44 protein-coding genes and 1 riboswitch (1 of these 45 running past the window's edge) are annotated in these 57,671 nt (G+C 65.8%); of the genes, 22 read left to right on the plus strand and 22 right to left on the minus strand.

All coding sequences use genetic code 11. From position 1 onward, the window contains the following. The first annotated feature begins 265 nt into the window (after positions 1-265). The 6 genes from CKY51_RS00730 (at position 266) to CKY51_RS00755 (ending at position 5,952) form a co-directional block, all read left to right on the plus strand. Complete coding sequence (locus CKY51_RS00730; RefSeq protein WP_031340268.1) at positions 266-613, plus strand: hypothetical protein; 348 nt, start codon at positions 266-268, stop codon at positions 611-613. A gap of 19 nt (positions 614-632) precedes the next feature. Continuing rightward, positions 633-1,703, plus strand: coding sequence for a hypothetical protein (locus CKY51_RS00735; RefSeq protein ID WP_022973263.1), 1,071 nt, complete (start codon positions 633-635; stop codon positions 1,701-1,703). Positions 1,704-1,975: 272 nt separating this feature from the next. Beyond that, positions 1,976-2,341 (plus strand): hypothetical protein, encoded by a 366-nt coding sequence (locus tag CKY51_RS22605; protein WP_238319560.1) that lies wholly within the window; start codon positions 1,976-1,978, stop codon positions 2,339-2,341. Between the two features lie 4 nt (positions 2,342-2,345). Next, the gene (locus CKY51_RS22560) at positions 2,346-3,398 is read left to right on the plus strand and encodes an NUDIX hydrolase (protein ID WP_211904843.1); all 1,053 of its coding nucleotides are present in this window, start codon (positions 2,346-2,348) and stop codon (positions 3,396-3,398) included. A gap of 42 nt (positions 3,399-3,440) precedes the next feature. Beyond that, positions 3,441-4,127, plus strand: coding sequence for a glycoside hydrolase domain-containing protein (locus CKY51_RS00750; protein ID WP_022973259.1), 687 nt, complete (start codon positions 3,441-3,443; stop codon positions 4,125-4,127). A 91-nt stretch (positions 4,128-4,218) separates the two neighbouring features. Beyond that, positions 4,219-5,952, plus strand: a complete 1,734-nt coding sequence (locus tag CKY51_RS00755; protein ID WP_152248742.1) for a hypothetical protein — start codon at positions 4,219-4,221, stop codon at positions 5,950-5,952. A gap of 330 nt (positions 5,953-6,282) precedes the next feature. Here CKY51_RS00755 and CKY51_RS00760 read toward each other — a convergent pair whose 3' ends face one another. Further along, positions 6,283-7,815, minus strand: coding sequence for an AraC family transcriptional regulator (locus CKY51_RS00760; protein ID WP_152248743.1), 1,533 nt, complete (start codon positions 7,813-7,815; stop codon positions 6,283-6,285). A gap of 754 nt (positions 7,816-8,569) precedes the next feature. On the opposite strand from CKY51_RS00760, the gene mdtD reads away from it, so the two are divergent. Next, complete coding sequence (gene mdtD / locus CKY51_RS00765; protein WP_022973255.1) at positions 8,570-9,991, plus strand: multidrug transporter subunit MdtD; 1,422 nt, start codon at positions 8,570-8,572, stop codon at positions 9,989-9,991. 358 nt (positions 9,992-10,349) lie between these two features. Here mdtD and CKY51_RS00770 read toward each other — a convergent pair whose 3' ends face one another. The 3 genes from CKY51_RS00770 to CKY51_RS00780 are packed head-to-tail and all read right to left on the minus strand — an operon-like array spanning position 10,350 to position 21,186. Then, positions 10,350-13,961 (minus strand): hybrid sensor histidine kinase/response regulator, encoded by a 3,612-nt coding sequence (locus CKY51_RS00770; protein ID WP_081641421.1) that lies wholly within the window; start codon positions 13,959-13,961, stop codon positions 10,350-10,352. 48 nt (positions 13,962-14,009) lie between these two features. Beyond that, positions 14,010-17,579, minus strand: a complete 3,570-nt coding sequence (locus CKY51_RS00775) for a hybrid sensor histidine kinase/response regulator (protein ID WP_052172282.1) — start codon at positions 17,577-17,579, stop codon at positions 14,010-14,012. 55 nt (positions 17,580-17,634) lie between these two features. Then, entirely contained in the window at positions 17,635-21,186 is a 3,552-nt protein-coding gene (locus CKY51_RS00780; RefSeq protein WP_022973252.1) for a hybrid sensor histidine kinase/response regulator, read from the minus strand. A 108-nt stretch (positions 21,187-21,294) separates the two neighbouring features. On the opposite strand from CKY51_RS00780, the gene CKY51_RS00785 reads away from it, so the two are divergent. The 4 genes from CKY51_RS00785 (at position 21,295) to CKY51_RS00800 (ending at position 23,805) form a co-directional block, all read left to right on the plus strand. Continuing rightward, entirely contained in the window at positions 21,295-21,969 is a 675-nt protein-coding gene (locus tag CKY51_RS00785) for a YceI family protein (RefSeq protein WP_022973251.1), read from the plus strand. Next, positions 21,966-22,529 (plus strand): cytochrome b, encoded by a 564-nt coding sequence (locus tag CKY51_RS00790; RefSeq protein ID WP_022973250.1) that lies wholly within the window; start codon positions 21,966-21,968, stop codon positions 22,527-22,529. The genes CKY51_RS00785 and CKY51_RS00790 overlap by 4 nt, the downstream gene beginning before the upstream one ends. Before the next feature lie 10 nt (positions 22,530-22,539). After that, positions 22,540-23,109, plus strand: a complete 570-nt coding sequence (locus CKY51_RS00795; RefSeq protein WP_022973249.1) for a YceI family protein — start codon at positions 22,540-22,542, stop codon at positions 23,107-23,109. A gap of 120 nt (positions 23,110-23,229) precedes the next feature. After that, positions 23,230-23,805, plus strand: a complete 576-nt coding sequence (locus CKY51_RS00800; RefSeq protein ID WP_022973248.1) for an excalibur calcium-binding domain-containing protein — start codon at positions 23,230-23,232, stop codon at positions 23,803-23,805. Between the two features lie 106 nt (positions 23,806-23,911). On the opposite strand, the gene CKY51_RS00805 is transcribed toward CKY51_RS00800, so the two are convergent. After that, complete coding sequence (locus CKY51_RS00805) at positions 23,912-24,145, minus strand: glutaredoxin family protein (protein ID WP_031340259.1); 234 nt, start codon at positions 24,143-24,145, stop codon at positions 23,912-23,914. A gap of 87 nt (positions 24,146-24,232) precedes the next feature. On the opposite strand from CKY51_RS00805, the gene CKY51_RS00810 reads away from it, so the two are divergent. Both CKY51_RS00810 and CKY51_RS00815 read left to right on the plus strand, forming a co-directional pair. Further along, positions 24,233-25,615: an L-serine ammonia-lyase gene (locus CKY51_RS00810; RefSeq protein ID WP_022973247.1), complete on the plus strand. Its 1,383-nt coding sequence runs from the start codon at positions 24,233-24,235 to the stop codon at positions 25,613-25,615. A 298-nt stretch (positions 25,616-25,913) separates the two neighbouring features. Continuing rightward, positions 25,914-26,921: an alpha/beta fold hydrolase gene (locus tag CKY51_RS00815; protein ID WP_022973246.1), complete on the plus strand. Its 1,008-nt coding sequence runs from the start codon at positions 25,914-25,916 to the stop codon at positions 26,919-26,921. Positions 26,922-27,104: 183 nt separating this feature from the next. On the opposite strand, the gene CKY51_RS00820 is transcribed toward CKY51_RS00815, so the two are convergent. Genes CKY51_RS00820 through metX form a run of 3 tightly spaced genes read right to left on the minus strand, consistent with a single transcriptional unit; the run spans position 27,105 to position 30,432 of the window. Beyond that, positions 27,105-28,193, minus strand: coding sequence for a homoserine dehydrogenase family protein (locus tag CKY51_RS00820; protein WP_022973245.1), 1,089 nt, complete (start codon positions 28,191-28,193; stop codon positions 27,105-27,107). Next, on the minus strand, positions 28,190-29,404 hold the full coding sequence (locus CKY51_RS00825; RefSeq protein WP_022973244.1) for an O-succinylhomoserine (thiol)-lyase: 1,215 nt from the start codon (positions 29,402-29,404) through the stop codon (positions 28,190-28,192). Before CKY51_RS00825 ends, CKY51_RS00820 begins: the two co-directional genes overlap by 4 nt. Next, positions 29,401-30,432: a homoserine O-succinyltransferase MetX gene (gene metX, locus CKY51_RS00830; protein WP_022973243.1), complete on the minus strand. Its 1,032-nt coding sequence runs from the start codon at positions 30,430-30,432 to the stop codon at positions 29,401-29,403. The genes CKY51_RS00825 and metX overlap by 4 nt, the downstream gene beginning before the upstream one ends. Before the next feature lie 70 nt (positions 30,433-30,502). Beyond that, positions 30,503-30,623: riboswitch (SAM riboswitch) on the minus strand. A gap of 126 nt (positions 30,624-30,749) precedes the next feature. Here metX and CKY51_RS00835 point away from each other — a divergent pair. From CKY51_RS00835 to CKY51_RS00850, 4 genes are all read left to right on the plus strand, one after another. Then, the gene (locus CKY51_RS00835; protein WP_022973242.1) at positions 30,750-31,637 is read left to right on the plus strand and encodes a M23 family metallopeptidase; all 888 of its coding nucleotides are present in this window, start codon (positions 30,750-30,752) and stop codon (positions 31,635-31,637) included. Positions 31,638-31,847: 210 nt separating this feature from the next. Further along, entirely contained in the window at positions 31,848-33,452 is a 1,605-nt protein-coding gene (locus tag CKY51_RS00840; protein ID WP_022973241.1) for a peptide chain release factor 3, read from the plus strand. Positions 33,453-33,517: 65 nt separating this feature from the next. After that, positions 33,518-34,162: a PAQR family membrane homeostasis protein TrhA gene (gene trhA / locus CKY51_RS00845; RefSeq protein ID WP_022973240.1), complete on the plus strand. Its 645-nt coding sequence runs from the start codon at positions 33,518-33,520 to the stop codon at positions 34,160-34,162. Between the two features lie 51 nt (positions 34,163-34,213). Next, entirely contained in the window at positions 34,214-36,166 is a 1,953-nt protein-coding gene (locus tag CKY51_RS00850) for an AsmA family protein (RefSeq protein ID WP_031340258.1), read from the plus strand. Positions 36,167-36,311: 145 nt separating this feature from the next. Here CKY51_RS00850 and CKY51_RS00855 read toward each other — a convergent pair whose 3' ends face one another. The 3 genes from CKY51_RS00855 to mtgA are packed head-to-tail and all read right to left on the minus strand — an operon-like array spanning position 36,312 to position 38,483. Further along, a complete protein-coding gene (locus CKY51_RS00855) occupies positions 36,312-36,740 on the minus strand; it encodes a CBS domain-containing protein (protein WP_022973238.1) in 429 nt (142 codons plus the stop codon). Continuing rightward, positions 36,700-37,740, minus strand: a complete 1,041-nt coding sequence (locus CKY51_RS00860) for a glycosyltransferase family 2 protein (RefSeq protein ID WP_022973237.1) — start codon at positions 37,738-37,740, stop codon at positions 36,700-36,702. The genes CKY51_RS00855 and CKY51_RS00860 overlap by 41 nt, the downstream gene beginning before the upstream one ends. Before the next feature lie 2 nt (positions 37,741-37,742). Continuing rightward, on the minus strand, positions 37,743-38,483 hold the full coding sequence (gene mtgA / locus CKY51_RS00865) for a monofunctional biosynthetic peptidoglycan transglycosylase (RefSeq protein ID WP_031340255.1): 741 nt from the start codon (positions 38,481-38,483) through the stop codon (positions 37,743-37,745). 75 nt (positions 38,484-38,558) lie between these two features. Here mtgA and hslO point away from each other — a divergent pair, with 75 nt between their 5' ends. Both hslO and CKY51_RS00875 read left to right on the plus strand, forming a co-directional pair. Continuing rightward, the gene (hslO, locus tag CKY51_RS00870; RefSeq protein ID WP_022973235.1) at positions 38,559-39,449 is read left to right on the plus strand and encodes an Hsp33 family molecular chaperone HslO; all 891 of its coding nucleotides are present in this window, start codon (positions 38,559-38,561) and stop codon (positions 39,447-39,449) included. A 156-nt stretch (positions 39,450-39,605) separates the two neighbouring features. Next, complete coding sequence (locus CKY51_RS00875) at positions 39,606-40,427, plus strand: XOO1806 family protein (protein WP_031340253.1); 822 nt, start codon at positions 39,606-39,608, stop codon at positions 40,425-40,427. A gap of 678 nt (positions 40,428-41,105) precedes the next feature. Here CKY51_RS00875 and CKY51_RS00880 read toward each other — a convergent pair. Both CKY51_RS00880 and CKY51_RS00885 read right to left on the minus strand, forming a co-directional pair. Further along, a complete protein-coding gene (locus tag CKY51_RS00880; RefSeq protein WP_152248745.1) occupies positions 41,106-44,066 on the minus strand; it encodes a TonB-dependent receptor domain-containing protein in 2,961 nt (986 codons plus the stop codon). Between the two features lie 260 nt (positions 44,067-44,326). Then, positions 44,327-44,935, minus strand: a complete 609-nt coding sequence (locus tag CKY51_RS00885; RefSeq protein ID WP_152248746.1) for a TetR/AcrR family transcriptional regulator — start codon at positions 44,933-44,935, stop codon at positions 44,327-44,329. Between the two features lie 132 nt (positions 44,936-45,067). Here CKY51_RS00885 and CKY51_RS00890 point away from each other — a divergent pair, with 132 nt between their 5' ends. Both CKY51_RS00890 and CKY51_RS00895 read left to right on the plus strand, forming a co-directional pair. Continuing rightward, positions 45,068-45,991 carry an alpha/beta fold hydrolase gene (locus CKY51_RS00890; RefSeq protein ID WP_022973231.1) on the plus strand — a complete coding sequence of 308 codons (924 nt, stop codon included), beginning with the start codon at positions 45,068-45,070 and terminating at the stop codon, positions 45,989-45,991. Then, complete coding sequence (locus tag CKY51_RS00895) at positions 45,988-48,465, plus strand: acyl-CoA dehydrogenase (protein ID WP_152248747.1); 2,478 nt, start codon at positions 45,988-45,990, stop codon at positions 48,463-48,465. Before CKY51_RS00890 ends, CKY51_RS00895 begins: the two co-directional genes overlap by 4 nt. 255 nt (positions 48,466-48,720) lie before the next feature. Here the strand turns inward: CKY51_RS00895 and CKY51_RS00900 are convergent, their stop codons facing one another. After that, a complete protein-coding gene (locus tag CKY51_RS00900; RefSeq protein ID WP_022973229.1) occupies positions 48,721-49,074 on the minus strand; it encodes a DUF1304 domain-containing protein in 354 nt (117 codons plus the stop codon). 108 nt (positions 49,075-49,182) lie between these two features. After that, on the minus strand, positions 49,183-50,529 hold the full coding sequence (locus tag CKY51_RS00905) for an NTP/NDP exchange transporter (RefSeq protein WP_152248748.1): 1,347 nt from the start codon (positions 50,527-50,529) through the stop codon (positions 49,183-49,185). A gap of 533 nt (positions 50,530-51,062) precedes the next feature. On the opposite strand from CKY51_RS00905, the gene CKY51_RS00910 reads away from it, so the two are divergent. Continuing rightward, positions 51,063-52,445: a serine hydrolase domain-containing protein gene (locus CKY51_RS00910; RefSeq protein ID WP_038221858.1), complete on the plus strand. Its 1,383-nt coding sequence runs from the start codon at positions 51,063-51,065 to the stop codon at positions 52,443-52,445. A gap of 1,247 nt (positions 52,446-53,692) precedes the next feature. Here CKY51_RS00910 and CKY51_RS00915 read toward each other — a convergent pair. From CKY51_RS00915 to CKY51_RS00945, 7 genes are all read right to left on the minus strand, one after another. Beyond that, entirely contained in the window at positions 53,693-53,905 is a 213-nt protein-coding gene (locus CKY51_RS00915; protein ID WP_022973225.1) for a hypothetical protein, read from the minus strand. A 69-nt stretch (positions 53,906-53,974) separates the two neighbouring features. Next, positions 53,975-54,415, minus strand: a complete 441-nt coding sequence (locus tag CKY51_RS00920; protein WP_152248749.1) for a histidine biosynthesis protein HisIE — start codon at positions 54,413-54,415, stop codon at positions 53,975-53,977. Positions 54,416-54,711: 296 nt separating this feature from the next. Beyond that, entirely contained in the window at positions 54,712-55,005 is a 294-nt protein-coding gene (locus CKY51_RS22315) for a hypothetical protein (RefSeq protein ID WP_155975912.1), read from the minus strand. Between the two features lie 377 nt (positions 55,006-55,382). Then, on the minus strand, positions 55,383-55,778 hold the full coding sequence (gene gcvH, locus CKY51_RS00930; RefSeq protein ID WP_022973906.1) for a glycine cleavage system protein GcvH: 396 nt from the start codon (positions 55,776-55,778) through the stop codon (positions 55,383-55,385). Positions 55,779-55,899: 121 nt separating this feature from the next. Further along, on the minus strand, positions 55,900-57,009 hold the full coding sequence (gene gcvT, locus CKY51_RS00935; RefSeq protein WP_152248751.1) for a glycine cleavage system aminomethyltransferase GcvT: 1,110 nt from the start codon (positions 57,007-57,009) through the stop codon (positions 55,900-55,902). A 129-nt stretch (positions 57,010-57,138) separates the two neighbouring features. Then, positions 57,139-57,573, minus strand: coding sequence for an NfeD family protein (locus CKY51_RS00940; protein ID WP_022973904.1), 435 nt, complete (start codon positions 57,571-57,573; stop codon positions 57,139-57,141). Positions 57,574-57,576: 3 nt separating this feature from the next. After that, positions 57,577-57,671, minus strand: the 3' portion of a protein-coding gene (locus CKY51_RS00945) for an SPFH domain-containing protein (protein WP_152248752.1). 871 nt of this gene lie beyond the right edge of the window; only the last 95 of its 966 coding nucleotides appear in the window; its start codon lies off the right edge, out of view; it ends in the stop codon at positions 57,577-57,579.

The following is a 57,671-nucleotide window of genomic DNA, read 5'->3' on the forward strand; positions in this document are numbered from 1 at the left end:
CCCTATCGCCCCCATCCCCAGCACGAACCCCGATCATGCTTCCTCTGCTGATGGTCCTGTTGCTCCACCCCCAGCTCCACCCGCAACCACAGCTGCAGGCACCGCCCCTACTGCATCTACTCATCCTGCTGCAGCTGCATCTGCATCTGTGCCTGCATCTGCACCTACACCTGCGACGCCACCTCCGCCGTAAGCCGTCTGTGTAGATTCGCGTTTCACCACCAGGCCTCATTGCCAGGCCGCAGATCATTCCATGGGAGCCGAGATGGAACCGACCAAGGTCAATGCCCAGGTCATCGACGTGATCAACCAGACGCAGATGGCCACCATGAGTCCGCAGGTCGTGCTGACCAGTGGCGCCGGAAAGGCCTATCAATCGGTGGCGCAGTCGACTGCCATCGCGGTGCAGGACGCCACCGACGCGCTGCGCAATGTCTCGACCATCGCGACGACCGCGGTCGGCGTGGCGATGGCGCAGTACCTGGCCACCGGCGACGAAAAGTACGTTACCGCGCTGACCCAGGCGCAGGCGCTGATGCAGGGCGCGACCAACGACTTCGAGCGCGTCGGTACGGCGGCAGCTTCGGTGCTGAAGAGTTTCCCCGCAGGTTGAGCCCACTAGGAGTCACGCCATGTCCGTTTCGATCGCAGGCCGTCTGATCTCGATGCCAACGATGCTGTCGACCTTGGGCAGACAATGCCTGGCCTTCATCGATGGAGGCACGCAGTGGCTGGCCTGGGCGATCCAGTCGCCTGCTGGGCGCTACGACTTCCCCGACGAAAGCAGCATGCTCGACGAGGTGCAGCAAGGCCTGCATGGCTCGCGTCTGGCCTTGTTGCCGCAGCTCGAGCTGAAGGTCAGTCCGCTCAAACTGATGACCTTGAGTCCAACCGACCTGAGCACGCTGGCGCAGGGCGAAGCCGGCGATACCGGCTCGGTGGTCAAGGCGCAGCTGCAGCGGATCTTTCGCGACAACGCCTTGTTCACGGCAAGCGACCTGGCCGCGGGGCACAGCCTGCTGACGCAGTTGAAGGTCGACAGCGCCCCGGTGTTCCAGTCGCTGGACCTGGAGGAAAGCCTGGCACTCCGCCAGCTGGCTGCCGAAGCACCGCCGCCCGAGGTGACGCCGGCACTGCAACAGGAAGCGGCGGCCTTCGCCATCGAGCAGGCGCGCACGCCGCTGGAATTCTGCGATTACTACCGCTTCTATCTGGCCTGCACCGCCACGATCGCGGCTGCGGACCAACGCGCGCATGCCGCGGCTTCGGCCCTGCAGACGCTGCTGCCGCTGCTGTTCAATACCCTGGATTGCCCACAGGTCGCTGGCTTGCCTTCGCCCAACGAGGTCGAACGCAGCGTCGCAGAATGGCTTGCGCGCGGTCGCCAGATCGGCTTCGCACGGCTATCGCTGGCAGCGCAGCAAATCGTCCAGCACACACGCTACCAAGGCGACGCCGGCAGCGAGGCGGCGAACGACGCGATCCAGCTCTATCTGCAGTCGGCACAGGCATTCCTGGCAGCCAACCGGCCTACCCGCGGGGTGCTGGGCCAGGACGGCAACACCTGCGTGTTTTCCATGCAGAACGACACCCTGGCTGGACTATTGCAGGTCAATGGCGGCGTCATCTCGCTCCGCGACTTTGGTGCCACCCCCGCGCCCGCCAATCCGCCGCACGATGCGGAGACGGAGGCCACGCAATGAGCGCGCCGACGCCGCTTCCTGCGGCTAGCGACCAGGCCTCATCGGCGATCGGTGCCGCCGACGCGGTCCGCGCGGCGGTACATGCAGGTCGGGCAGCCGCGCTGGCATCCGCACGCCAGGGCATGACGCAAGCCGAACACGCCCTGGGCGAGATGTTAGGCGCGCTCGCCGCGCAGCGCCCAACTGGCATCGCGCCACTTCCGGCGCCAATGCAGCAGCCCGGCCGCGATGCCGCTTCGCTCGATGCCACGTCCACTTCAGGAGACACCCGCATGCCCGACGAGACCCAACCCACACCTTCGGCCCAGACCGCCGCCACCTCCACCCCTGCGCAATCCCCCGTTTTTTCGCAGATCGACGCCGCGCTGCAGGCGGCGCAAGCCCAGGTCGACCAGGCCATGGCGGCCAGCGACATGGCGGTGCAGGCAGCCATGCAGGCCGCAACCGCTGCGACCGCCGCTGCCGGCAACGACCAGGCAGTCGATACCGCGCGGCAGGCCTTGCAGCAGGCCGACCAAGCCGCTGCCGCCGCGGTCGCCGCCGCCCAGCAGCAAGCAGAGCAGGCAATGGCTGCGACCGTGCCGACAAGCGCACCGGCAACGCAGCCGGCCCCAGGTTCGCCATTGAACGGAGGATGAGAACATGCAGGTCTATGCCGCACTATGGGATGGTGCAGGCACCTATCTCATTGCACGCAAACGCTGCTTCAACAACTGGTGGGCTGATTTCTCGGCGCTGGTGTTGGCGGCAGAGGCGCTGCCGCTGCTCTGCAAGATCAAGGCAAACGCACTCAGCGGAAGTCACTCCTCAGACGTCGATTGGGCCAGCGTGCAGGAGTGCTTGCGCGGTGCCTTGCTGGCTACCAACGGACTCTGCGAGAAGAATTCGGGTTTCGTGGATGCAGCACACGCACTGGGTGATGCATACAAAAATACCCGCACCGACAGTCCCAGTGTGGACCTGATCACCACCAATGCCAGCGAAGGCGCCAGCCAGCTGCTTAAACAGAAATTTGGGCCAGGCTCACCTCGCGACGCGGCAGGCAACACCTTGAGAACAAAGATCACAGGCGCCGGCAGCGACCCGGTGCAATGGAACCAGGCACGCATGGAGGCAGAACGACTCGCACGCGATATATGGCAATGGGCCATGACAGAGCCATTGAGGGTCGTGAACCAAGCCGGTCAGTGGGCGCTGCCGGGTGGCGGCCGAAACCCCGGCGAGTCCAACGAGGATGCGGCACGGCGAGAATTTCTCGGGGAAACCGGCTTCGCTCTGGAGAGTTCCGCCGCCTTTCCGCTGGATCTCCAGCTCGAACTGATCGATCCCGCTGGAACACCTTTCCAGCTGATCCGCTTCAGGAGTACGGACCCGCTCGACGGCGTAGTGGATAGGATCAATCAGGCGACCAGGTCACGACCTAGCGCCAATCGACCGAACGGAAGTGCGGTATGCGACTGGGAAATCGCGTACGTGCAGTGCATCAGTCGATCGCGATTGACAAGCCACCTCGGTGTCCACCAACCGTTGGCACCGCAGACGATCGACGAAGGCGCTTACATCAGTGCCAAGATCGCGTATCCCGGTTCGGGCGCTAGCTATCCATCCGCCAATCAAGCTGCATGGCAGCGGAGGCAAAACCAGGCGATCGGTTGGTACGGACAAATAGCAACCCAGCTGCAGGCGATCGCCTGATTCCGACCACGACGATTCCTCACCTCGACGCGGAGCACCACCATGACCTTCCACATCGGCTTCGATACCGCTCGTTTCCCAGGCTTGCCCGCCTTGGCATGGCTCAAAGCGAACACCGACCTCGCCTGGTGCGGCTACTACCTCGCACCGGCGCCGAGCCACGCCGATACCGGATGGATGGGATGGCGGCCGACGCTGATCGCCAATGGCTGGGGTTTGGCACCGGTCTATCTCGGCCAACAAACCACTGGCCCTGGCTCACACGACGTGACCGTCCACCAAGGTGCTATCGATGGTGCACAGGCCGCTGCATTGGCCGATAGCGAAGGATTTCCCTCTGGCGCCACCATCTACCTCGATTGGGAAGACGGCAGCAGTCCCGGCGCCGACGCGATCGCCTACATCCGCGCGTGGATCGCAGGACTGACAGCGGCGGGTTATGCGCCGGGGCTGTACTGCTCGCATGTGTTGGCGGCAGACCTGGTAGCCGCACTCGCGCTGGGGCCGGCGCCGCAGATCTGGGCCTGGCGTGTGGCCACCGCTGGCAAGCACGCTTATGCCGGCGACATCCGGACACTGGCTGCGTCGGATCCGGCAGGATGCGGCTACCCGGCCGCCACGCTGTGGCAATTTGAACAGGATGCGGTGCTGTCGCTGCCGGAGACGCCCTGCGACGGCCTGGAGGTCGACTTGAGCTATTCGACCCTCTCCGATCCAAGCGCTCCATGAGCACGCATGCTCTCCACCGGTTTCGCGTCGAGGCACGATCATGAAGGAATCTCCCGAACAAGAAGACCTGCGCCGCGCGATCAGTGGCGAGTTGACCAAGCGGATCAACGATGCGGCACGCTATCCCAACGTGCGCTCGGCGGTGATCCAGGCCTTGGGCACCATCCAGGATCGGATCGCGGCGATGTGCATTGACGTGCAAGAACGCTTCATGCTGCGCATCGATCAACCGCTCGCACGCTTCTACATCAAGGGCGGCAATGCGTTCACCGCCTGCATGGACTTGCTGCAGGGAAACGACCAACACCTATTCGACTCGGGAAGCTCGGATTGGGACACCCAGGTCGCGATCGACCCTTGGCTACCTGGCTCCGTACAGGATGCGCTGCACGCGGAGATCGAGGACATCGTCGTCGATGAAATGAAGAAAGCCGGCGCGATCATCGCCTTCGAGCTGAGTCTGCTTCCCGTCGCCGATTCTCCGCTGGCGCCCCAGGTGCACCCCATCCCACGCCAACAATGGAACCCACATGCCACCGACGTGGGCTGCCTGGTCAAATGCGACGATCCGCAGACCTTCCGCCGCGTATTCGAACGCGACCGCTCCGGGTTGTCCGCCTATACCAGCGCCGAGATCGTCAAGGTCGGTGATGACACCACGCCCTCCCCGCCCGGGATCGTGCTGAACGATGCGATCAAACCCTTTCTCCTCTACCGGCTCGGCTACACCTGGCACGCCACGCTGATCGAGGGATTTGCCGACCATATCGTGTCGCAGCCGGCCAGCCCTCGCGGCATCCTGATGGAGTTGATCGACGTGAGCCTGCCGCGCCGCGATACCGTCGAAGCGATCGCGATCTGGTCGGAAATCGAACGCGCGCACCTGACCATCGCCAACGCCGGCGGCCAACAGGAACGCTGGCAATTGCCGCTGCCGGACCTGGACTACCACCTGCGCGAGAATCTGCTGATGCTATGCGAGATCGCCAGCGACCCGCTCGCGCTCGGCGCCCATAAGGAAGGCAAACGACGTGAACGCGTTGCCGCCATTCACGCCTGGTATGCCGCCAACAACCAGCTGGCCCATTTCCAGTCCGTGCTCGACGGCATGGCCGGCACGCGCGTGGGCGCCCCGGGTAACGACGCTGCGACGCTGGTGAATGCGCTGATGGCGTCAGTGCGCGTGCGCACCATAGGTGCCATGCCGGACTATGTAAATGGACGGCCGACCGATGCAACGCGTGACCGCGTGATGGCAGCACGCCTTGGCACCCGCACGATGATTAACCTGCTTTCGACTGCGTTCACCGCACCGGTCGCGCTGTCGGCTGCTTTCAGTGACGATCTGCTGCTGATGTCCACGCTCGCGCAGAATCCCTATCTGGCGATCGACCAGCTGCGCTTTTCCGGAGTGGACATGGCCGCAGTCGCACGGGTCAGTCATGAAAACCTGCTTGGGCTAGACACCGCTGCATTCGCGCAAGCGGTCGGACACTGGCTCGGCCAGAACGTGCGGGTCCTCGCCCAATCGCACAACACCCCACGCGTAGGCGGACTCAGCTACGAATGCACGCTGGTGGTGTTCCTCGACCAGCAAACGCCACCATTCGATAGAAAAGTGCTTGCGTTCTTGACCCTGACCACCGCCACCGAAGCGCAGGACGCCTTCCATTCGACCCCGATCGACCCTGGCAACGCCTATGCATCCCTGTTGGACATCGACAGCCAGCGCAAGGCCGCCGCCGCACTCATAGACGAGTTCGTGCTGCGCTACCTGCTTTCGAAGCAGCATGAAGCAATCAGAACGGTTTTGCCCCAGACCTAGCGGGTATCCGCGCTGTGCGCTGTGTTGCGAAACCTCTCAGCACCGATCCACAAGCGCCGCAAAAATTGGCTCGAAGAGCTCCACCCGCCCTGGTTCCCAGCCGCCAAAAGCCAATGCGCACCGTCGCCTCGCCCGCCCGCAGGCGCCGACCAGATGCCAACCCGTTGGCCTCTGGTCGGAACGATTACCTGCTAGCCATCGCCAGTCGCACACAAGGAGCGAAACCGGACCATGGCGATACTGACCCGCACCGTACCGCATGCAGGGCTTGGTGCTGGGCGATCGCATGAAGCCGGCACCAAGCCCCTAGCAGAGCAGTAGATCTTGCGCCTAGCCAACTCCACCGCCGCTGTCGGCATTGCGGAACTCGCGCGGGCTTACGCCGACCAGCCGACGGAAGCTCTTTTCGAAATGGCTCAGGTCGCCGAAACCGACCTTCAGGGCCACCTCGGTGATACGCAGCTTCGGCTGCATCTGCAGCAGGTCCTTGGCCTTCTCGATGCGGAGCTGCTGCAGTAGCGGTTTGAACGTGGTACCGAGCTCCTCGCGGAACAGGAAGCCAAGGTGCGATTGACTCACGTGCGCCTGCTGAGCCAGGTCCGCCAGCGTCAATGGATCTGCGTAATGTTCGCCCAGATAGACCAGCGCGCGCCGCAGGGCATCATGCAGCGTGGCAAAACGCTGGCCAGGCCGATGCAACAAGCCCGGGATCCAGTCGAAAGGGATTGAGGTTCTCGGCCACCCGACTGGACCATCCTCCGCCGACTGCCCCGTGGGCGGCGCATCGTCTTGCGTTTCTTGCGGAAGGCACTCCGCCAGCCGCGGCGCGTGACGATGGAGGTCCGAGACCATGATCGGACTGTTGCCTGCCATGACAGCCAAGCGCAGTAGCACTCGCTCCAGCTCGGAGAGGTTGTCGGGCCATCGATAGCGCCTCAAAGCCTCCATCACTCCATCGGTCACCAGCTCACGCGACTGCAGACCATGCCGCTCCAGGACAAGGTCGACGTGGAAGGCGATGTCCGCCGCGCGCTCGCGCAGAGGCGCGAGCGTCAGCGCTAGAAAGTCGAGCTGCGCCAGCAATGCGTGGGAAAAATGGCCATTACGCACGCGCTGCGCCAGATCGGCGGTAGTCGAGGCGATCACGCGGACGCCTCCGTTGCCATCGGCCATCTTTCCCCACCCCTGCCATCCACGCATGCACTGGGGCAAGCGGCGCTGCAACGCTTCTTCGAGCTCGTCGATTCCGCGCAAGACCAGCGTTCCACCCGCCGCGCGCTCGAACCATCCCTCGGGATCGCCAACCGGATCAGCGCAATCGATCATGACGAGCGGCCCCTGCTGCCAGGGTCCGCTCGCATGCAGCAGCACGGCGGCCTCGTCCTTCTCGCTGCCAAACTCACCACGGATGATCACCGGAAGCCAGCTGTCTGCGGCGCGCTCGACGAACGCATCGATCGCCCAGACCGCAGCGGACACACCGGCGATGGACAGCGATCGCTGCAGATGGCTTTCCGACCAGGCTTGCGCTTGCTGGCGCTTGATCAGATAGGCGCAGCACTTCGCCACACCCTGCCCCAGCGAAACCATCGCCGGGGTCAACCCGCCATGCACCGATGCCATGATGAGTTCGCCCAACATCTGCTGCGCATGCCTGACCGGAAACGACCACCACCCATCTTGCTCTGCAGCCGCCCCCCCATCGTGGGTAATGCCGGCGCGCTGCGCCCACAGAAATTCACAATGTGTGCCGCCCAATGTGGCCTTTCGCGATAAAGCCGCGGCAATCTTCTGCAATAACATCGGCAAAGGATCACCGGTACGATAAACACTTCTTACCAATTCAATAGCCTGCTGTTCCATTGCATAGTCCTGGACTGATAGCTGGCGCGCGTAAGGGCGGCCATAACCAAGTCGCGCCCCCTGACCAGACCGTTGGCGCGCCGCAAGACATGCATCCGCTTTTTTTAATGCGGACGGCATCGGTGACGCATGGCAGCACGTGAGCGAAGCGTGAATTTTCATTTACTTCGATCGTGCAGATCCATGCGAGCATCGAGACCATCGCCAGCGAATCGGGTGTTTGCCGCAAGCCACCGGCGGGAGTAGCACAGCGCTACAGCAGCACCCGACCGTTTGTATCCGCCGAAATCGCAGACTACCGATGGCGTCAAGCATTTCGCCTTGCGTGTCGATGCACGTAGACAGCGTCATACGCAACAGCTTCGATGTGCACGGCCAAGCGCAGTCCACGCCAGGATTCACTCTGCCGTATCGTCTGCGCCAGCTTGCCTGCGCAGTTCCGTCGCGCCACGGGCGAGATCACGCTACGCTGCACGTCCCGCCAGGGCGACGGACAGTGCATCGAGGATCGCCGCATCGGTGTCACCAGATCGACGCAGATCCACACCTGACCACCGGCAGAAAGCGGCAGCCCCGCATTTCTGCCCTCTCAACATGCAGGGAGCGAAGACTGGGCAATCCCATCGCGGCGATGGCACTGGAGCAGCGCGTGGTTGGCCGACAACAACAGTGCGTTGCAGAAAGTGCGGCGAGCAGTGTGGGTTTCCACACAGGCAAGCAGCGATAATGCGCCGTCCCATCCTGTCCGATCGCCATGTCCGAGTCCGCCCCTGTCATGCGCGCCTACGCCAGCATCAAGCCGCTGCTGTGGCTGGTATCGCTGGCGATCTTCATGCAGATGCTGGATGCGACCATCGTCAATACGGCGTTGCCGGCGATGGCCCACAGCCTGCGGCAAAGCCCGTTGCAAATGCAGTCGGTGGTGTTCAGCTACGCGCTGGCGGTGGCGATGTTCATTCCTGCGTCCGGCTGGATCGCCGATCGCGTGGGAACGCGGCGCACCTTCCTGGCGGCGATCATCGTGTTCACCCTGGGCTCGTTACTGTGCGCGGCCGCGCAGCAGCTACCGCAGCTGGTCGCCGCACGGGTGGTGCAAGGGATCGGCGGTGCGATGCTGCTGCCGGTCGGCCGCCTGGCCGTGCTCAAGACGGTCGCGCGCGAGGACTTCCTGCGCGCGATGAGCTTTATCGCATTGCCGGCGCTGATCGGACCACTGGTCGGCCCCACGCTGGGCGGCTGGCTGGTGGAGGTCGCGTCCTGGCACTGGGTGTTCCTGATCAATCTGCCGATCGGCGTGCTTGGTTTCATCGTGGCCCTGCGGATCATGCCGGACCATTACGGCGATGCGCGCCAACGCTTCGATCTGCTCGGCTACCTGATGTTGGCGTTCGGCATGGTGGCGCTGTCGTTGGCGCTGGACGGCATCTCCGAGCTGGGCCTGCGCCATGCCTTCGTGATGCTGCTGGCGATCGGCGGGTTCGCGGCTCTGGCTGGCTACTGGCTGCATGCCGCCAGCCGGCCGGCGGCGCTGTTTCCGTTGCACTTATTCAAGGTGGCCAGCTATCGGATCGGCATCCTCGGCAACCTGTTCTCGCGGATCGGCAGCGGCTCGATGCCGTTCCTGATTCCGCTGCTGCTGCAGGTCGGCCTGGGGATGAGCCCACTGCATGCCGGGCTGATGCTGGTACCGGTGGCGCTGGCAGGCATGGCGGCCAAGCGCGTGGCAGTGAGGCTGGTCGGCCGCTTCGGCTACCGGCGTGTGCTGATGAGCAATACCATGCTGGTTGGCGTGGCCATGGCCAGTTTCGCGCTGGTCGAGAGTGGGCAGCCGCTATGGCTGCGGCTCGTGCAGCTGGCCTGCTTTGGCGCGGTCAACTCGCTGCAGTTCACCGTCATGAACACCGTGACGCTGCGCGACCTGGACCGCGAGCAGGCCAGCCCGGGCAACAGCTTGTTGTCGATGGTCATGATGCTGTCCACCGGCTTCGGCGCGGCGGCGGCCGGCAGCCTGCTCGCCGCGTTCAACGACCAGCTCGGCGATCGCCATGGCGCCACCGCGGCCTTACACGCGACCTTCCTCTGCGTCGGTGCGATCACCCTGTCGTCGACACTGATCTTCTGGCAACTGGCCGAGACGCGTCCGCATCCGGCGCAGGTGGAGGAAGTGGCGGAATAGATCGCGGTCTGCGTCTGCGCGGTCTGCGCTGCCGTTGCATTGTGTTTGGCTGATCGTGGCGATCGAAGTCGCGCCGACGCGCTGTCGTGCAGCCATCGATGGCACGACGTCCTGCAATGGCACGTCGATCGCTGCTGTCGACAGTGCCGAGGCGGGCGCCGCGGGCGCGCGGGCTGCCACTGTTCGAGCACGCTTTCTGCGCTGGAGTGGATACGACCCAGACGTGGGGACGTGGCGTGCTCCATGCCGGGACGGCGCTGCGCACTTGAGCCAGCCGCTTGGCCTGGGCGGTTCAGCACGCGTCTTCCATCGAGGCGTCACGCGCCGCCTTGCGCTCGTTCGCAGTCAATCACCCGTGTTATCCAGCTCCCGACTGGCGCCGCAACGCGTCGGCAATCGTGTCGGCCAGCATGTCCCCGGTCAGCGGCTTACGCAGAAAACTGTCGAATCCGGCCGCGCGGGCATTGGGCTCGGCGGCCTCGTCGGAGCGGGCGGTCACCGCGATCAGCGGCATGTCATAGCCGAACACGCGCAGCTGCCGTGCCAGCGCAAAGCCATCCAGGCCCGGCAGATCCAGATCGAGTAAGGCCAGGTCGAAGGTGCTGTCGGCCGCTTCGGTCAAGGCGGCCAGGCCATGCGGCGCATGCACCACCGAATGCCCCTGCGCGCGCAGCAGGCCGACGATGACTTCGGCGATGGTGGCGTCGTCTTCCACCAGCAGGATGTGCTGTGGTGGCAGCGGTTCCCGGCGTGGCCCGAACTCCGCGCCCAACGGGGCACTGGCGGCTACCCAGCGCAACGGCAGATCGACGATGAAGCGGGTACCGGCGCCCAGGCGGCTGACGACCTCGATATGCCCGCCCATCGCCATCGCCAATTCCTGGCAAATCGCCAGACCGAGGCCGCTGCCGCCGTAGCGGGAATTGGTTTTGGCACCGTCGCCCTGCTCGAAGCGCTGGAACAACCGCGCCTTCTGCTCGGCATTGATGCCCGGCCCGGTATCGGCCACCTCGAAGCGCAGCCCCTGCAAGGTGCCAAGGGTGTGGAGCTTGAGCGCGACCACGCCGCGCTCGGTGAACTTGATCGCATTGCTGAGCAGGTTGAGCAGGATCTGGCGGATCCGGGTGGCATCGCCGCTGGCGGTGATGTCGCCGAGCAAACCGACTTCCACACTGAAACGCAGGCCACGCTCCTGCGCCAGCGGCGCCATCAGCGCCTCGATCTCGGCGACCAGTTGCCGCACCGAGAAGGGTTGCAAGTCCAGCTCCAGCCGCCCCGACTCGATCCGCGCCAAGTCCAGCGCATCGTTGACCAGCCGCAACAGATGCGCACCGGCACGGCGGATCGACTCGGTATAGCTGCGTTGGCGCTCATCCAGGCCGGTCTTGAGCAGCAGCTCGCTCATGCCCAGCACGCCGGTCATGGGCGTGCGCACCTCATGCCCCAGCGTGGCCAGGAAGCGCGTCTTGGCCAACGACGCCTGCTCGGCCAGCTCCTGCTTGTGCACGGCCAGTTGCCAGGCGTTGAGGCGCTGCAGGCGGCGGCGATACAACAGTACCGCGCTGGTCAGCACGCAGGCGGTCAATACCGCCAGCAGACTCAATCCCCACGGCCCCCGCCACCATGGCGGCAACACGCGAAACTGCAGCGTCTGCACCCGCGACCACACGCTGTCGGCAGTGCGGCCCTGCACTTCCAGCGTGTAGCTGCCGGCTGGCAAGCGCGAGAACAGTCGCTCGCCGCTGGGCCCGACATCCACCCAGTCCGGGTCGTAGTTGCTGAGACGGAAGCGATAACTGTTGGATTCGGAGTCGGCGAAGCTGAGCATGCGCGCGACGATGTGCAGATCGCGGTCGCCGTCTTCCACCACCAGCGGCTCGACATGGGTCAGATCCAGCCCACTTTCACCGCGACGCAGACCCACGCGTTCGATCACCAGCGGCGGACGATGCTCGCTGGGCTTGAGCTCGGACGGATCGAAGATCACCAGTCCGTCGGGCGTGGCGCCGATGATCATTCCCTGCGCCGACTGCGCCAGTGAACGGGCGACGAACTGCGGATTGGGCAAGCCATCGTGCACGCCGTAGACGCGGATGCCGCGGGTAGCCGGGTCCACCCGGACCAGGCCGCGCATGCTCGACATCCAGGCAACGCCATCGCGATCGATCACCAGCCCGCGTGGCGCCAGCGCCGGAAATTCCTGATCGGCACCGATGCTGTCCAGATGCTGCAACCGTCCGTCCTTCCACAGGTACCGATGCAGCCTGCCCAGGCCAGCGAACCACGCGACATCGCCATCGTTGAAGGTGAGCGTGAAGATCTGCTCGGGCGGCGCACCCGCCACCGCGTCGAAGCGCCGCGCCGGCGCATTCCACTGCAGCAGGCCATGATTGGTTGCCAACCACAGATTGCCGGCCGGTCCGGTCGTCATATCATTGAAGATCAGGTCCTCGGCCAGGCCGTGCGTCCCGCGCTCTAGTGTGAGCAGGACGTGGCCATCGTCGTCGCGCTCCTGCAACCCTTGGACGGTCTGCACCCAGATATGTCCATCGCCGGTCTGGCGCAGACTGGCCTGCGGCGCCTCCAGCGTGCCGTCGGCGTTGTGCGCGCCGGCGGGCCCGCCGTGGCTGTCCCAGCGCAGCAGTTGCCGGGTTTGCGGATCGAAACGCAACAGGCTCGCGTATTCGCCGATCCACACGCGTCCTTTGCGATCTTCCAGCACGCTGTAGGACCAGCTGGTGCTGCCGAGCGAGGGCAGCACGCGTTCGATCCGGCCTACGCTGGGATCCACCCGTTCCAGCACGCCGGAGGACCCCACCAGCCACATGCGGCCATCGTGCGACTTCGCCACCGCCTGCACGGTGAGGTTGCCGCCCTGCCCGCCGTCATCCAGGTGATTGAACACGACGGCGAAGCGACGCCAGCTCGATGGCAGATGCCACAGTCCCCCGCTGGGGCTGGCGAACCACAGCCCGCCCTCGCGGTCCTGGTAGGCCGACTCCCAATTGGGGCGGACGCGCCCATGTGCCGCCAGGCTGTACAAGGGCACGTTCTGTACGGTCCGTCCAACCGCACGGCCGAGACCGCCCAGGGTGTCCAACCAATAGCTGCCGTCGCGATCGCACAGCAGGACACCGAGCACCGGGAACTTCGGCGGAACATCCCACACCGGAACCGTCAATCGGCCCTCTCGATCACGCCGAAACACCGTATCGCCGCCGGTGCCGATCCACAGGCTGCCGTCCGGGTCGGCGGTCAAGCGGGTGATGATCTGGTTGCTGCCGGCCGGCAACGGCAGCCGCTCGAAATCCCGGCCGGTCCAGCGCGCCGCGCCGTCGGCGGTGCCGACCCAGAGCTGGCCCTGACGATCGATCTCCAAGCGGTAGATCGCATCGTTGGGCAGGCTGCGCGGATCATCGTCGCGATGGGTGAACCGATCCAACCTGCCGTCCGGGTGCAGCCGGTACAGGCCGCTCATCTCGGTACCGAACCAGAGAGTGCCGTCGGCATCGGAGAGGATGTTCCAGATCGACGCGCCACGCAGGGCCGGGTAGCGCGCACTGTCGTAGTGGACGAACTGGCGGCGATCGACGTCGAGCATGGCCAGCCCGCCGATATCGGTGCCGATCCAGACCCGGTTGCGTCGGTCCACATGCACTGCCCACACCTGGTTGTCGTGCAGGCCGTCCTCGATGCGCCAGATGCGGTAATTGCGGCCGTCGTAGCGCGCCAATCCGTCGCTGCTGGCCATCCACAGATAGCCATTGGCATCTTCGTCGAAGCCATAGACCACGTTGGACGGCAGGCCGTCGGCCACGGTGAGCTGGCGCGGCTGCGGCAGCACCGGCACCCCCGCCCAGGTTGGCATGGCGGTCAGCGCGGCCACCATGCTGCCAAGCAGCCACAAGCAGCACAGGGCCAGGCGGCGGAGAAGGAGGCAGCAGCGTGCCGGGGGGAGCGTCGTCTTCATCGGGTGCGGGCATAGTGCTGGCCGCGTGCCAGGCTGGCAACCGCCGCGCTAAGGCGTCAGCGCCACCGCATCGTCGGCCGCCAGTCCCACTGCCGCAGAGCGCTGATGCGCAGCCGCCAGCACCTGCGCGATCGCCTCGATCAGCAGCTCGCCGGTGACCGGCTTGCGCAGAAAGCCGTCGAAGCCGGCGGCCCGGGCTTGCGCCTCGGCGTCGGCATCGGCACGCGCGGTCACCGCCAGCAGGGGAAACGCGTGTCCCAGACCACGCAGCTGCGACGCCAGTGCGAACCCATCCAGCCCTGGCAGGTCCAGGTCGAGCAGCGCCACATCGAAACCGCCCTCGACCACCTCGGACAGCGCGGCCAGGGCATGCGCGGCATGCACGACCCGGTGGCCCCGCGTCGCCAGCAAGCCGCTGAGCACTTCGGCCACGGTCGGGTCGTCTTCTACCAACAGGATGCGCAGCGGCGGCAGGTTCGGACCAGCGACCGCAGGGGCGTCAGTGGGTGGCCTGGCCTGCTCTCGCGGCAACGGCAGTTCGACGACGAATTGCGTGCCGACCCCGAGCTTGCTGCGCAGGCGAATCTTGCCGCGCATCGCCACCGTCAACTCCTGGCAGATCGCCAATCCGAGGCCACTGCCGCCATAGCGCGAGCCGCTGCGTGCGCTCTCGCCCTGCTCGAACCGTTGGAACAGGCGCTGCTGTTGCTCCGGACCGACGCCAGGCCCGCTATCGCGGACCTTGAATCGCAGCCGCTCGCCATGCAGCTCCACGCTCAGCCCGACTTCGCCACGCTCGGTGAATTTGATCGCGTTGCCGAGCAGATTGATCAGGATCTGCCGAACACGGGTGGCATCGCCCAGGACGATCACCCCTTCCGGCAATCGATTGCGGTAGCGGAATTCCAGTCCACGCGCATGGGCGATGGGTTGCAGGAACTCCGCCAGCTCCTGGCACAGCTGCGCCGGATCGAATGGTTGTTGCACCAGTTCCAGCCGGCCGGCCTCGATCCGCGCCAGATCGAGCGCGTCGTTGACCAGGCGCAGCAGGTGCGCCCCGGCCTTGCGGACCGCCTGCACGTAGCCACGCTGGCGCTCGTCCAATGGCGTGGCCAGCAACAGTTCGCTCATGCCCAGCACACCGGTCATCGGCGTGCGCACTTCGTGACCGAGGGTGGCCAGGAAATGCGACTTCGCCAGCGAGGCCTGTTCGGCCAGTTCCTGCCGCTGCCGCGCCAACGCCCATTCCTGCTGGCGATATGTGCGTCGACGCCAGCCCCACAGGCACAGCCACAGGACCAGCGCGGCGAGCGCGGTGGCAACCAATTGCGCCGGCACGCTCAACCACCATGGCGGTCGCACCGTCACCGGCACGTCCGGCGCGCCGACCCAGTCGCCGCCATCGGCGCGGGCCTGGACCTGCAGACGGTAGTCGCCCGTCGGCAGTCGCGAAATCACCCGTTCGCCATCGGCATGCTGCTCCACCCAGCCTTCGTCGTCGCCGTCCACGCGAAAGCGATACTGCGTGTTGGCTGGGTCCACGAACGACAGCAGGCGCGCGCGAATGCGCAGATCGCGATCGCGCGCCTGCAACACCACCGGCGCCGCCACCGGCAGTGTCTGCGGCTGCCGGGCGTCGTTGCGCCGGACCTGCAGCGCATCGATCACCAGCGGCGCCGCCGGAATGTTGGTGATCGGCTGCGACGGGTCGAACAGCACGATGCTGCTGGTGGTCAACGCCAGTACCTGGCCATGCGCGCCCACGGCCGGCGGGCGCATCGAAAATTCGTTGTCCGGCAGCCCCTGCGCCGGCCCGTAGACGCGCACGCGCGCTTGCCCGGGGCGATAGGCCAGCAAACCGCGCGCAGTCGTGGCCCAGACCGTACCATCGTTGCCCAGTACCACACCGCGCATTTCCACCGCCGGCATGCCCTGGCTGCGATCGACCCGCTGCAGCAGACGGGCGCGCTGGCCATCCCAGCGATAGCGTTCGAGCGCACCGTAGCGCCCTACCCAGAACTCCTGCGCATTGACGAACGCCAGGGCGTAGACCATGCGCGCCGCATCGTCGATCACCTTGTGGAAACGGCCATCGCGCCGCACCCACAATCCATCGCCCAACCCCACCCACAGCGTGCCATCCGGCCGGAATGTCAGTTGCTGGGCCATGTCGTCGGGTTCGCCGAGGTCCTTGCCGAAGCGAAAGCTTTCCAGCACTTGCCCGTCCGCGCCACGGTGCTGCAGGCCGGCGCCGACCACGCTCAACCAGAACTCGCCATCGCGGCCGGGCTCGATCAGCTCGGCGCGCTGAACGCCGCTCTTGACCAAGTCCACGGCAAGATCGCGACGCGCGCCGGTGGACGGCGTGTAATGCACCAGCCGGTCGCGCACGGGCAACCACAATCCGCCATCGCGGGCCCGCAGCGCCGACTGCACGGTGCCGCCACCCAGCGCCTCGCTGGACACCACTGGCAGCACCGCCCCCGCGGCGTCGACCCGGTAGACGCCTTCGCCTGTGGTGACCAGAAAGCCGTCTCCATCGGCGGCAGCATTGACCAGGTACAGACTCTCCAGCGGCTTGCCCTGGGTCTCGAACAGGGTGGTGAAGCGACGCCAGTCCGGCGGCAGATAGGCCAGCCCTTGCGAGATCAGGCCCAGCCAGAGCCCGCCCTGGCGATCCTGCAACAGATCCAGCACGCCGCTGTGTGAGGTCAGAAAGCCACTGCCGCGATCGCCTTCGAGCACGTGCAACGCGGTCTGCCCGGGCGCGGCACGGAACAGGCCGTCGGCCGCCGCGACCCAATAGCCACCGTGGACGTCATGCACCACGCTGGCGGCACGGGTCGCCGCTGCCTGCGGCCACGGCGCTGGCTCCAGCACATCCGCCGGCGTGACCCGCAACAGCCCGCGCTCGGTCCCCACCCACAGGCTGCCATCAGGATCCTTGCTGAGCTTGAACACGCTCTTGTCGAGTTGCTCGGGCGCGATCCGCGCGAAGCGATCGCCCTCGCGCATGACCAGGCCGTGGCCGGTCCCGATCCACAGCCGCCCGCGCGCGTCGGTGACCATGCTCAGGATGGTATCGCTGGGCAGGGCATCGGCCCGTTCGGCGGCGCGGTAGGCGGTGATGCGGCCGTTCTCCTCCAGCCGGCACAAGCCGGATTGGCTGGTGCCGATCCAGATCGCGCCCTGCGCCTGCGCCAGCGACCAGACCTGACCAGGGCAGGCACGCTGCACGTCGGGAAACACGCGAAAGCCGCTGCGGTCGGCCGCCAGCATCGCCAGTGGCGAGCCATTGACGCCTGCCCAGACCCGATCGCGATCGTCCACCAACAGGGTTTCGAGCTCGTTGCCTGGAATCGCGCGCGGATCGCCCGGATCGCTGCGCCAGACCTTCAACCCAATCCCGTCGTAGCGCGCCAGGCCATCGCTGGTCGCCGCCCACACATAGCCTTGGCGATCCTGCGCCAACGCCAGCACCATCCGGGAGGGCAGGCCCTCGGCCGTTCCCAGGCGGCGCATGCGCGGGGTCTCCACGCGCTCGACCGCCGCTGCCTGGACGACAGCGAGCGCCAACACGACCGTGGTCAACCAACCCAGCGCCCTGCTCAATGCCATCGCCCGCCCTCGTCGCGCTCCCCGCCTGCACTGTAACTGTTCAGCCCGCTCATCCCTAATCGCGATCGCCGGTCTCATCGGGCCGTTGCACGTCGGCCATCGCCCGTGCCAGCGCTTGCGCCAGCAGATCGCCGGTGACCGGCTTGCGCAGGAAGCCGTTGCAACCGGCGGCGAGTGCCTGCGGCTCGGCATCGGCATCGGCACGGGCCGTCACCGCCAGGATCGGGAAACGCACGCCGCGCGCACGCAGCTGCGCCACCAACGCGGTGCCATCCAGGCCCGGCAGGTCCAGATCGCAGAGCGCGGCATCGAAACGCTGCAGGTCGACTTCGGCCAGTGCGGCCAGGCCGTGCGGTACATGCACGACCTGGTGGCCACGTGCCTGCAGCAGGCCAGCGATGACCTGCGCCACCGTGGGATCGTCCTCGACCAGCAGCAGGCAGCGCGGTGCGGCGTCGGTAGCGGCCACCGCCGTGGGTGCGCGCACGGGCGCCGGCGCCTGCACCCAGCGCAACGGCAGCACGACGGTGAAGCAGGCGCCGTGCCCCTGCTTGGTGTCCACTGTGATCGCGCCGCCCATCGCCATCGCCAACTCGCGACAGATCGCCAGCCCCAGGCCACTGCCGCCATAACGGGCCAGCGTCTGCGCACCTTCGGCCTGCTCGAACCGCTGGAACAGACGTGCGCACTGCACCTGGCTCATTCCCGGCCCGGTATCGCGCACATCCAGCCGGAGTCCTTGCCGCTCGGCGTGGTTTGGCACGCGGACGTGCAGTTCGACCTGCCCTTGCTCGGTGAATTTGGCCGCGTTGAACAACAGGTTCAACAGGATCTGCTTCAGCCGATTCGGGTCGCCATGCAGCGCCGGCGGCAAGCCGTCGTCCAAATGGCAGACGAAAGCCAGGCCCTTCTGTTCGGCCACCGGGCGCACCAGTTCGACGACATCGGCGATCAGCTCGCGCAGCGCGAAGTCGCGCGATTCCAGCGGCAGCTTGCCGGCCTCGATGCGGGCCAGATCGAGCGCGTCGTTGACCAGCCGCAACAGATGCTTGCCGGCCGACTGGATCGCGCTGGCATAGCCATGCTGGCGACCATCCAAAGGCGTCTGCAGCAACAGCTCGCTCATGCCCAGCACGCCGGTCATCGGCGTACGCACTTCGTGGCCCAGGGTTGCCAGGAAGCGGGTCTTGGCCTGCGAGGCCTGCTCGGCCAGCTCGCGCTTGTGCTGGGCCAGTTGCCACTGCGCACGCAGGCGGACCCGCCGGCGATAGGCCGCCGCCAGCAGCATGCCCAAGACCGCGCCGAACAGGGCCAGCACCGCAATGCCCACATGGCTGCGCCACCACGGCGGCTGTACCGAAAACCGCAAGGTCTGCACCGCCGAGGCGTTGCCCAGCGGGTCGATTCCCTGCATCTCCAACGCATAGCCGCCGGGCGGCAAGGCCGAGAACTCGCGCATGCCGCCGGCGCCCAATTCCACCCACTCGGTATCGAAACCGGCAAGCCGGGTCCGATAGCGGTTCGCCAGCGGGTCGACGAAGGACAGCAGCCGTAGATTGACCCGCAACTGGCGGTCGTCCGGCGCCAGCGCGAAGCCGCCGCTCACCGGCAGGCTGCGACGCTGCTCGCCCGACTGCACACTCACCATCTCCACCCGCATCTGTGGGGTGAAGGCAGGAATATCCGGCGCACGTGTATCGATCAGCAAGGTGGTTCCATCGGCGGTCCCACCGACCAGCACACCGTCCTTGGCCATCAGCAGGCAGCGCCGGCTGAATTCCTGGCTGGTCAATCCATCGCGTGCGCCAAAGCCGCGGATCTGCGCCTGCGCCGGGCGCGGATCGATGCGCCACAGACCGCGCGCACCGGCCATCCACAAGCGTCCCTGCGCATCGCGCTCCAGCCCATAGGCATCCATCGCCGGAAAGCCTTCGGTGGACGCGATCTGGCGCGTGCGTTGCCAGCGTGCGCCGGTCCATTGCCAATGCTCGAGACTGCCAGCGCGATAGACCCACAGGTGCGTGCGATCCTCGACCACGAAGCGCTGCACGACACCGTTGTCCAGGCCGGGCACCGGCACGAAGCGGCGGGCGCTCGCCTGCCAGGCGTACAGGCCACCGGAGGCGGCGATCCAGATCGTGCCATCGGGGCCCACTGCCAATTGATTGGCGATGGTTTCCTGCAATCCATGCAGCGCGTCCGGCGAAATCGTCTCCAGCACGTGCCCGCTGATCGCATCGCGGATCTGAATCACTTGCTCAAAGCCGCTCCAGACCGTGCCATCGCCGGGTTCGACCAGCCAAAACGCCATATCTTCCGGCGGCCGCTCGTCCGGCCAGTGCTGCAACTGGCCGGTACGCAGATTCAAGCGCGACAGGCCATCGTCGCGGTTGCCGAGCCAAAGGTTGCCCAACCGGTCCTCCAGGGCGACGGTAACCGCCATCTCGGCCAGGTCTGGATGCTGGATACCGGTCTGCGTCAGCGCGCCGGTCGAGGTGTCGTAGCGCAGCAGCCGCCCGCTGCCGTCGAACTGCCACAGGCCACCGGAACGCACCGCCGCGGCCAGACTGCAGGTCAGTCCCTTGCCATGATCGTTGATCTGCCGGAATGCGGCCGTCCGTCGCCAGTCCTCGCGCAGATAGGCCAAGCCATGACCTTGCAGTGGTACCCAGATGCCGCCGTGCGGGCTGCGCCAGATCGCCGGCACGTGGCGTTGCGAAACCAACGGTGCATCGCCGTTGTTGACCGGAATCGGCGGCTGCCCGGGCCGGGTATGCCACAAGCCCTGCTCGGTGCCCAACCAATATTCGCCGTCGCCGGCATCTGCCACCGACCAGACTCGATTGCCGACCGCGAACATCGGCGACCACGGCGGGGTGTGCCAGCTGCCGGAAGCATCCATGTAGCGCACGCCGGTGGACATCGAGGCCCATAGCCGCTGGTTCACCCACTGCAGGGCGATCACACCACTGGCATCGCCGTCCGGCCGCACCCGGTGCAGCCGCTGTCCGTCGTAGTAGGCCAGCCCCTCGACCGTGCCGATCCACATCCGTCCGCGGTCGTCGGCGGCCAACGTGTAGACCGCGCCGGGCGGCAACGGATCGTCCATTGCCGTCAGGTCCAGCGTGGTGAACCGCCCGGCCCCGTCGCGCCGCACCACCACCCCGGTGGACATGCCGAACCAGACCTCATCGCCCAGCCCGGCGATCGCATAGATATCGCCGTGCGCAAACACCGACTCGCGATCGGGCCGGTATTGCGTCAGGCTGCGACGATCGGCACTGAGCATGGCCGCGCCGGCGCCACCCAGCGCCAGCCACAGACGATCCTGGGGATCGATGTACAAGGCCTGCAGCAGATTGCTTTCCAGCGAGGACGGATCGCGCGGATCGTTGCGCCAGACCTTGAAATCGGCACCGTCGTAGCGCACCAGCCCGTCGTTGGTCGCCATCCACAGATAGCCGGCGCGGTCCTGCGCCAGGGCATTGATCATGGTCGACGGCAGCCCGTCGGCCGGGCCGACCACGCGGAAGCGCGGGATCTGCGGCACCGCCGCCGACAGCGGGCACGCCATCAACGCCAGTAGCACCAGTACGACAACACGCATGCGCGGTACCCTTCGGGAATCCTTTCCTCGTCCAGCCCGCATGCTCGCAACGGATCGTTGCGAGTGCAAGTCGAGCACGCCAGCACCCAATATGCCTAGAATCCGCCCATGACGCCCGTTGCCCGCCTGCTGGTCCTTCCTGCCCTGGCCCTCGCCAGCGCTGCCGCCATGGCCGCACCGGCGCGTTACACGCTGGATCCGGTGCATACCCGGGTGCTGTTCGCGGTCGAGCATGCCGGTTTCTCCAAGGCGCTCGGGACCGTCTCGGGCAGCACCGGCACCGTGGTGTTCGACCCGGAAGACTGGGCGGCGTCGCGCCTCGATGTCACCGTGCCGCTGCAACGCGTGGACCTGGGCGACCCCAAGTGGAACCAGGCGACCCTGGCGCGCAATCTGCTCGACGCCGAACGCTTCCCTGAGGCCCGCTTCGTGTCCACTCAGGTCCAGCCGACTGGCGACAACCATGCCCGGGTCACCGGCACCTTGACCTTGCACGGGGTCAGCCGGCCGGTGACCCTGGACGTCACCCTCAATGCGCTCAAGCGCCATCCGATGCCGCCGTTCCGGCGCACCGTCGGCTTTTCCGCCACCGCCACGCTGAGCCGTGCCGAGTTCGGCGTCGATGCCTGGAAATCGATGATCGGCGATACCGTCGAGCTTCGCATCGAAGCCGAGGCCGTCCGCGAAGGCCGTGCCGACGATGCACCGGCCACACCGCAGGACACCGACGCGGCCCCCACCCCGCCAACCACCCCCTCGTCTCCGAGTGAGAGCTCGCAATGAGCCTGCGTAACATCGAACGTTGGGGCGGCATCAGCCAGACCCTGCACTGGCTGATCGCCCTGCTGATCCTGGTGCTGGGGATCGTCGGCCTGACCATGGGCGAACTGCCCAAGACTCCCAAGTATTTCTGGGTCTATACCGCCCACAAGTCGCTGGGACTGACCGTGCTGGCGCTGGTGCTGGTGCGCCTGGGCTGGCGGCTGTATGCCGGGGCGCCGCCGCCGGTGGCCGGCACGCCGCGCTGGCAGGAGCGCATTGCCGGCCTCACCCATTGGCTGCTGTACGCCATGATCTTCGCCATGCCGCTCTCGGGCTGGCTGTACGACTCTGCCAGCGGTCTGCGGCCGTTCCGCTGGTTCGGCCTGTTCAACGTGCCCAAACTGAGCGCGCCGGACGAACAACTGCGGGCACAGGCGCACGCCGTCCACGAATGGGGCTTCTGGCTGCTGATCGCGGTGGTCGTGCTGCATGCCGGCGCGGCGTTCTACCACCACTTGTTCCAACGCGACGCCACCCTGACGCGGATGTTGCCGCGTGGCTGGCTGTCGCCCAAACCGTAAAGGATTCCGCATGCGTTTGCGTTCGTTCGCCTCTCCGCTGCTGACCACCGCGGCCCTGCTCGCCAGCCTGTCCGCCGCACCGGTGCTGGCCGCCGACTATGTGCAGGCACCGGGTTCGTCGCTGGTCTTCGCCAGCAAGTACGACGGTGAAGTCTTCACCGGCAGCTTTCCCGGCTTCGACACCACGCTCAGCTTCGATCCGGCCAATCTGTCGGCCGCCAAGCTCGACGTGCGCATTCCGCTAGCAGGCGCAAAGAGCGGCAACAACGACCGCGATTCCACCCTGCAGGGGCCGGATTTCTTCAATGTCGCCAAGTTCGCCACCGCGCACTACCGCGCCGACAAGTTTCGCGCGCTGGGCGGCAACACCTATGCAGCCGATGGCACCCTGGAGCTGCGCGGCGCCAGCAAGCCGGTCACCCTGACCTTCACCTGGACGCCTGGCACGCAGCCGGTGCTCGCCGGCAAGGCGACGGTCAAGCGGCTGGATTTCGGCGTCGGCGGCGGCGACTGGGCCGATACCAAGACCATTCCCAACGAAACGGCAATCAGCACCAAGGTGGTGTTCAAGGCGAAGTGACGCGCCACAGGCCGCAGCACCACGCGGCCACTGACGGCGGACTACCTCGTCGGGTCCGCCGTTTTTTTTGCCAGTGTCGACCGGCAGGCTAGACTGCCGACCCCGCCCAGGACCACGACGATGCGCACGCATGGCACGCTGAGCCGCTGGAACGCCGAGCGCGGATTCGGCTTCATCGCCCCGGCGCGGCCCGGCGATGATGTATTCGTGCATCTCTCTGCATTTCCGCGCGACGGCGGTCCGCCACGCATCGGCGAACTGCTGTCCTACGAGATCGCGGCCGGCCCGGACGGTCGCCCGCGCGCGGTGCGGGTCATGCGCGGCGCCGCGCACGACAACGGCTCGGCCACATCACAGCCGCGTCGCAGGCCACCTGAAAAGAACACGGGCGCATTAGGGCTCGGCAAGGTCCTGCTATTGATGCTGTTGATCGCAGGCGCTGCGGTCGCCTACCAACAGCGCGGCGCGTTACGCAGCGTATTTCTGCCCTCACCTGTTGCTACCCCGCCGGCAGCCAGCGTTGCGCCGGCAGCCAACCTGCCGAAGGCGGCACAGCCGTTCCGTTGCGATGGACGCACGCGCTGCGATCAGATGACCTCCTGCGCCGAGGCGACCTATGTGCTGCAGCACTGCCCCAACACGGCGATGGATGGTGACGGTGACGGCATCCCCTGCGAGCAGCAATGGTGCCGGTAGCGTGACCGGTCGCCGCCCCCTTGCATCGCGGGCAAGCGATCCTCGCTGTTACTGACCGCACCCGCCGGATAAGGAACGATCCGCAGCCCCCGATCGTCGCTAGTCGCTATTCGCGTCCATCGTGCAACCAGTGCCGCAGCGCATCGGCATCGAACGGCCAGTTCAGCTCGCGTCCGTTTGCATCGCGCAGCACCGGAACGCGGGTACCGTAGGCGGTCTCCAGGGCCGTGTCGTCATCGATGAACACGCTGGAGAAGTCGCCGGCCTGGGCCTGGGCCAGGACCACGACGGCCGCATCGCATAGCTGGCAATCGTCGCGCTGGTAGAGGATCAAGGCCATCGGTCGGTCTCCATGCTGCGCTGCGGCCTTGCTGCCATCGCCAAGCGACTAGAATAGCGACTTTACGCTTCTCACTCCCCGGCACGCATGGCTGTCAGCACGTTCGACCTGTTCAAGATCGGCATCGGTCCGAGTTCGTCCCACACCGTGGGCCCGATGCGCGCGGCCGAACGCTTCGTGCACCGCTGGCTGCTGGATACCGGCCGCCTGCAGGACGTGGCGCGCATCCGCGTCGAGGTGTTCGGCTCACTGGCGCTGACCGGCCGCGGCCACGGTACCGACAAGGCAGTGCTGCTCGGCCTGGAGGGGCACCGTCCCAACCTGATCGACCCGGACGTCATCCCGGCCACGCTGGAGCGCATCCGCGCCAGCAAGCGCATCGCACTGATGGGCGAGCACGAGATCGGCTTCGACGAGAAGCGCGACCTACCGATGAACAAGCGGCAGAAGCTGCCTTATCACACCAACGGCATGCGTTTCACCGCCTATGCGGCCGACGAGTCGGTGATCGCCACCCGCGACTACTACTCGGTCGGCGGCGGGTTCGTGGTCAACCAGGACGATGCCGCCGACGATCGCATCGTCGCCGACGAGACGCCGTTGCCCTATCCGTTCCTGAGCGGCGACGAGTTGCTTGCGCAATGCGCACGCAGCGGCCTGAGCATCGCCGAGCTGATGTTCGAGAACGAGAAGAGTTGGCGCAGCGAGGACGAGATCCGCAACGGCTTGCGCGAACTCTGGAGCGCCATGCAGTCCTGCGTGGCGCGTGGCATTCGCGACGAAGGCACCCTGCCCGGCGGGCTGAACGTCTCCCGACGCGCCCCCGCGCTGTATCGCGAACTGTCCTCCAAGCCGGAAGCGGCCATGCGCGATCCGCTGACCACGCTGGACTGGGTGAACCTCTACGCCCTGGCGGTCAACGAGGAGAACGCTGCCGGCGGCCGGGTCGTGACCGCGCCGACCAATGGCGCGGCCGGGATCATTCCCGCCGTGCTGCATTACTTCGACCGCTTTTGCGCCGGCGCCAACGAGCAACGCATCTTCGACTTCCTGCTGACCGCCGCGGCCATCGGCATCCTGTACAAGGAAAACGCTTCGATTTCCGGTGCCGAAGTCGGCTGCCAGGGCGAAGTGGGCGTGGCCTGTTCGATGGCCGCAGGCGGCCTGGTCGCCGCGCTCGGCGGCAATCCCGGGCAGATCGAGAACGCTGCCGAGATCGGCATGGAGCACAACCTCGGCCTGACCTGCGACCCGATCGGCGGCCTGGTGCAGATTCCCTGCATCGAGCGCAATGCGATGGGTGCGGTGAAGGCGATCAACGCCAGCCGCATGGCAATGCGCGGCGACGGCAAGCACAAGGTTTCGCTGGACAAGGTCATCAAGACAATGCGCGACACCGGTCGCGACATGCAGGACAAGTACAAGGAAACCAGCCGCGGCGGTCTGGCGGTCAACGTCATCGAGTGCTGAGCGCGGCCGTGGCCGCCTGATCGCGCTGCAGCTCGGGCCTGCAGTTGCCGTCATCGTGCCGCGCTACCTGGCACAGACCGCCGCACGCATGCGGCGGCGAATGCGCAGGATGCTGCGCTACCGACTTCAGCCCGCGACGGTGATCTCGGCAGCTGTCCAGCAATCTCGGCCCCACTTCGCGGTGCACGCGGGCATGCACATGGATGGGCCTGATCCGCAGCCCCTCGCCGCGATGCATCGATGTGCACGCTGTACGTTGCCGCGACATCGTTGCCGCTAGGGTGGTGACCCCACTTCGATGGAGATCGCGATGCGCCACCTCGCCTGCACCCTCGCGCTGGCCCTGGCCAGTGGACCGCTGCTGGCCCAGCAGGCAAGCTACGGCCCGCGCCTGGAAGGATTCGACTATCCGTATCCGGTCAAGCTGCAGCGGTTCGTCTCGCAGCAACAGGCGTTGGAAATGGCCTATCTGGACCTCGCCCCCAGCGGCCGCCCCAATGGCCGTACCGCCGTGCTGTTGCATGGCAAGAACTTCTGTGCGGCCACCTGGGAACAGACCATCGCGGCCTTGAGCAAGGCCGGCTATCGCGTCATCGCGCCTGACCAAGTGGGCTTCTGCAAATCCAGCAAACCGGCGAATTACCAATTCTCCTTTGCGCAACTGGCCGACAACACCCACGCACTGCTCAAGACGCTGGGTATCGAACGCGCGGTGATCGTCGGCCACTCGATGGGCGGCATGCTGGCGATTCGCTATGCGCTGATGTACCCCCAGGCCACCGAGCATCTGGCGTTGGTGGATCCCATCGGACTGGAAGACTGGAAGGCCGAGGGCATTCCCTGGCGCAGCGTGGATGCCTGGTACGCCAACGAACTGAAGACCAACTTCGACGGCATCAAGAAGTACCAGATGGAGGTCTACTACGCCGGCCAGTGGAAGCCCGAGTTCGAACGCTGGGCGCGCATGCAGGCTGGCATGGCCACCGGCAGCGGCAAGCAGGCCGTGGCATGGAACCAGGCGCTGACCTACGACATGGTGTTCAACCAACCGGTGGTCTATGAGCTACCGAAGCTGACCGTACCGACCACGTTGTTCATCGGCCTCAAGGACCGCACCGCGATCGGCCGCGACACTGCCCCACCAGAGGTCAAGGCCCGCGTCGGCAACTATGCGGTGCTCGGCAAGCGCGCTGCGGCAGCGATTCCCGGCGCCCGCCTGGTGGAGTTCGCCGACCTGGGTCATTCGCCGCAGGTGCAGGATCCCGCCCGCTTCAACGCAGCGCTGCTGCAAGCCATCACCCGCTGAGCACGGCAACACCGGGGCGAAGATCGCGCCAGCAGTACGCATCACACGCGGCAACCAAGGTCGCATGGTCTTGCCAATACATCGGCAAGACCATGCGACCATCACGCCACCGCGGCGTGTTGCAGCGCCTGCGCAGGCAGCAGCGCCACCCTGCACGCTGCCAGAGGATGATCAGTGCGCCGGTCAGCCGGCGACAAAGCGCAGTACATCATCCAGCAGAGCGGCCGCAGTCACCTCGGCACCGGCGCCCGGCCCCTGGATCAACAGCGGCTGCACGGAATAACGATCGCTGCTGATGGCGACCCGATTGTCGGTTCCACCACCGCCAGCCAATGGATGGTCCGCTGCCAGTTCACGCAGGCCGACGCTGGCGCCATGTGCATCCACACGACCGACGAAGCGCAGGCAACGCCCTGCGGCGCGCGCCTGCCGCCAGCGTGCATCGATGGCGCCATCCAGGGCCTCCAACCGGCTGTCCAACGCGTCGACCGGTGCGGCTGCCAGCGCCTGCGGCACCAATGAGTCCACATGCACCTGCTCGGCCTCCAGCGGCTGCCCGGCGGTCCGTGCCAGGATCAGCAACTTGCGTCGCACGTCCTCGCCGGACAGATCGATGCGCGGGTCGGGCTCGGTGTAGCCGGCGGCCATCGCCTCGCGCACGCAGGCAGAGAATGGCGTACTGCCGTCATAGCGATGGAACAACCAGGCCAGCGATCCCGACAACACGCCCTCGATTGCATGGATATGGTCGCCTCCTGCCACCAGCGCCCGCACGCTGCTGAGCAGCGGCAGACCTGCACCCACCGTTGCACTGTCGCCATAAGCGGCGCCACCGGCGTGGCGTGCGGCTTCCAACGCCTGCGCGCGCGACAAGGCAGCGCCGCGTCCGAGCTTGTTGGCGGTGACCACATGCACACCACGCCCCAGCCATTCGGCGTGCCGATCGGCCACCACGTCGCTGGCGGTGGCATCGACCAGTACATCGCCGGCGCGCAGCGCGGGGGTCTCGGCCCATGGCTGCAGCACCGCCTGCCCGCGTGGCGCCGCATTGGCCAGTCGCAGGGCCTGCGTGGCATCCACGTCGCACGCCTGCGCCACCCGCGAGTTGGCCAGCCAATCGAAGCGCGGCAACTGCAACTGGCGCTGCTGCAAGGCGGTGTAGCGGGCCACGAAAGCGCGCCCCACCGTGCCGGTTCCCAACAAGGCAAGCCGCGGCGTCGGCTTCACTGCGGCCACCGGCGAGCGTCGCGCGGACGACAGCACGTTGCTCATGCGTCGACCTGTTTGCGTACGGGAGTCGCCAGCGTGGCCTGCGCGCGCGCCAGCCCGGCGTGCAGGTCGGCCAACAGGTCCGCGCTGGATTCGATGCCCACCGACAAGCGCAACAGGCCGCCGGAGATACCGGCTGCCGCGCGCGCCTCGGCGGTCATCGCCGCATGCGTCATCGAGGCCGGATGTGCGATCAGGCTTTCCACTCCGCCCAGCGATTCGGCCAAGGTGAAGTAACGCAGTCCGTCGACAAAGGCGCGCACTGCGGCCTCACCGCCCTCCAGCTCGAAGCTGATCATCGCCCCGAAGCCCTTCTGCTGACGCGCTGCCAGCGCGTGTCCGGGGTGGCTGCTCAACCCCGGGAAATACACCTGATTGACCGCGGCATGCGCATCGAGCAATGCTGCGATGGCGTCGGCATTTTCCTGGTGCACGCGCAACCGGGCATCGAGCGTGCGCAGGCCACGCAAGGTCAGGAAGGCATCGAACGGGGAACCGGTCAGGCCCAGGGCATTGGCCCACCACACCAGTTGCTGATGCAGCTCCGGATCGCGTGCGACCACCGCTCCACCGACCACGTCGCTATGCCCATTGACGTACTTGGTGGTCGAGTGCAGCACCAGATCGGCGCCGAAGGCCAGTGGCGTTTGCAGCGCCGGCGACAGGAAGGTGTTGTCGACCACCGTCAACGCGCCCACCTTTTGCGCCGCCTCGATGACGAAGCGCAGATCGGTGATGCGCAGCAGCGGGTTGGACGGCGTTTCGATCAACACCAGCCGCGGCGATTGCGCCAGCGCATCGGCCAGCGAGCGCGGATCGGTGAGATCGGCGGTGACCAGATGGAAATGTCCCTTCTTGGCCAAGGCATTGAACAGGCGCCAGCTGCCGCCGTAGGCGTCGTGCGGCACCACCAGGGTATCGCCGGGCTGCAACAGCGCGTTGAGCACCAGATTGATCGCGCCCATGCCGGTGGACGTCACCACGCCGCCGGCACCGCCTTCCAGTTCGGCCAGCGCCTCGCCGAGCAGGTCGCGGGTGGGATTGCCGCTGCGGGTGTAGTCGTACTGGCGCTTGTTGCCGAAGCCGTCGAAGGAAAAATTGGACGACAGCACGATCGGCGGCGTCACTGCACCGTAGGCGGTATCGCGGTCGATACCGGCACGGACGGCGGCGGTGGCGGCACTACAGGCGGCGGCGGGATCACGGAAGCTCATGCGGTTTCTCCGGTCGTGCGAAGGGCGGTGGTCAGGATGGCGTCGATGCGCTCGATTTCTTTCAGGAAGGCGTCGTGGCCGTAGGGCGAACGCAGCACGCGTAGGCTGCCGCGTGCGCCCAGGCCTTCGACCAGGCCGACCAGGTCGGACAGCGGCACCAGGCGATCGCCTTCGACCGCGACCACCACGGTGGGCACGCGTACCTGCGCCGGATCCACGCGATGCAGGTCGATCGACTCGGACAGACGCAGATAGGCGTTTACCGGCGTGCGCGCCACGTACTGCGCACCGGCGGCATCGAGATAGTCTTCGGCGGCCACGCGCACGCGGCCATTGATGACCTCCGGCGCGGCATCGAAGCGCTCGCCGAATTCCTCCGGCGTGCGATAGCTGAGCATGGCGAACTGGCGCGCCAGTGCCAGCCCATGGCTTTCGGCGCACTGCAACTGCCCCAGCGCGACCGCACGCCGTTGCAAGGCGCGCCAGGCGGCAGCATACGGGTGGGCGCGGTGGGCGCCGCTGACGGCAACCAGGGTGCCGATGCGTGCGGCGTGGCGAATGGCGAACTGCAGGCCGACCAGGGCTCCGTATGAATATCCCACCAGCCCATGCAAGCGTGCGATGCCCAAGGCGTCGAGTAGCGCGGCGATCGCATCGGCCTGGTCGGCGGTATCGATCGGTGCATCCAGCCTGCCATCGGCACCGATGAAATCGAATGCCAGCAGGCGGCGGCGCGCCGGATCCAGCGCGCGCCCCGCGCCAACCAGACCTTCGACCCAACCCTTTTCCGGGAACAGCGTGCTGGCGGCCAGATGCCGGTGCGCCGAGATCCCGCCAGCGACAAACACCACCGGCGCCTGTGCGGCACCGATCAGTTCGTAGCGCAAACGCACCTCGCGTAGGCCGGCGTGACGCATCGCCAGCGCGACGACGATTTCACCGCGCACGGCAATCTGGCCATCGTCATCGACGACAGGAGTGTAGGGATCGGCAGTGGAAACAGTGGCGGCAGTGGTCACGAGGCTCATGGCGGTATCCAGGGTGGATCGGCCATCGAGCTTCGCGGAGCTCGCGTTCGACGTGCGGAAGGCACGATTCGAACCATCTTTCGGCGGACGCGGTGGTCCCCGCAGGATTTGGCACCAAACGCGGGCGCTTGCGCGCTCCGCTGGCTGCCCCGGCATCAAAGGGCCTGTCCCTCCGCCGGTCTCGATGGTGTGGCCATCATGCTACCGCTTTTTGCCACTGTCAATCGCTTCATTCGGATGAAGCGATATATTTTCATCCGTTACCACTTACGCCGCCCCGGACGACATAATCGCGCGCCATCCGAACGAGCCAACGCGTGCGCCGCCACCGCTTCCGTCCTCTCCTGCCCATCCTCGCGCTCGTCCTGTCGGCGACCGCGCTGCGCAGTGGGCACGCCGATGCGCAACGCTGGCATTGGGCAGATATCGCTGCGGCCGAACGCCCCGCACACGCGCCACATGCCGCACCAGTGACACCACTGCAGGTGCAGTGGCAACCGCCGGCCTATCTGGTCTGGGTCACCAATCCGCTGGCCGGACCGGCGCAGGTGCAGGTGTCGGCCGCGGCCAGCGCCGATTACAGCGCCGTACCGGCGCTGCCGGTCACCCACGTGCTGCCCGCCGGTGAGCGCCTGCTGCTGGCCCGCCTCTATCCGTCCAGCAGCCGGCGAACGCTGGATGCCCTGGACGTGCGGCTGACAGTGGTGCCGGGCGATCCGCAGGCACGCCCGCAACCGGCGCTGTACCAATTGCCATTCAGCGGCATACCGGTGCGCGTGGACCAAGGCTTTGGCGGCGCCTTCAGCCATCACGATGCCGCCAATTTCTACGCAGTGGACTTCGCGCTGCCGCGCGGCACGCCGATCCTGGCGGCACGCGCAGGCGTGGTGATGGAGGTCCAGCGCGATTTCACCGAAGACAACGGCCACGGCGAGGCCACCGGCGGCGGCAATCTGGTGCGCATCCTGCACGCCGACGGCAGCATGGCGATCTATGCCCACCTCGATACCGTCGGCATCGCCGTGCGCCCTGGCCAGGCCGTGCGGCTCGGCGAGCGCCTGGGCAATTCCGGCAATACCGGCTTCAGTACCGCCCCGCACCTGCATTTCGCCGTGCAGCGCAACGCCGGATTGCAGCTGCGCGCGCTGCCGTTCCGGATGCAGGGGCCGCAGGGCGAACTGCAGTTTCCGGTGTCGCTGCCCTGAGCCTGCCCCTGTCTAGACATGGCGTCGACCCAGGCTTGGCAGGTGTCTTGGACAGCGGACTGGACCGCGCCGGAGCCGCCGTTCAAGAACGATCCAGCGCGCACTCGCCCCCACTCATGGCCAGGAGCTTGAGCCACGGAGCCCAGCGCCGAAGCCGGTATAATCGCCGGCTCACTGGTTTCCGCAGGCGCCCGACCGGGCGCGTTCCCCATGTCTGAAGTCACCACCGAAGCCGCGCGCCGGCGCACCTTCGCCATCATCTCCCATCCCGACGCCGGCAAGACCACGCTGACCGAAAAGCTGCTGCTGTTCGGTGGCGCCATCCAGATGGCCGGCTCGGTGAAGGGCCGCAAGGCGGCGCGCCACGCCACCTCCGACTGGATGGCGCTGGAAAAGGAGCGCGGTATCTCGGTGACCTCGTCGGTGATGCAATTCCCCTACGAGGGCAAGATCGTCAATCTGCTCGACACGCCCGGCCACGCCGACTTCGGCGAGGATACCTACCGCGTATTGACCGCGGTGGACTCGGCGCTGATGGTCATCGACGTGGCCAAGGGCGTGGAAGAGCGCACCATCAAGCTGATGGAGGTCTGCCGCCTGCGCGATACGCCGATCATGACCTTCATCAACAAGCTCGATCGCGAGGGCAAGAACCCGATTGAACTGCTGGACGAGGTGGAGACCGTGTTGGGGATCCAGTGCGCACCGGTCACCTGGCCGATCGGCATGGGCCAGCGCTTGAAGGGCGTGGTGCACCTGATCACCGGCGAGGTGCACCTGTACGAACCGGGCCGCAACTTCACCCGGCAGGACTCGACCATCTTCCCCTCGCTGGATGCAGCGGGCCTGGAAGAGAAGATCGGCGCGCAGATGCTGGCCGAACTGCGCGACGAACTGGAACTGGTGCAGGGCGCCAGCAATCCATTCGATCTGCAGGCCTATCGTGCCGGCCAACAAACGCCGGTGTTCTTCGGCTCGGGCGTCAACAATTTCGGCGTGCAGCCGCTGCTGGACTTCTTCGTCGAGCACGCGCCACCGCCGCAACCGCGCCAGACCACCGGACGTGCGGTCGAACCCGTCGAGCCCAAGCTCAGCGGCTTCGTGTTCAAGATCCAGGCCAACATGGACCCGCAACACCGCGACCGCGTCGCCTTCATGCGCGTGTGCTCAGGCAAGTTCACTGCCGGCATGAAGACCTTGCATGTGCGCAGCGGGAAGGAACTCAAGCTGGCCAATGCATTGACCTTCATGGCCTCCGACCGCGAGATCGCCGCCGAGGCCTGGCCAGGCGATGTGATCGGCATTCACAACCACGGCACCATTTCCATCGGCGACACCTTCACCGAGGGCGAATCGCTGTCGTTCACCGGCATTCCCAACTTCGCCCCGGAACTGTTCCGCCGCGCGCGCCTGCGCGATCCGCTCAAGCTCAAGCAGTTGCAGAAGGGCCTGGCACAGCTGTCGGAGGAAGGCGCCACGCAGTTCTTCCGCCCGCTGATGAGCAACGACCTGATCCTGGGCGCGGTGGGTGTGCTGCAGTTCGATGTGGTGGCCTACCGGCTCAAGGACGAGTACGGCGTGGATGCGATCTTCGAGCCGGTCAGCGTGACCACTGCCCGCTGGGTGCACTGCGACAACGCCAAGAAGCTGGAGGAATTCCGCGAGAAGAACGCCGGCAACCTCGGGCTGGATGCGGCCGGGCAATTGGTCTACCTGGCGCCGACCCGGGTCAACCTGCAATTGGCACAGGAACGCGCGCCGGATGTGCGCTTCTCTGCCACCCGCGAGCATGCGCACGCCATGGCGGTCGATTGACCGCCCGGTGAAGCGGTCCCGGCCGAGGCGATGCGAATTGCTCGCAATTGCGGTACCTTGCCGGCATGAACGCAGATGCATCCCCCTCGACCGACCTGCGTGACGAGATTGCCAGCGCCCTGACCCACGGTCTGGGCGCCATCGCCGCCCTGGCCGGCGGTTCGGTGCTGATCACGCTCGCCGCCATCTATGGCGACGGTTGGCAGTTGGCCACCGCTATCGTCTTCAGCGTCACCTTGTTGCTGCTGTACGTCGCCTCGACCCTGTACCACGCCATTCCGCACCCAGGAGCGAAGGCGCGCCTGCAGGTGTTCGACCATTGCGCGATCTACCTGCTGATCGCCGGCACCTATACCCCCTTCACGCTGATCGGCCTGCGCGGCCCCTGGGGATGGGGCCTGTTCGCGGCGATCTGGACCATCGCCGCGGCCGGAGTGATCTTCAAGCTGTTCTACACCGGCCGCTTCCGGCTGCTGTCGACGATTCTCTATGTCGCCATGGGCTGGCTGATTGTCGTTGCGATCGAGCCGCTGCTACGCGCCATCGATACCTGGACGCTGTGCTGGTTGCTGGCCGGCGGGCTCTTCTACACCTTGGGCACCTACTTCTACCAACGCGATACGGTGCGCTATTTCCATGCCATCTGGCACCTGTTCGTGCTGGCCGGCAGCGTGTGCCATTTCGTGGCGGTGACTGGCCAGGTGTTGTGACCGAACGGCGCGTTCGCGCGCCGTGCACGAGTCTTCGCCAACCATGGGGGCGTGAACCCCGCCCCTCCTCCGCCAGTGGCCTCCCCACGCCGCGCACCACGTCGACGCTGGCCGTTGATACTGGCGGCGATCGCCGCGGCGCTGGTGATCCTGCTGCTGGTATTCGACTGGAATTGGTTGCGCGGTCCCGTCGAACGCGTCGTCAGCGCCAAGACCGGCCGGGCGTTCCAGCTCGGCCATCTCGATGTCGGCCTGGGCCGCATTGTCACTGTCCGCGGTGATCGCCTGCGCTTGGCCAACGCCGACTGGTCCAAGCGCGGGCCGATGGCCGAACTGGACAGTGCCGAAATCGACGTGGAATTCTGGCCGCTGCTGCGCGGCGCAGTGCGACTGCCGGAAATCCGGCTGCAACGGCCACGCATCCTGCTGGAGGCTGGCGATGCCAATCATCCTGGCAATTGGGTGTTCGACGGCGACAGCGGCGATGGCCGCATGCCGCGGCTGGGCAGACTCTTGGTCGACGACGGTCGCCTGCAATACGTGGATGCAGCCGGCCGCACCGACATCGATGTGGCAATCAACAGCCTGGCCCCGCCCCGCAGCGACCAACGCGCAGCGCCAGTGGGCATCGAGGGCAAGGGCCGCTGGCGCGGCTACCCGTTCACCCTCAAGGGCGCGACCGCGTCGCCGCTGGAACTGAGCGACAGCGAACACCCGTTCCGGATCGATCTGCGTGGCAGCGCCGGCGCCACCCGCACGCATGTGCGCGGCACCTTGACCAATCCCTTCCAGTTTCGCGTGTTCGATCTGCAGATGGCGCTGAGCGGACAGGATATGGAAGACCTGTACCCACTGATCGGCGTGGCGATTCCCTCGACCCCGCCCTACCGACTGGATGGCCGCCTGCAACGCAATGGCGATGTCTGGCGCTACGAGCGCTTCACCGGTACCGCCGGCGATAGCGACCTGTCGGGTACCGCAGAGGTGGATCTGCGCAACGCGCGCCCGCTGCTGCGAGCCGATCTGGCCTCCAAACGCCTGGATTTCGATGACCTGGCCGGCTTCGTCGGCGCCCCGCCCAAGACCGGCGCCAACGAGTCGGCCAATGCCGAACAAAAACGCCAGGCCGCACAACTGGCAGCTGGTGATCGCGTGCTTCCCGACAAGCCCTACGATCTGTCGAAGCTGCGCGCGATGGATGCGCAGGTGCGCTGGCGAGCGCAACGGATCAATGCACCGTCCTGGCCATTGGACGACATGGATGCATCGCTGACGTTGCGCGATGGCCTGCTGCGCCTGGACCCGCTCAACTTCGGCGTGGCCGGTGGCGACGTCCGCTCCACCATCACGCTGGATGCGCGTAATGCCGCCATCAGCACCGATCTGAAGGCGGCGATGCGCGGAATCCGCCTGGATCGCCTCTTCCCGGATGCAACCCTGGCCCAGCAGGCCTCCGGCGCGATCGGCGGCAAGGTGGAGCTCAAGGGGCGTGGCAATTCGGTGGCCGCGATGCTGGGCTCGGCCGATGGCTCGATCGGGGTCGGCATGGGGCGCGGCCATATCGGCAACCTGATCATGGAGCTGGCCGGGCTGGATATCGCCGAGTCGCTGAAGTACCTGGTCACCCGCGATCGCCAGATCCCGGTGCGCTGCGTATTCGCCGACTTCGGAGTGCGCGATGGCCTCATGCAATCGCGCGCCATGGCCTTCGACACCACCGACACCATCATCATCGGCGAAGGCCACATCAGCCTGAAGGACGAGACCCTGGATCTGCTGCTGCGTCCGCGCCCGAAAGACCGCAGCATCCTGAGCCTGCGCTCGCCGCTGCGCATCGGCGGGACCTTCAGGGCTCCCAGCTTCCGCCCCGACTTCAAGGCGCTGGGCGTGCGCGGCGCGGTCGCCATCGCGCTGGGCAGCATCGCCCCGCCAGCCGCGTTGTTGGCCACCTTCGAGAGCGGCCCGGGCAAGGACAGCGATTGCGGCGGCCATTACGCGCAGTAAGGCCAACGGCACGCGCGTACGGGTGACCTGCGACCACGCACGAGCCGCTATCGGTCAAACCGCTCCGAACGGTGACATGACCAAAGTGCCTAACGACGTCGCCGCCTGGCATCGGACCGATGGCACCGGCGCGCGGGCCCCATGGCTAGCTGGCGATATAGCGCTGCAATTGGTCGATATCGCGCCGCTGCTCCTCGATCACCGACTTGACCAGGTCGCCAATGGAGACCACGCCGACGACCTGACCGCCATCCACGACCGGAAGATGACGGAAGCGGCCGGTGGTCATCAATTGCATGCAATGCTCCACCGTCTCGGCGGGCGACACCGTCACCACCTCCGAGCTCATGATCTCCGACACGCTGGTGGTCGCCGATGAGCGATCGCGCAACACCACTTTGCGCGCGTAGTCGCGCTCGGACACGATGCCGACCAAGCGCGGGCCATCCATCACCAGCACGGCGCCGATGCCGCGATCGGCCATCACCCGGATGGCCTGGATCACCGCCGCATCGGGGGCGACGGCGAACACCTCAACCTGCTTGCTGCCCAGCAACTGCCGTACGGTCTGCATGATCCGCTCCGCGAGTGTTGTGGTGCTCGCAGGATACTCCTGTCGTGCCGCAACGGCTGTCGACCAAGTACAACGGCCGCTGCTTGGCCTCATCGTAGAGCCGCCCGAGGTATTCGCCGATCATGCCCAGCGCAATCAGCTGAATGCCGCCCAGGAACAGAATGACCGCCATCATCGTCGGCCAACCCGGCACCGGGTCGCCCATCAGCGCCGCCTTGGCGATCACCCAGCCGCCGAACAGGAAGGCGACCAGGGCGGTCAGCAAGCCCAGATAGGTCGCCGCGCGCAACGGCACGGTGGAAAAGCTGGTGATCCCGTCCAGGGCGAAATTCCAGAGCCGCCAGACGGTGAACTTGCTGCGCCCCGACAGCCGCGGAGCACGCCGATACGGCAACGCCACCTGGCGAAAACCCACCCAGCCGAACAGGCCCTTCATGAAACGATGACGCTCGCGCAGCTGCTGCAACGCCTGCACCACGCGCGGCGACAGCAAACGAAAGTCGCCGGTATCGGCAGGTATCGGTGTCCGCGACAAGCGGCGAATCACCCGATAGAACGCGTGGGCGGCGGTCCGTTTCAGCCAACTCTCGCCTTCGCGAAACACGCGCGTGCCGAACACATTGTCGTACCCGGCGCGCCAGAGCGCGACGAACTCCGGGATCAGCTCGGGCGGATCCTGACCATCGGCATCGAGCAGCACCACCGCGCCGGGCGGGACATGGTCCAATCCCGCCGATAGCGCAACTTCCTTGCCGAAGTTGCGCGACAGACGCAGCGCCAACACCTGTGGATCCTCGGTAGCCAACCCCTGCAGCACCTCCCAGGTCCCATCGGTGCTGCCGTCGTCGACGTACAGCACCTGCGTCTGCAAGCCCTCCAACGTCGCCAGCACCGCGCGCAGACGCGGATGCAGCAGCGGGATACTGGCCTGCTCGTTAAAGGCGGCCACCACCACCGTCAGCCGATGCTCCGGCGCGGATACGGTCACTGCGTCTGCCATGCTCAGCGATCCTGCAGATAGGCCGGACCGCCCAACTGGCCCGCCTGCCGCTGGATCCAGGCCGCACGGCGCTGGACATAGGCCCCGGGCCGGCGCGCGTCGTAGCGTCGCGGCGACGGCAGCACCGCAGCCAATCGCGCCGCCTCACTCGGCGCCAGCGCGCTCGCATCCTTGCGCCAGAACTGCTGCGCCGCCGCCTGGGCACCATAGATGCCGTCGCCGAATTCGGCCACGTTCACATACACCTCCAGAATCCGCGACTTCGGCCACAGCAGCTCGATCAGCACCGTATACCAAGCTTCCAGGCCCTTACGGATCCAACTGCGTCCCTGCCACAGGAACAGGTTCTTGGCGACCTGCTGGCTGATCGTGCTGGCCCCGCGCACGCGGCCGCCACGCGCATTGTGATCGCGCGCCTTCTCGATCGCCTGCAGGTCGAATCCATGATGGAAGGGGAATTGCTGATCTTCGGCGGCCACCACCGAAATCGGCAGGCTGGGCGCGATCGCATCGAGATCGCGCCATTGCTGGTGCAGGCGGAACTGCCAGTCGCCCTCGCCCCAGGCTTCCAGGTAGCGCCCTATCATCATCATGCTGATAGGCGGGTCGATCACACGCAGCACAGCGACCTGCAGCAGGCTTGCAGCCGCGAACAACAACGGCGCGGCCAGCAGCCAACGGCCCCAGTGCCGAGATCGCCGCGACGGCATGCCTTGCTTGCCATCCACTCCATCCGTCCCCATTGTCTGTGTCGACCTCTCATCCCGATGCCTGCCGCATTATCCGGCAACCGGCGTCTCCTACGTTCGAACGTCTCCATGACCGATCACGATCAGTTGTCCCGCTTCCTGCTGCCTACCGCCGGCGTCCGCGGCGTCCATGTCCGCCTGTCCAAGGCCTGGCGCGACTTGCAAGGTGCTGCCCACTACCCGCCATTCGCCCGTCAGCTGTTGGGCGAAGCCGCCGCCGCCGCCGCCCTGTTCACCGGCCACACCAAGGTGGATGGGCGCCTGTCGGTGCAACTGCGCGGCAATGACAGCTTGCGCACGCTGTTTGCCGAATGCACCGCCGCCGGCACCTTGCGCGGCATCGTGCAGCTCGCCGACGGCACCGACGCCCCGACCGACCTCCGCGCGCTAGGCGATGGTGCGTTGTTGGCGATCACCATCGAAAACCCCGGACTCGATCCGCGCGAGCCACAGCGGTACCAAAGCCTGGTCGGCATCGATGCACCAGAGCTCGCCGAGGTGTTCGAAACCTATTTCCTGCAATCCGAACAGCTGCCCACCCGATTGTTGCTGGCGGCTGGCCCGGATCAGGCTGCCGGACTGCTGTTGCAGAGACTGCCTGGCGATGAGGGCGACGACGACGGCTGGACACGGATCGGCGCCCTGTTCGACACACTGGGTGCACCGGAACTGCTGTCGGTCGCAGGACCCGACTTGCTGCACCGACTTTTCCATGAGGAGTCGCCGCAGGCCCTTGGCAGCAAGCCTTTGGCGTTCGGCTGTTCCTGCTCACGCGAGCGGGTCGGCGCGATGCTGCAGTCATTGGGCGAGCAGGAGGCGCGAGCGGCCGCGGAAGAGTCCGGTCAGGTCGAGGTGCGCTGCGAGTTCTGCGGCCGCGAGTATCACTTTGCTTTGACCGACCTGGACGTACTGTTCAGCGCAGCGCATCCGCACCAGGCGGCGCCAGAACGGTTGCAGTAGAGAGCATCCGACAAGCGCCGTTCAGGGGAGAGCGGAGACTTGTTAAATAATCATAAACGGCCTAGCATCCTTGACTGTCCCCTCGCGGGAACTTAACACCTGACCCTGGGTCTGATTGTTGGTATGCGATATTTCCTGCGCCTCTCGTTCGCTTTGCTGGCAGCCCTAGCGGCAGCCACGGGCGTGCACGCGCAGTCGAAGGACAGCACCATCCTGCCGGTCTGGAACAAGGGCAGCGGCAAGGTCGAAGCGTTTCTCTATCTCGAGCCCACTGGCGAGCAAAAGGCGGGCGCACGCTGGCATTTCGGCCGCAATTCGCTGGACGCAGCGTTTGGCCTGGGGTCCGGCGACTCGCTGGGTCTGCTGTGCAACAGCAGCCGCGGCACCAATATCAGCTCGCTTGCCAGTCATTGCCTGTTGGCAGGTATTGGCGACGATGAGGAAGACAACACGTCGGCGTCGCACCGCGTCTCTGCCACCCTGGGCTTCAATCGCGGTGGCGCCCGCGCCGGAGTGACGGCGGGCACTGGCCGCGACAGCCTTCCCGCTTGGATGGCAGGCGCCGGCAAGGCGCCGTTGATTCGCGTCGAGCAGAACGATCTCACCGTGTTCGGACAGAAGAACATCGGCCGCGAAGGCTTCGTATCGATCGGAGGCACCTACGCCCGTGCGCGCCTGGTCCCGCTGGCCGACGTCTCGCCAGCAATCGCCGATCAATGGGATAGCAAGACCCTGAGCGTCGGGGGCGGCTATGGCGCCTTCAGCGCTAATGTGATCGGTCGCGTCGTCGATGTCCCTGGGCAGCCGGAGAAGTGGGAAGGCCTCGGCCTGGGCTTGACCTGGCGCACTCCCTGGAGCGGACAGCTCACGGTCGGCGCCGAGAACGTGATCTCCAAGGGCAAGAACCCCTTCGCGCCCAACAACGAGTCCAATAGCGACGGCACGGTCCCTTACGTGAGATACGAGCAGGACCTGTAGAGCCTCGTATTGCCGGCGCTAGCGCCTCGCCACTGACACATCGACTGTTGCCGGCGATGCCCATAAGACATCGCCCTGTCGCCGTCACACCGGACGCTCCCGCTTTGGGACCGTTCGGTGCGATTGGGATCCTCATTCTCATGCCCCAGCCGATCCTTTGGCCCGCCTTCGCTGCAGCGGCCAAACGCAATGCGACAACGCTGCCACGATCTTAGCCTCAGGGCGGCCCATCATGTGCCACATGGGCGGTCGTCGGGTAACGCGCGATTTTCATCGGTCAATCGATAAAGCGTCACATGACAGCTCGCCGCCCAGAGCAAGCGAAGCAGACATGCGTGACTGCGCCTGGCGGCTTGCATCAGTTCTCGCGATCGGCGTTTCGGCGAGGCGGCCACAGCCCTCTTCATCAAAGACAGCACACGCTGATCTGCCTGGCCCCTGACCACGATTGGCCCGTCCGCACACTGCTCGGCTTGAAGTGAGACTGCCGCAGAGCGATGAAGCCCGGGGGCCGTCGAACGTCCCTGCTGGCGCGCGGGCCCGCAGGCCGCTGTAGACGCAACGCCTCAGTCCACCTCGCAGATCGACAGGACACCGCTCGGCGAGGAGCCGCGCACAAAAAAGGCGCCCCCGTGAGGGGGCGCCTGGACTTACCACTTCACGCCTGATGATCTTCGATCAGAAGCGCTGGGTGTAACGCATGTACAGGAAGCGACCGATGTCGAAGCCACCGAAGTAGGACACGTTCGAGCTCGGCTGGCTGTACAGTGTGGGACCGACGCGGTCGAACACGTTGTTGGCACCTGCTGCGATCGTGGCATTCCACGGAGCGTTCCAACGTACCTGGACGTCGTTGAACACCGTCGCACCGCGCTCGTTGGTCGGGCTACCGATCGACACGCCCTGGTTGTTCGGGACGCGGTAGTTCGGATCGCTGCACTCATCCGGGAACGAGGAGGCGCTGAGGCAAGATTCCTTCAGGCCGGAGAAGTAACGCACCGTCCAGCTCGCACCGAAATCACCCTTGTCCCAGTTCATGGCCACGTTGGAGCGAATGCGGAAGTGGGTACCGGTGGTGGTGCCCGCCCAACCCACGCCCGTCATCGGGTTCGGGTAGAGAACCGGATTGCGGGTGGTGACCAGGTCATCACGACTGGTGTAGGTGGTGGTCCACTGAACTGCAAAGTTGCCCAGCGTATCGTTCGAGTAGCGGTAGCCCAGATCCAGATCGTAACCTTCGACCTCGCGATAACCTGCATTGATCGACGTACGGCGCAGGTTGTTGACGATACCGGTCACCGGATCGCGGGTAAACGCGTTGCAGCGCTCGGCGATGCCGTTGATGTAGCAGTCGTTGAGGATCAGGTTCGCGGTATCGCTGATGATGGTGTTATCGACGCGAATCTCCCACCAGTCAAGCGACACATTCAGACCGGTGACGAAACCCGGGCTCCAGACAAATCCCAAGGTCTTGGAGGTCGAGGTTTCCGGAGTCAACTGGTCGTTCGAACCGGACAGGAACGCAACCGGCGTCTGCGAAGAAGCGGCAGTGGTCGGCACGAAGCCCTGCGCCAACTGACGGAACGTGTTGGCATTACCCGGCAGGGCGGCTGCACAACGCGCACGCACAGCGGCACTGGTGCGCGATGCACCGAACTGGACGTCGCACGGGTCAGTGTAGGAGTCGAAGGTCTGCGAGCCGCCGCCGTACAGGTCCGCAATGGTCGGGGCCCGGAAGCCTTCGGCCCAGGTACCACGCACCATCAGCGATTGGATCGGCTTCCACTTGAAGCCGAACTTGCTGTTCACGGTATCGCCGAAGGTGTTGTAGTCCGAGTAGCGGCTAGCCATGTTCAGGCTCAGCTCCTGCGCGCCCGGCAGATCGGCCAGCAGCGGCACGTTCAACTCGGCATAGACTTCGTCGACCTTGTAGCTTCCGGCGGTGGGGAAGTTGGCCAGACCGGAGGTATTGCCCGACTGAGCCAATGCATCGGGGCTGAATTCACCCTCTTCCTTGCGCTGCTCAGCACCGACCGCGAAGCCGAGGTCGCCGGCAGGCAAAGTGAACAGGCTGCCCGACAAGTTGGCGCTCACCACCTTGGTCTTGGTGTCAGCGGTGGCGTGGGTGGTCGGGAACAGGAATGCCTGCAGTGCCTGGTTGCCAGTGAGCGCCCCCGGGCCGGTCTGGCCAGCGGCGATGAACGGATTGAACGGCACGCACTGGGACAGCGACACCGGAGCAGCGGCCGAACCACATTGCGCAACACCCGATGCATTGATGAAGGACGCACCGACTGCCGAACGCAGCGAGGTCAGGTTCAGGTCGCCGGTACCGCTCTGCACCAGCTTGTTGTTGTTGTAGAGATAGCCGACATCCCAGTCGAAGATGCGCTCGCCGAACTGGAAGGTGCCATCGAATCCACCGGTGAAGCGATAGGTGGTCAGCTCCGAACGGGTGGTGCGGGGCACTTCGGTGGTACGGCGCCACCAGTTCGGGATCTCGCGATTGAGCGGATTGAAGGCGCTATCCACCGACATCGGCGAACCAAACGCCAGCGCCTGGTAGGGATAACCGGCAATCTGACGGGTGGAGTCGCGGTTGCTGTACAGCACGTTGGTGCGGAAGCGCACGCTGTCGGTCAGATCGTAGCTACCATCGACGAACAGCGAACGACGCTCTTGCGGCGTACGCAGGTCGGTCCAACGGTTGGTGTTGGTCTTGTCCTGAGTGACGAACTGATCGGTGTTCTGCGCACGGTAGTCGGCCGGGTTATCCGGGTTGCCGCCGTCACGCACCAACACGCGAACCTCACGGTTCGGATTGGAGGCCGACGCTGCCGGGTAGCGCACGTTCGGGAGCGCGTCTGCCGGGCGGCTCACGAAACCACCGAACTCACCCACCGACGTCCAGCCGAAGTTAGGATGGTTGGACGAACGCGGGAACTCGGAGTAAGGGCGATCCGAAGCGGCGACCTTGTTCTCCTTGGCATACTCCACGCCGACCGTCAGGGTACCGCGCTCGCCGGTCACGCCCATGACGAAATCGGCATTGGTCGTTTCGCCGTCACCCTGCGAGTACTGACCGTAATAGACGCTGCCGGTCGCACCGTCGAAGTTGGTCCGGGTAATGATGTTGATCACGCCGGCGATCGCGTCCGAGCCGTAGATCGACGAGGCGCCATCCTTCAGCACTTCGATACGATCAATCGACGAGACAGGAATCGTCGAGATGTCCTGCAAACCATCGGTGGTGATGCCCAGACGCTTGCCATTGACTAGGACGAGCGTACGCGCCGCTCCCAGATCACGCAGGCTGATGTAGGTACCGCCCACGGCTTCGCCGGAGGACAGCGGCTGCGAACGGCTGATCGGCGGCGTACCGACGGCGCTGATGTTTTGCAGAATGTCGGCAACCGAGGAGAAGCCCTGCTTCTCGATGGCGGCGCGGCTGACGGTCAGAACCGGCTGTGCCGTTTCCGTGTCCACCTGCCGGATGCGCGAACCGGTCACCTCGATGCGATCGAGGTTGGTCGGACCGGCTTCTTGCGCACCCGCGGTCATGGGAACGACGCTGGCTGTTGCACCCACCGCGATGGCGAACGAAATCGCGTCGCGGAGCTTGCTGGTCTTGTAAATCATTGAACTCTCTCTCCAAAGATCTTGGTGGTGGTGAACACCCTGCCCGCGGGTCCGAAATGCGGTCCCAAAACGGCAGGTGAACCTGATAGTAGCTACCAAGCCAAGAAAATTAAAGATCTGTTAACGATAAATATGTGCGGCGTGAATTGCAGCACGGAATACCAAGACTCAAAATAAGACCTTAATGGCGCAAGTAGCGCTATCCCTCCGCCCGCGCGGATGGCGATTACTGCGTCGCTACTGGCCTGGGTTAGCCCTGCTTACCCAGGGATTAACGTCTGGATCACGTGCTCGACGTAGGCCTCGAAATCCTCACGCGCCTGCTTGGGTTGCTGCAGTTGCAGCGACAACTGCAGGAATCCGACATAGGCCGCGTAAGCCAGGCGAGCACGGTGCTGCGCGTCGGTGCGGCTCAGGCCTGCCTGGCGGAACGAGGCAATCAGATAGTCCAGGCGCCGTTGCGAGACGCGGTCGATCACCGGCCGAACTGCCGGGTGGTCCAGGGCTTTCAGCAACTCGCTGTAGATGACATGCGGGGTGACTTCATGCGCAACCAGTTGGAATAGCGCGCGCAGGCGGGCGCTGGGATCGGGCACTTCTTCCAAGCTACCGAAGACTTCCTTCTGCTCGAAGATTTCCCAACGCTCCAGGGCCGCCTGCAACAGGGCGTCGCGCGAGGGGAAGTGCCAATAGAAACTGCCCTTGGTAACCCCCAAGCGCCGCGCCAACGGCTCCACCGCTACCGCGCCGACGCCTTGTTCAGCGATCAAATCCAGCGCCGCTTGCGCCCAGTCGTCGGCACTGAGGCGATTGCCCCGGCCTGCGTTGGAACGTGGGGAATTGGGATGGGGTTCGGCGGCATTGGTCATCCGATGATTTAACCATACGCCTGGGTTGGTTGCAGTACGCACTGCATAGGCGGTGGGGCCTGGCGCGGTCCTGAACAACCGTCCATACCAAAGAGTATTGACAGGCGCGCCCCACCGTCCATACGATTAGGTATGGTCACCTCATCCGCTACCCTCGCACCCCAGTCTGCCGTCGGCCAGACCGCGACGGGCGACGTGTCGCTGGCAGTCGCCGTGCACGGCGATGCCAACGCTCCCACGGTGGTGCTGGCACATGGGTTCGGGCAAACGCGCCACGCCTGGGAGGGCACGGCGCAGACGCTGGCCGCAGCGGGCTATCGTGCACTCTCCTACGATGCGCGCGGCCACGGCGACTCCAGCCGCAATCCGCCCGCCTCGCGCTACACGGCATCGCAGTTCGTCGACGACCTGATCGTGCTCGCTGGCGAACACGCCGAGCCGCCGGTGCTGGTCGCCGCTTCGATGGGCGGCCTGTTCGGATTGCTCGCCGAATCGCGCTGGCCCGGTCTGTTCCGCGCGATCGTGCTCGCCGACATCACTCCGCGCTGGGAGGCCGCCGGCGTGGACCGCATCCTGCAGTTCATGACGGCCCATCCAGACGGCTTCGCTTCGCTGGATGCCGCGGCCGATGCCATCGCCGCCTACCGCCCGCATCGCCCGCGCAAGTCGCCTACGCAGTTGCAGGCGTTGCTGCGTCAGCGCGAAGGCGGCCGTTGGCAATGGCACTGGGATCCGCGCTTGATCGCCGAACTGGCCGGCGGCGATGCCGACACGCAGCAGCGCGAGCTGCTGGACGCCGCCGCCCAGGTGCGCTGCCCGATGCTGCTGATCAGCGGTGGGCACAGCGATCTGGTGACGCCCGCCAGTATCGCCGAATTCCTGTCGGTGGCGCCGCACGCGCAACACGTGCAGCTCGCCGATGCCACCCACATGGTGGTGGGCGACGACAACACCACGTTTACCGCCACCGTGTTGCATTATCTGGACGCACTGCCGGCGGTTTGCACCATCGCAGCGTCCAACACTACCGAGCATGTCACTGGAGCAAGACCATGAGCATCGTTGCACCGTTCCTCCTCGTCATCCTGGCGGCGGGTATCGCTGCCTATCACCGGATGCGCCTTGCCACGTGGGTTGCGATCAGCGCCTGTGTGCTGGTGGCGTGCTGGCTGCTGGGTGCCAATCTGACCGCCACCATCGTGGCCGCCGCGCTGGTCGTACTGGTGTCCGCGCCGGTGCTGTTGCCGTTCCTGCGCAAGCCGCTGCTGACCACGCCATTGATGGCCTTCTTCCGCAAGGTGCTGCCGCCGCTATCGCAGACCGAGCGCATCGCACTGGAGACCGGCTCGGTCGGTTTCGAAGGCGAGCTGTTCACTGGCGACCCGGATTGGCAGAAGCTGCTGAACTATCCCAAGCCGCAACTCACCGCCGAAGAGCAAGCCTTCCTGGATGGCCCGGTGGAAGAGCTGTGCAAGATGATCAACGACTGGGAAATCACCCACGTCCACGCCGACCTGCCGCCGGAGCTATGGGACTTCATCAAGAAGAACAAGTTCTTCGGCATGATCATTCCCAAGCAGTACGGCGGCCTGGGTTTCAGCGCGCTGGCGCACCACAAGGTAATCCAGAAGCTGTCCTCGATCTCCAGCGTGGTCAGCTCCACCGTCGGCGTGCCCAACTCGCTCGGCCCCGGTGAGCTGCTGCTGCATTACGGCACGCCGGAACAGAAGGACTACTACCTGCCGCGGTTGGCGGTCGGTGCGGAAGTGCCGTGCTTCGGCCTGACCGGTCCGTTCGCCGGCTCCGATGCCACCTCGATTCCGGACTACGGCATCGTCTGCAAGGGCGAGTGGAATGGCGCCAATGTGCTGGGCGTCAAGCTGACCTTCGACAAGCGCTACATCACCCTGGCACCGGTCGCCTCGCTGATCGGCCTGGCGTTCCGCGCCTACGATCCGGACGGTCTGATCGGCGATAAGAAGGACATCGGCATCACCCTGGCGCTGCTGCCGCGCGACACCGCCGGCGTGGAAATCGGCCGTCGCCACTTCCCGTTGAATTCGCCGTTCCAAAATGGCCCGATCCATGGCGAAGAAGTGTTCATCCCACTGAGCCAGCTGATCGGTGGCGTGGAGATGGTCGGCAAGGGCTGGAACATGCTCAACGAGTGCCTGGCCGTCGGTCGCTCGATCACCCTGCCCTCCACCGCCAGCGGCGGCAGCAAGGCCGCGGCGGTGGTGACCGGTGCGTATGCGCGTATCCGCAAGCAGTTCGGCCTGTCGGTGGGCCGCTTCGAAGGCGTGGAAGAAGCGCTGGCCCGGATCGGCGGCAAGGCCTATGCGATCAGTGCGCTGTCGCAGGCCACCGCTGCTGCGGTGGATCGCGGCGATGTGCCGTCGGTGCCGTCGGCGATCGCCAAGTACCACTGCACCACCATGGGCCGCGAAGTGGTCAGCGACATGATGGATGTGATCGGCGGCAAGGGCATCATCCTGGGGCCGCGCAACTTCGCCGGCCGCGCCTGGCAGGCCGCGCCGATCGGCGTGACCGTGGAAGGCGCCAACATCATGACCCGCAGCCTGCTGATCTTCGGCCAGGGCGCCATCCTGTGCCATCCGTGGGTGTTGAAGGAGATGCAGGCCGCACAGGATCCAGATACCCGTCGTGGCCTGGAGCAATTCGACCACAGCCTGTTCGGTCATATCCGCTTCGGCATTTCCAACGCGGTCCGGTCGTTCTGGTTCGGCCTGACCGGTGCGCGTATCGGTGCGGCGCCGGGCGATGCGTATACCCGTCGGTTCTTCCGCAAGCTGGATCGCTATTCGGCCAACCTGGCCTTGATGGCCGACGTGTCGATGCTGATGCTGGGCGGCAAGTTGAAGTTCAAGGAGTCGCTGTCCGGTCGCCTGGGCGATGTGCTGAGCCATATCTACATGACTAGCGCGATCCTCAAGCGTTACCACGATGAGGGCGCGCCGGCGAGCGATCAGCCGCTGCTGGCCTGGGCCTTCCACGATAGCGTGCACAAGATCGAAACCGCCCTGTCGGCGGCGCTGCGCAACTTCCCGATCCGTCCGGTGGGCTGGTTGATGTGGGCGTTGATCTTCCCGCTCGGCCGTCGCGCCGAGGCACCTGGCGATCGCCTGGGTCACCGCGTGGCCTCGCTGTTGATGACGCCCAACGAGGCCCGCGACCGTCTGGCGCAGGGCGTGTTCCTGACCCCCTGCGCCAACAATCCGGGCGGACGCATCGCCAGCTACCTCAGCAAGGCAGTGATGGCCGAGCCGGTGGAGCGCAAGTTCCTCAAGGCGCTCAAGACCAAGGGTATCGAGGCGCTGGACTTCTCCGCTCAGCTGGACGAGGCAGTCGCCCACGGCGTCCTGAGCGCCGAGGAACGCAAGCTGCTGGAGGAATTGCGCGAGATCATGATGGACACCATCACGGTGGACGACTTCGATCCGCACGAACTGCGCGCCGCAAGCTACTACGACCAGCGCCAGCCGCAGCAGCAGCCGCGCGAAGCGGCCTGATCAGCGACGACATGCCATGGCGACGGCGGGCTTCGGCCCGCCGTTTTTGTTTGCGCTTGCAGGCCAGGCGGCGGGTCATGTGTCGGCCGGGCCACCATGCCTGTCTTCAGACAGCACGAGAACGAAAGGCGCAGCACTCCCTCGGCTTCCTCGCTGATCACCCCTTGATCGCTCAGGATCGCCGTCGTGGCGTCCAGCAGGCGGAAGCCGAGGAGCGATGTTGCAAACGACCGGCCTGGACGATGCCGCAAAATCTCAGTGCGGCACCCACACCAGCGCCAGCGCGATCAACGCCGGCATCGCCTGCACGAAGAAGATCCGGCGATTGACGCTATACGCGCCATAGCAGCCGGCGACCACCACGCAGCCCAGGAAGAAGCTGGTCACGTCCACGCGTGCTTGCAGCGCTCCCCAGAACAATCCCGCGGCCAGGAAGCCGTTGTAGAGGCCCTGGTTGGCAGCCAGCACGCGGGTGGCCTGCGCCTTCTCCAGGCTGTTGCGGAAGGTCTTCAGCCCCAATGGATGCGTCCACAGCGCCATTTCCAGCACCAGGATGTAGACGTGCAGCAGAGCCACGCACAGCGCAGCAATCATGGCAATCAGGGACATGGGGCAGTGGCAGTGTCGAGGTGGCTGCCAGCATAGCCGCGTTTGCCTGCACGCGCGCGGCCGACAGCATCCTTCGGCCGGATGGCAAGCGTGTGCCGCCTGCGCCGATCAACGGTCGGGAGCGTCCGCCCCGCGCTCGGCCGGCAACTTGCGCGCTTCGCGCAAGACGCCCAGCGCACCCACGGTCATGCCGGCAGCCACTCCCAGACCGGCGATGAACACCGCCGAAGAGCCCAGCCCGGACAGCAGCTTGTAGACCCAGACGAAGCTCAGATCGCTGCCACGGTAGACCACGGTATCGATCGCCGCGCCAGCCTTGTAGCGCCACTGGCGATCGACCCGGGTATAAAGCGTCTCGCGCGCCGGCTTGGCCAGCGAGAATTCGCTCGCGCGCGTCACCACCTGCACGATCGCCACCAGCATCGGCAACGGCGAGGCCGCCAGTGCGGCGTAACCGAGGATGATCGCGCAACCCGGGATCAGCAGCGCCGGGGCAATGCCGTAGCGCGACAGCAGCGCACGCGTGACCAGCAACTGCAGCACCAGGGCCAAGGCATTCACTGCCAGGTCGATGCCGGCGTAATACGCGGTACTGGAGGCCGCATCGGTGTACAGGCGTCGCACGATCGCCGCCTGCTCGTTGTACAACAGGGTCCCTACCCCGACACCGAACAACACCATCAGCGCCAGCCAGCGCAGCAGCGGCTCGCGGACGATCAACTTCAATCCCGCCAGGACCTCGCCCCCCATCGGCACTTCGCCGCCGACCACGCCGCGCTCGCGCTCGCGCGCGACCGCCCACAGCCGTAGGCGCAACACACACACCAGGCAGACGATCAGGAACCCCGCCGACACCAACATCAGATTGGCGATACCGATGCGCTCGACCAGGCCGCGGGTCAGGACCGGTCCCAGGAAGGCACCGAGCGTACCGGCAGCGCCGATGTAGCCGTAATAGGCCCGCGCCTCCGCGTTACTGAAGACATCGGCCATGAAGCTCCAGAAGACCGCGACCGCAAACAGGTTGTAGACGCTGATCCACAGAAAGAACGCCATGCCGCGCCCAGGTACGCCGCTGTCGAACAGCGCGTAGAACAGCAGCAAGGTGGCGATGAAGAAGCCATAGACCACTGGCAGGAACACGCGACGCGGATAGCGGCTGACCAGCGCCCCATAGATCGGCTGCAACAGCAGCATGATCAGGAAGGTGCAGGTAAACAGCACTTGCAGCGTGAAGTCCTGCAGCGGCACCCCATGCGCGGCGAAGAAGGCGATCATGCTGGCAGGGAAGACGGTGGCGACGTCGGCCGAGGCCCCCATCGCCTCGCGCACCGGACGCAGCACGTAGTAGCCACTGAGCAGACAGAAGAAATACAGGAACGACCAGGCCAACGGCGGCGAGCCGCGCAGCGCGCGACGCAGCCGAACCGATGCCGATGGCGAGGACGCGCTCATCGTGTCGCGGCCCGCGGAGACGGACGAATGGAGAGGAGCATGGCGTGGGCGCAACGTCCGCAGGAATGCGCGCACGTTAGCCGATGCCGGCGACAGCGGCCAGTCGGCACGGGGGCGCCTGCTGTGCCTTGCAGAGGTCGGCGTGCTAGCAAGCTCGCGAGACAGGAAGAGGCTTCGGCACCCAGCGCTCGTCGGCGCCGGATGCGTCGAGCAGCAGCCCCTTCGGACCCCGCGCCTCGTTGACGTGATCGCCACCGCGGCGGCGCCATCAGGTCGCGCTTGGCGCGATGGCGGCCGTGCCGCTCGCACCTCCCGGACATCGGCCCGGCGCAGGCATGCGCAGCGGATGCGGCACGCGACTTGCAACACGACCAGTTGTCGGCAGCGCCGCGCCGACATGCATGGCGCCGGCCTCAGCTCGACTCAAATTCGCCAATAGGATCAATACGATGCCCATTCATCTTGCGGCAGTTTGTGCTATCGCAAAAGGCGGCGCTAGAATCGCCGCAAGCAGTGGAACAGGCGGGACGATCATGACTGAAATGCGCAGGCGCCGACGGTTCCGTCCGTTGGCCATCGGGCTGTTGGGGGCGTTGTTGCCCTTGGCGCTTTCCTCCACGGCCCAGACCCCTGCGCCCGCATCGGGACAGTTTCAGCCCGCTGCCACGCTAGCCCAGTCGCCGACGGCCCCGCTGCCCTATCGCGCCTCGCTTCCGGCCAGCAAGGTCCTCCCGCCAGACGCCAGTTTCGATGTCGCCAGCTTCGAGGCGATGGCCGATCAGCTGACCTATGGCAACCGCGTGCCCGGGATGGCAATGGCCATCGTCCAAGGCGGCAAGGTCCTCAGCGCGCGCGGTTACGGCGTGACCGACGTCAATCACCCGCAACCGGTTGACGCTCATACCGTGTTCCGCTTGGCCTCGCTGTCGAAGGCCTTCGCCGGCACCATGGCCGGCTTGCTGGTCAACGACGGTGTGCTGCGCTGGGACAGCAAGGTGGTCGACTACGTACCGGGCTTCCAGCTCAGCGATCCCACCGCCACCCGTCAATTGACGGTCGCCGAAGTCCTCAGCCACCGCGTCGGCTTGACGCGCAATGCCTACGACCGCGATATCGAATCCAACGTCGATTACTACTCGCTCAGTCACAGGCTGGCCGCCGCACCGCTGCGCTGCGCGCCGGGCGATTGCTATGCCTACCAGAACGTCGCTTTCAGCCTGGTGGGCGATGTGGTCTTCGCGGCGTCCGGCAGCTTTTACGAGCAATCGGTGGAGCGTCGCATCTTCAAACCGCTGGGCATGAACGATGCCAGCATGGGACTGGCCGGTATCCAGGCCAGCCCGCACTGGGCGCGCCCACACGTGCGCAGTCGCAATGGCTGGGTTTCGCTGACACCCAAGCCGACGTACTACCGACTGGCGCCGGCGGCGGGCGTCAACGCCAGCGCCAGCGACATGGCGCAATGGTTGCTGGCCCACACCGGCCATCGTCCGGATGTGCTGCCTGCCCCGCTGCTGGCCACGTTGCACGCGCCGCTGATCTCCACCCCCGGCGAAATGCGCTCGGGTTGGCGCCACGAGCGGGTCAATACCGCCAGCTATGCCTTGGGTTGGCGCATCTTTGACTATGCCGGTCATCAAGTCGTCTTCCACGCCGGCGCCGTGCAGGGGTATCGCGGGCTGGTCGCACTGCTCCCCGAACGCGACCTGGGCGTCGCGATTCTGTGGAATGGCGAGAGCGGGCTGCCGTCGGGACTGCTGCCGACCATCCTCGATCGCGCCTTGGGGCTGCCCGCCAAGCGCTGGCTGGACATCGATGTGGATGGCGACTTTGGCAGCGAGAACATGCTGGCCGAACGTCCGGATCCGGCTGCAAAGGGTGCGTCCTCCAGCAAGTCGGTCGCTTCGCCGCGTTGATTTGCGACCGGGGGCACCTCGGTTTTTGAAACCACGATGGCGACTGCGCATGGCGCGTCGCCAGCAGCACAGGCGCAGCGTGTCCATCACGCCGGCGGTCTCCGCTACGTGTCTGGCATCTCGGTCTTCGCTAAGCACCGGGCATACGGCATCGCCGGTGTGCCTTATCGAAACGCTGATCGTCTCTGGCCGCTGCTCGGTCACTGGAGCGCGGCGCGGTCTTTGCTCGCGGCCGGGCGATCTCATCGTACGTGGAGGTCATTGTGTAGGTCTGTGAACCTGCCGCCCCTGCAGCGCAGCAGGCGACCCGCGTATCTGCACGCGTGCTTCGAGTAAATGCGAAGATCCACGCGACTGCCGCGGCGTCGGCCTGGCGGATGCGTCCAACGTTGCCCGGGGCAGCTCGCTGAGCCAACGGGTATCGCCGCGCACCTGCAGCCACCGGCCGGTAGCGAAGAGTCCCGGCTTCCACCACGCATGCCAGAACCGCGATCAGCGCGGCCCGATCTGGGTCCGCCAACGCGCGTGGACAGCAACGCGGCTGCGCGACGAACCGCCATTGCCGATGCCAGTCACCCGCGCGTCGCGTGTCGGTCGGTCGTTTGCCAGACGACGCCTGGCCGTGGCTGCCCACCTGCAACGCCGGCCCGCCATCGCATCTCCCAACCGTCGAACGGGTCGCCCAAGCGAGCGCACCTCCGGCCCGCGCTGGCACGCGTCACCGGGGACGCGGTCGAAGGGAGCGACGAAAGACGGGCGCATGGACGACGATTGGCAAGCTCGGCCAATTCCACAGCGGCTCGACGCGTCGACCGTAACACCGGTCGCCCTGCCATGTGGTCGCCGGCAGGGCGCGTCTGTGGGAAGCAGTCTGGCGATCGCGATTGATCGGGCGCTCAAAGGCATTCTCGGGGCGAGCTACAAACTGCGCTGGTCGACACAGCGACTGGCAAGCTCAGCCAGACACGCACCGACTCGGCTCGCTTGGTTACGTCGCACAAGGCTGGCCAAGCGTTGGCCACCGTCGCAGATCCGCGCCGTCTGCGCGATCGCCACGCGCGCTCTGGAGCGTGTTGGTCCTTTGAGGTGAGTGCGAAGCGTCCTGTGGCGTGTCGAGACGAGGCGTGCGGCTTGCCTTGGCGCCAGCCAAGCCGGCGCCACGCAGCGCCACTCCGCTGACGGCCAACGCCTCTCATCTCAACGTGCATCACACGTTCTAGGCAGTGACGTTCGCCGACGCGCGCAGCTTACCGGAACGGCATCGCTCCCCGCCTGCCTGGGTAACGGGTCGCGGCGCTCTGGACGTAGCGGTCGTCGCCCACACGTCGCTCAAGCTGACAGGATCGGCAGATCAACGGGATGCGAATGCGGTGCAAGACGGGAATCATCGGCACGCGATGGACTGCAGCGGCCAGGAATTCCAGCGCGGCGCGGCAAGCAACCCGCTTGGCGATGCCCATAAAAAAGCTCCCTCCCCGCTGGGCGTCGGGGAGAGAGCTCGATGGTTACGGCGATCGGGTCTTACAAGATCAGATCAGCGGCGCCGGGGTTGCCGGCAGAGCAACCGGAGCGGCCTTCTTCTTGCGAGCGGCCGGCTTCTTCTTGGCGACCTTCTTCGCAGCAGGCTTCTTGGCGGCGGACTTCTTGGTCGCCTTCTTCGCCGAAGCCTTCTTGGCGGTTGCCTTCTTGGCAGTCTTCTTCACTGCCTTCTTGGCGGTCTTCTTGGCGGTTGCCTTCTTGGCAGTCTTCTTCACTGCCTTCTTGGCGGTCTTCTTGGCGGCTGCCTTCTTGGCAGTCTTCTTTACTGCCTTCTTGGCGGTCTTCTTGACGGCCTTCTTGGCGGCAGTCTTCTTCACTGCCTTCTTGGCGGTTGCCTTCTTGGCGGTCTTCTTGACGGCCTTCTTGGCGGCAGTCTTCTTCACTGCCTTCTTGGCGGTGGGTTTCTTTTTCGCAGCTTTCTTCGTGGCCATGTGATTGGCTCCTCGTCAGTGAACTATGGAGTTGAATCGCCCAGTTGAAGCAAACCCCGGGACGGGAGACCGTCGTCGGGGGACCGTCCGCAGATAGTGCGCGACGTGACGGATACAGAAACACCCGCATCGAGCGGCGACACGGGTGCGTGGTCGGAACAGGTACCGCGTTTTTTTGGAGGGAAGCGAACCCGACTCCACCGTCGATGGTGCTTCGGTGGACATCCGGAACAAGCTTGTCAGCCTGATGTCGATTCTGCTCACTCTCTTCCGCAGCAATGTCTGCTGGGCGAAACCTAATCACGCTTTTTTTTACTGTCAACACTCTTTTGCAATTTTTTTTTTGGCGGCGGTTCCGAGTTTCGCTCGCAGGGGATGCGGCGAGCACCGGCAACGCCGCCGGAAGGCGCACGCGAACTCCGCCCACCACAATGGCGTTTGCAAAAAAACACTTCTTTTCCGCTGTTTTTTTTATTTGTCTCGTCAATGCCAGAGGCGGTGGCGATGGCGGGCGGCGGCGGCACGCACGCCTCGCGTCGGCACGCGCCGGCTGTCCGCCAGCTGAAAATTTTTTTTCCGACGAAGCGCATTCCGGCGTCGCACAAGCACAAATGCGCAAACTTTCTTGCTCCCTCGCGCGACCGACCGACAGCAATCGCACCTCGATCGTGGCTCCGATGCAGGTCCAAGTGCACGACCTCGCGGCGCAGACGAGGGACGAAACGCAGGCGTCTTTCACCGCTCGCGCGCCCCGCCCTCACGTACGACTCACGACGGAAAACCGACGCGAGGTTCGCAACTGGGCGACGTCGAGACATCGCGCGTGCGTTGTCGGGTTCCGCGGCGGACCGGCGCCGCCGGCATCGCGGCACGTCGTCAGTTCGGAAGACGCCCCGGCCTGGCGATCGCCAGGCAAAAAAAAAGCCGCTCCGGGGAGCGGCCTTCGAGCATGCACTGGAGGGGGCGATCAGTGATCGTCGTCCTCGAGCAGCTCGGCATAGTCGTCCGGGGACAGCAGTTCGTTGAGCTGCTCCTTGTCCTCGATCTCGACGACGAAGATCCAACCTTCGCCGTAGGCATCCTCGTTGATGGTTTCCGGCTTGTCGGTCAGTGCGCTGTTGACCTCGACGATGGTGCCATCGACCGGGCTGTACACGTCCGACGCCGCCTTCACCGACTCGACCACCGCCGCGCCATTGCCGGCCTGGACGGTGTCGCCGACGCTCGGCAACTCGACATAGACCAGGTCGCCCAGCAGGCCTTGGGCGTGGTCGGAAATGCCGACGGTGACGCGACCGTTACCTTCCACGCGTGCCCACTCGTGGGATTTGAGGAACTTGAGGTCGCCAGGGATCTCGCTCATGGGTGTGCTCCGGAGAAACGGGGGTTGGGGACGAGGCGGTAGTTTAACCAACCGCGCACGGATGCAGGGACGACGACGAACCGAATGCGGACCTGGCCGGATACCGGCCAGGCCTCGACGCTCAGTCCACCAGCACGCCAGCCTGTGCCTGGCCATCGCGCACGAACGGAAACTTCACTGCACGCACCGGCACCTGCTTGCCACGAATGTCCACGCGCAGATCCTCGATGCTGCCAGCGGGCACGCGCGCGAACGCGATGGCCTTACCCAGCGTCGGCGAAAACGTCCCGGACAGGATCTCGCCTTCGCCACCGGCAGTCAGGACTTTCTGGCCATGCCGCAACACGCCCTTCTCGTCCATCACCAGGCCGATCATCTGACGGGGTGCGCCGTGCGCCTTCTGTGCTTCCAGCACCTCACGCCCGATGAATTGGCGCCCCTCGTCGAGCGCGATGGTCCAGGCCAGCGCCGCCTCATACGGGCTGACAGCCTCGTCCATGTCCTGGCCATACAAATTCATTCCCGCTTCCAGCCGCAAGGTGTCGCGCGCACCCAATCCCGCCGGCTTGACGCCTTGGGCGAGCAGCGCGTTCCAGAACGAGATGGCATCGCTCTGCGGCAGCACCACCTCGAAGCCATCCTCGCCGGTATAACCGGTCCGCGCCACGAACAGCGGCACGCCGTCGGTCGTGCGCGTCTGCAAGGCCGCAAAGCGGCCGAGCTTGCTCGCTGCCGCGGCATCGGCCGGATCCAGCAACGCGATGACCTTGGCGCGGGCATTCGGGCCCTGCACTGCCACCATCGCGAAGTCCGCACGCTCCTGCACCTGCACCTGGAAGCGCTGCGCCTGCTCGCCGATCCATTGCAGATCCTTCTCCCGGGTGGCGGCATTGACCACCAGGCGGAAGAAATCCTCTGCCATGTAATAGACGATCAGATCGTCGATCACTCCACCCTGGGGATTGAGCATGCAGGTGTACAACGCCTTGCCCGGAACCTTGAGCTTGTCGACCGAGTTGGCCAGCAGATGGCGCAAAAACGCCCGCACCTGCGCACCATGCAGATCCACCACGGTCATATGGCTGACGTCGAACATGCCGGCATCGCGGCGTACCTGATGGTGTTCGTCGATCTGCGAGCCGTAGTGGATCGGCATGTCCCAGCCGCCGAAGTCGACCATCTTGGCGCCGAGCGCGCGATGGGTGTCGTTGAGGATGGTCTTCTGGGTCATGGGCACGATCCAAGGGAAAGCCGCCATTATCACTGGCCCATGCGGCGAGAGGGAACGCCCGGCCTTCGCCGCCATCATTTTCCTGAGCCACCAGGGCCAAACGGCCGGCGATCGCCCACTGGCGGGTGCTCAGCCGGCTGCGACCACCTGCAGCGTCATGCCATCCACGCCGACGATGCGGACCGTGGCGCCGGCCGGCAGATCCGGACCGCTCACCACCCATACCGCGTCGTCGACCTTGGCACGCCCCTGGCCGGCGACGATCGCACGATCGAGCAGCACGGTGCGGCCGATCAGTTGCTCTGCACGCCGATTGAGCAGGGGCCGATCGCTGGCGCGCTCGCGGTCGCGAAACCAGCGGCGATAAACCTGGATGGCGACGAAGCTGAGCACCACGAAGGCCACCACCTGCACCAGCAGGCTGGTGCCGGGCAGCAGCAACACCAGCAACCAGACCGCTGCCGCCGCGATCCCCATCCACAACAAGAAAGCGCCGGGCGCCAGAATTTCGGCGGCAAACAGCAGCACCGCCAGCACCGCCCAGGCGAATACGTCCCAGCGCATGGCTCAGCCTCCGCTGCGTGGCGGAATCGGCGGCACGCGGGTGACGGAAGCGTCGGCCTTGCCGACCGCTTCCTTGGCCAGTTCGGCGATACCGGCGA

This window comes from Xanthomonas maliensis, from assembly GCF_009192945.1.
Classification (GTDB): Bacteria; Pseudomonadota; Gammaproteobacteria; order Xanthomonadales; family Xanthomonadaceae; genus Xanthomonas; species Xanthomonas maliensis.

What these genes read in the sequence shown, in the direction of transcription:
- CKY51_RS00825 (WP_022973244.1), bottom strand. Translation starts at nt 29,404, where the DNA reads ATGAGCTTCCGTGATCCCGCCGCCGCCTGTAGTGCCGCCACCGCCGCC.
- CKY51_RS00920 (WP_152248749.1), bottom strand. Translation starts at nt 54,415, where the DNA reads ATGGCCACGAAGAAAGCTGCGAAAAAGAAACCCACCGCCAAGAAGGCA.
- CKY51_RS00860 (WP_022973237.1), bottom strand. Translation starts at nt 37,740, where the DNA reads ATGGCAGACGCAGTGACCGTATCCGCGCCGGAGCATCGGCTGACGGTG.
- CKY51_RS00910 (WP_038221858.1), top strand. Translation starts at nt 51,063, where the DNA reads ATGACTGAAATGCGCAGGCGCCGACGGTTCCGTCCGTTGGCCATCGGG.
- CKY51_RS00805 (WP_031340259.1), bottom strand. Translation starts at nt 24,145, where the DNA reads ATGGCCTTGATCCTCTACCAGCGCGACGATTGCCAGCTATGCGATGCG.
- CKY51_RS00880 (WP_152248745.1), bottom strand. Translation starts at nt 44,066, where the DNA reads ATGATTTACAAGACCAGCAAGCTCCGCGACGCGATTTCGTTCGCCATC.
- CKY51_RS00730 (WP_031340268.1), top strand. Translation starts at nt 266, where the DNA reads ATGGAACCGACCAAGGTCAATGCCCAGGTCATCGACGTGATCAACCAG.
- CKY51_RS00915 (WP_022973225.1), bottom strand. Translation starts at nt 53,905, where the DNA reads ATGGGCATCGCCAAGCGGGTTGCTTGCCGCGCCGCGCTGGAATTCCTG.
- CKY51_RS00905 (WP_152248748.1), bottom strand. Translation starts at nt 50,529, where the DNA reads ATGAGCGCGTCCTCGCCATCGGCATCGGTTCGGCTGCGTCGCGCGCTG.
- hslO (WP_022973235.1), top strand. Translation starts at nt 38,559, where the DNA reads ATGACCGATCACGATCAGTTGTCCCGCTTCCTGCTGCCTACCGCCGGC.
- CKY51_RS00770 (WP_081641421.1), bottom strand. Translation starts at nt 13,961, where the DNA reads ATGAAGACGACGCTCCCCCCGGCACGCTGCTGCCTCCTTCTCCGCCGC.
- gcvT (WP_152248751.1), bottom strand. Translation starts at nt 57,009, where the DNA reads ATGACCCAGAAGACCATCCTCAACGACACCCATCGCGCGCTCGGCGCC.
- CKY51_RS00815 (WP_022973246.1), top strand. Translation starts at nt 25,914, where the DNA reads ATGGAGATCGCGATGCGCCACCTCGCCTGCACCCTCGCGCTGGCCCTG.
- CKY51_RS22605 (WP_238319560.1), top strand. Translation starts at nt 1,976, where the DNA reads ATGCCCGACGAGACCCAACCCACACCTTCGGCCCAGACCGCCGCCACC.
- CKY51_RS00855 (WP_022973238.1), bottom strand. Translation starts at nt 36,740, where the DNA reads ATGCAGACCGTACGGCAGTTGCTGGGCAGCAAGCAGGTTGAGGTGTTC.
- CKY51_RS22560 (WP_211904843.1), top strand. Translation starts at nt 2,346, where the DNA reads ATGCAGGTCTATGCCGCACTATGGGATGGTGCAGGCACCTATCTCATT.
- trhA (WP_022973240.1), top strand. Translation starts at nt 33,518, where the DNA reads ATGAACGCAGATGCATCCCCCTCGACCGACCTGCGTGACGAGATTGCC.
- CKY51_RS00775 (WP_052172282.1), bottom strand. Translation starts at nt 17,579, where the DNA reads ATGGCATTGAGCAGGGCGCTGGGTTGGTTGACCACGGTCGTGTTGGCG.
- CKY51_RS00750 (WP_022973259.1), top strand. Translation starts at nt 3,441, where the DNA reads ATGACCTTCCACATCGGCTTCGATACCGCTCGTTTCCCAGGCTTGCCC.
- metX (WP_022973243.1), bottom strand. Translation starts at nt 30,432, where the DNA reads ATGAGCCTCGTGACCACTGCCGCCACTGTTTCCACTGCCGATCCCTAC.
- mdtD (WP_022973255.1), top strand. Translation starts at nt 8,570, where the DNA reads ATGTCCGAGTCCGCCCCTGTCATGCGCGCCTACGCCAGCATCAAGCCG.
- CKY51_RS00940 (WP_022973904.1), bottom strand. Translation starts at nt 57,573, where the DNA reads ATGCGCTGGGACGTATTCGCCTGGGCGGTGCTGGCGGTGCTGCTGTTT.
- CKY51_RS00780 (WP_022973252.1), bottom strand. Translation starts at nt 21,186, where the DNA reads ATGCGTGTTGTCGTACTGGTGCTACTGGCGTTGATGGCGTGCCCGCTG.
- CKY51_RS00820 (WP_022973245.1), bottom strand. Translation starts at nt 28,193, where the DNA reads ATGAGCAACGTGCTGTCGTCCGCGCGACGCTCGCCGGTGGCCGCAGTG.
- CKY51_RS00810 (WP_022973247.1), top strand. Translation starts at nt 24,233, where the DNA reads ATGGCTGTCAGCACGTTCGACCTGTTCAAGATCGGCATCGGTCCGAGT.
- CKY51_RS00795 (WP_022973249.1), top strand. Translation starts at nt 22,540, where the DNA reads ATGCGTTTGCGTTCGTTCGCCTCTCCGCTGCTGACCACCGCGGCCCTG.
- CKY51_RS22315 (WP_155975912.1), bottom strand. Translation starts at nt 55,005, where the DNA reads ATGCGCTTCGTCGGAAAAAAAATTTTCAGCTGGCGGACAGCCGGCGCG.
- CKY51_RS00760 (WP_152248743.1), bottom strand. Translation starts at nt 7,815, where the DNA reads ATGGAACAGCAGGCTATTGAATTGGTAAGAAGTGTTTATCGTACCGGT.
- CKY51_RS00895 (WP_152248747.1), top strand. Translation starts at nt 45,988, where the DNA reads ATGAGCATCGTTGCACCGTTCCTCCTCGTCATCCTGGCGGCGGGTATC.
- CKY51_RS00790 (WP_022973250.1), top strand. Translation starts at nt 21,966, where the DNA reads ATGAGCCTGCGTAACATCGAACGTTGGGGCGGCATCAGCCAGACCCTG.
- gcvH (WP_022973906.1), bottom strand. Translation starts at nt 55,778, where the DNA reads ATGAGCGAGATCCCTGGCGACCTCAAGTTCCTCAAATCCCACGAGTGG.
- CKY51_RS00785 (WP_022973251.1), top strand. Translation starts at nt 21,295, where the DNA reads ATGACGCCCGTTGCCCGCCTGCTGGTCCTTCCTGCCCTGGCCCTCGCC.
- CKY51_RS00885 (WP_152248746.1), bottom strand. Translation starts at nt 44,935, where the DNA reads ATGACCAATGCCGCCGAACCCCATCCCAATTCCCCACGTTCCAACGCA.
- CKY51_RS00800 (WP_022973248.1), top strand. Translation starts at nt 23,230, where the DNA reads ATGCGCACGCATGGCACGCTGAGCCGCTGGAACGCCGAGCGCGGATTC.
- CKY51_RS00900 (WP_022973229.1), bottom strand. Translation starts at nt 49,074, where the DNA reads ATGTCCCTGATTGCCATGATTGCTGCGCTGTGCGTGGCTCTGCTGCAC.
- CKY51_RS00735 (WP_022973263.1), top strand. Translation starts at nt 633, where the DNA reads ATGTCCGTTTCGATCGCAGGCCGTCTGATCTCGATGCCAACGATGCTG.
- CKY51_RS00890 (WP_022973231.1), top strand. Translation starts at nt 45,068, where the DNA reads ATGGTCACCTCATCCGCTACCCTCGCACCCCAGTCTGCCGTCGGCCAG.
- CKY51_RS00840 (WP_022973241.1), top strand. Translation starts at nt 31,848, where the DNA reads ATGTCTGAAGTCACCACCGAAGCCGCGCGCCGGCGCACCTTCGCCATC.
- mtgA (WP_031340255.1), bottom strand. Translation starts at nt 38,483, where the DNA reads ATGGGGACGGATGGAGTGGATGGCAAGCAAGGCATGCCGTCGCGGCGA.